Annotated in this window: 50 protein-coding genes, 1 tRNA gene and 1 pseudogene (2 of these 52 cut by a window edge); 27 read left to right on the forward strand and 25 right to left on the reverse strand. The window is 68.8% G+C overall.

Annotated elements, in window-relative coordinates; all coding sequences use genetic code 11:
* The 4 genes in view from H7H34_RS19725 to H7H34_RS19740 are tightly spaced (at most 20 nt apart) and all read right to left on the reverse strand, a layout consistent with a single transcriptional unit that may run on beyond the window.
* Nucleotides 1–122, reverse strand: the 5' end (the start) of a protein-coding gene (locus tag H7H34_RS19725) for a metallopeptidase family protein (RefSeq protein ID WP_185926188.1). Its footprint begins 316 nt before the window's first position; 122 of the gene's 438 nt are visible here — the first part of the coding sequence; it begins with the start codon at nt 120–122; the stop codon falls past the left edge of the window.
* A gap of 20 nt (nt 123–142) precedes the next feature.
* Nucleotides 143–394, reverse strand: a complete 252-nt coding sequence (locus tag H7H34_RS19730; RefSeq protein ID WP_120270237.1) for a hypothetical protein — start codon at nt 392–394, stop codon at nt 143–145.
* Nucleotides 391–915 (reverse strand): disulfide bond formation protein B, encoded by a 525-nt coding sequence (locus H7H34_RS19735; protein ID WP_120270141.1) that lies wholly within the window; start codon nt 913–915, stop codon nt 391–393. The genes H7H34_RS19730 and H7H34_RS19735 overlap by 4 nt, the downstream gene beginning before the upstream one ends.
* Before the next feature lie 16 nt (nt 916–931).
* Nucleotides 932–1,510: a YqaA family protein gene (locus H7H34_RS19740; RefSeq protein WP_120270140.1), complete on the reverse strand. Its 579-nt coding sequence runs from the start codon at nt 1,508–1,510 to the stop codon at nt 932–934.
* 139 nt (nt 1,511–1,649) lie between these two features.
* Between H7H34_RS19740 and H7H34_RS19745 the strand changes: the two genes are divergently transcribed.
* A tRNA-Leu gene (locus H7H34_RS19745) sits at nt 1,650–1,736 on the forward strand.
* An 88-nt stretch (nt 1,737–1,824) separates the two neighbouring features.
* Nucleotides 1,825–2,532, forward strand: coding sequence for a class II aldolase/adducin family protein (locus H7H34_RS19750; protein WP_185926189.1), 708 nt, complete (start codon nt 1,825–1,827; stop codon nt 2,530–2,532).
* A gap of 42 nt (nt 2,533–2,574) precedes the next feature.
* Here H7H34_RS19750 and H7H34_RS19755 read toward each other — a convergent pair whose 3' ends face one another.
* Nucleotides 2,575–3,630: a cytochrome-c peroxidase gene (locus H7H34_RS19755; RefSeq protein ID WP_185926190.1), complete on the reverse strand. Its 1,056-nt coding sequence runs from the start codon at nt 3,628–3,630 to the stop codon at nt 2,575–2,577.
* Nucleotides 3,631–3,772: 142 nt separating this feature from the next.
* Nucleotides 3,773–4,312, reverse strand: a complete 540-nt coding sequence (locus H7H34_RS19760) for a hypothetical protein (RefSeq protein ID WP_185926191.1) — start codon at nt 4,310–4,312, stop codon at nt 3,773–3,775.
* 191 nt (nt 4,313–4,503) lie between these two features.
* On the opposite strand from H7H34_RS19760, the gene H7H34_RS19765 reads away from it, so the two are divergent.
* Nucleotides 4,504–6,075 (forward strand): CYTH and CHAD domain-containing protein, encoded by a 1,572-nt coding sequence (locus H7H34_RS19765; RefSeq protein WP_185926192.1) that lies wholly within the window; start codon nt 4,504–4,506, stop codon nt 6,073–6,075.
* Nucleotides 6,076–6,126: 51 nt separating this feature from the next.
* On the opposite strand, the gene H7H34_RS19770 is transcribed toward H7H34_RS19765, so the two are convergent.
* The gene (locus tag H7H34_RS19770) at nt 6,127–9,180 is read right to left on the reverse strand and encodes an AsmA family protein (protein WP_185926193.1); all 3,054 of its coding nucleotides are present in this window, start codon (nt 9,178–9,180) and stop codon (nt 6,127–6,129) included.
* A gap of 172 nt (nt 9,181–9,352) precedes the next feature.
* On the opposite strand from H7H34_RS19770, the gene H7H34_RS19775 reads away from it, so the two are divergent.
* Genes H7H34_RS19775 through asnB form a run of 3 tightly spaced genes read left to right on the forward strand, consistent with a single transcriptional unit; the run spans nt 9,353 to nt 12,659 of the window.
* Nucleotides 9,353–9,841, forward strand: a complete 489-nt coding sequence (locus H7H34_RS19775; RefSeq protein WP_120270236.1) for a tellurite resistance TerB family protein — start codon at nt 9,353–9,355, stop codon at nt 9,839–9,841.
* 49 nt (nt 9,842–9,890) lie between these two features.
* Nucleotides 9,891–10,646 carry a glutamine amidotransferase gene (locus H7H34_RS19780; RefSeq protein ID WP_120270134.1) on the forward strand — a complete coding sequence of 252 codons (756 nt, stop codon included), beginning with the start codon at nt 9,891–9,893 and terminating at the stop codon, nt 10,644–10,646.
* 57 nt (nt 10,647–10,703) lie between these two features.
* A complete protein-coding gene (gene asnB, locus H7H34_RS19785) occupies nt 10,704–12,659 on the forward strand; it encodes an asparagine synthase (glutamine-hydrolyzing) (RefSeq protein WP_185926194.1) in 1,956 nt (651 codons plus the stop codon).
* Nucleotides 12,660–12,855: 196 nt separating this feature from the next.
* Here asnB and H7H34_RS19790 read toward each other — a convergent pair whose 3' ends face one another.
* From H7H34_RS19790 to H7H34_RS19805, 4 genes and pseudogenes are all read right to left on the reverse strand, one after another.
* The gene (locus tag H7H34_RS19790; RefSeq protein ID WP_185926195.1) at nt 12,856–13,101 is read right to left on the reverse strand and encodes a hypothetical protein; all 246 of its coding nucleotides are present in this window, start codon (nt 13,099–13,101) and stop codon (nt 12,856–12,858) included.
* A 418-nt stretch (nt 13,102–13,519) separates the two neighbouring features.
* Nucleotides 13,520–14,533 carry an allantoicase gene (gene alc / locus H7H34_RS19795; protein ID WP_185926196.1) on the reverse strand — a complete coding sequence of 338 codons (1,014 nt, stop codon included), beginning with the start codon at nt 14,531–14,533 and terminating at the stop codon, nt 13,520–13,522.
* 99 nt (nt 14,534–14,632) lie between these two features.
* Nucleotides 14,633–15,133 (reverse strand): annotated as a pseudogene (uraD, locus tag H7H34_RS19800) (2-oxo-4-hydroxy-4-carboxy-5-ureidoimidazoline decarboxylase); the annotation flags it as partial.
* 430 nt (nt 15,134–15,563) lie between these two features.
* Entirely contained in the window at nt 15,564–16,484 is a 921-nt protein-coding gene (locus tag H7H34_RS19805) for a LysR family transcriptional regulator (RefSeq protein WP_185926198.1), read from the reverse strand.
* A gap of 207 nt (nt 16,485–16,691) precedes the next feature.
* Here H7H34_RS19805 and H7H34_RS19810 point away from each other — a divergent pair, with 207 nt between their 5' ends.
* The 4 genes from H7H34_RS19810 (at nt 16,692) to H7H34_RS19825 (ending at nt 20,850) form a co-directional block, all read left to right on the forward strand.
* A complete protein-coding gene (locus tag H7H34_RS19810; protein WP_185926199.1) occupies nt 16,692–17,927 on the forward strand; it encodes a urate hydroxylase PuuD in 1,236 nt (411 codons plus the stop codon).
* 214 nt (nt 17,928–18,141) lie between these two features.
* Entirely contained in the window at nt 18,142–19,152 is a 1,011-nt protein-coding gene (locus H7H34_RS19815) for a methyltransferase (protein ID WP_120270129.1), read from the forward strand.
* A gap of 168 nt (nt 19,153–19,320) precedes the next feature.
* On the forward strand, nt 19,321–20,148 hold the full coding sequence (locus H7H34_RS19820; RefSeq protein ID WP_185926200.1) for a MipA/OmpV family protein: 828 nt from the start codon (nt 19,321–19,323) through the stop codon (nt 20,146–20,148).
* A gap of 39 nt (nt 20,149–20,187) precedes the next feature.
* Nucleotides 20,188–20,850, forward strand: a complete 663-nt coding sequence (locus H7H34_RS19825; RefSeq protein ID WP_185926201.1) for a DNA-3-methyladenine glycosylase family protein — start codon at nt 20,188–20,190, stop codon at nt 20,848–20,850.
* Here H7H34_RS19825 and H7H34_RS19830 read toward each other — a convergent pair whose 3' ends face one another.
* The 5 genes from H7H34_RS19830 to htpX form a co-directional block, all read right to left on the reverse strand.
* Nucleotides 20,851–21,261, reverse strand: coding sequence for a YkvA family protein (locus tag H7H34_RS19830; protein WP_185926202.1), 411 nt, complete (start codon nt 21,259–21,261; stop codon nt 20,851–20,853).
* 186 nt (nt 21,262–21,447) lie between these two features.
* On the reverse strand, nt 21,448–23,064 hold the full coding sequence (gene purH, locus H7H34_RS19835) for a bifunctional phosphoribosylaminoimidazolecarboxamide formyltransferase/IMP cyclohydrolase (protein WP_120270125.1): 1,617 nt from the start codon (nt 23,062–23,064) through the stop codon (nt 21,448–21,450).
* Between the two features lie 126 nt (nt 23,065–23,190).
* On the reverse strand, nt 23,191–24,930 hold the full coding sequence (locus H7H34_RS19840) for a heparinase II/III family protein (RefSeq protein ID WP_245165533.1): 1,740 nt from the start codon (nt 24,928–24,930) through the stop codon (nt 23,191–23,193).
* Nucleotides 24,931–25,103: 173 nt separating this feature from the next.
* Nucleotides 25,104–26,510, reverse strand: a complete 1,407-nt coding sequence (locus H7H34_RS19845; RefSeq protein ID WP_371811431.1) for an RsmB/NOP family class I SAM-dependent RNA methyltransferase — start codon at nt 26,508–26,510, stop codon at nt 25,104–25,106.
* 170 nt (nt 26,511–26,680) lie between these two features.
* Nucleotides 26,681–27,709: a zinc metalloprotease HtpX gene (gene htpX, locus H7H34_RS19850; protein WP_120270123.1), complete on the reverse strand. Its 1,029-nt coding sequence runs from the start codon at nt 27,707–27,709 to the stop codon at nt 26,681–26,683.
* A 174-nt stretch (nt 27,710–27,883) separates the two neighbouring features.
* Between htpX and H7H34_RS19855 the strand changes: the two genes are divergently transcribed.
* The 5 genes from H7H34_RS19855 (at nt 27,884) to H7H34_RS19875 (ending at nt 34,210) form a co-directional block, all read left to right on the forward strand.
* Nucleotides 27,884–28,105 (forward strand): DUF1674 domain-containing protein, encoded by a 222-nt coding sequence (locus H7H34_RS19855; protein WP_120270234.1) that lies wholly within the window; start codon nt 27,884–27,886, stop codon nt 28,103–28,105.
* Between the two features lie 213 nt (nt 28,106–28,318).
* Nucleotides 28,319–29,536 (forward strand): aminotransferase class I/II-fold pyridoxal phosphate-dependent enzyme, encoded by a 1,218-nt coding sequence (locus tag H7H34_RS19860; RefSeq protein ID WP_185926203.1) that lies wholly within the window; start codon nt 28,319–28,321, stop codon nt 29,534–29,536.
* Nucleotides 29,537–29,539: 3 nt separating this feature from the next.
* On the forward strand, nt 29,540–32,368 hold the full coding sequence (locus H7H34_RS19865) for an FtsK/SpoIIIE family DNA translocase (RefSeq protein WP_185926204.1): 2,829 nt from the start codon (nt 29,540–29,542) through the stop codon (nt 32,366–32,368).
* A gap of 133 nt (nt 32,369–32,501) precedes the next feature.
* A complete protein-coding gene (locus H7H34_RS19870) occupies nt 32,502–33,146 on the forward strand; it encodes an outer-membrane lipoprotein carrier protein LolA (protein ID WP_120270120.1) in 645 nt (214 codons plus the stop codon).
* Nucleotides 33,147–33,184: 38 nt separating this feature from the next.
* Complete coding sequence (locus H7H34_RS19875) at nt 33,185–34,210, forward strand: ATP-dependent carboxylate-amine ligase (RefSeq protein WP_185926205.1); 1,026 nt, start codon at nt 33,185–33,187, stop codon at nt 34,208–34,210.
* A gap of 98 nt (nt 34,211–34,308) precedes the next feature.
* On the opposite strand, the gene acnA is transcribed toward H7H34_RS19875, so the two are convergent.
* Complete coding sequence (acnA, locus tag H7H34_RS19880) at nt 34,309–37,059, reverse strand: aconitate hydratase AcnA (RefSeq protein ID WP_371811432.1); 2,751 nt, start codon at nt 37,057–37,059, stop codon at nt 34,309–34,311.
* Nucleotides 37,060–37,453: 394 nt separating this feature from the next.
* Here acnA and ccmA point away from each other — a divergent pair, with 394 nt between their 5' ends.
* The 7 genes from ccmA (at nt 37,454) to H7H34_RS19915 (ending at nt 42,281) form a co-directional block, all read left to right on the forward strand.
* On the forward strand, nt 37,454–38,104 hold the full coding sequence (gene ccmA, locus H7H34_RS19885; protein ID WP_185926207.1) for a heme ABC exporter ATP-binding protein CcmA: 651 nt from the start codon (nt 37,454–37,456) through the stop codon (nt 38,102–38,104).
* Nucleotides 38,101–38,793 carry a heme exporter protein CcmB gene (gene ccmB / locus H7H34_RS19890; RefSeq protein ID WP_185926208.1) on the forward strand — a complete coding sequence of 231 codons (693 nt, stop codon included), beginning with the start codon at nt 38,101–38,103 and terminating at the stop codon, nt 38,791–38,793. The genes ccmA and ccmB overlap by 4 nt, the downstream gene beginning before the upstream one ends.
* A 66-nt stretch (nt 38,794–38,859) precedes the next feature.
* The gene (locus H7H34_RS19895) at nt 38,860–39,618 is read left to right on the forward strand and encodes a heme ABC transporter permease (RefSeq protein WP_185926209.1); all 759 of its coding nucleotides are present in this window, start codon (nt 38,860–38,862) and stop codon (nt 39,616–39,618) included.
* Nucleotides 39,615–39,806: a heme exporter protein CcmD gene (gene ccmD / locus H7H34_RS19900; RefSeq protein ID WP_120270116.1), complete on the forward strand. Its 192-nt coding sequence runs from the start codon at nt 39,615–39,617 to the stop codon at nt 39,804–39,806. Before H7H34_RS19895 ends, ccmD begins: the two co-directional genes overlap by 4 nt.
* Nucleotides 39,806–40,435: a DsbE family thiol:disulfide interchange protein gene (locus tag H7H34_RS19905; protein WP_185926210.1), complete on the forward strand. Its 630-nt coding sequence runs from the start codon at nt 39,806–39,808 to the stop codon at nt 40,433–40,435. The genes ccmD and H7H34_RS19905 overlap by 1 nt, the downstream gene beginning before the upstream one ends.
* A gap of 137 nt (nt 40,436–40,572) precedes the next feature.
* Nucleotides 40,573–41,295, forward strand: a complete 723-nt coding sequence (locus tag H7H34_RS19910; protein ID WP_120270114.1) for a DUF1223 domain-containing protein — start codon at nt 40,573–40,575, stop codon at nt 41,293–41,295.
* A gap of 98 nt (nt 41,296–41,393) precedes the next feature.
* Nucleotides 41,394–42,281 (forward strand): cation diffusion facilitator family transporter, encoded by an 888-nt coding sequence (locus tag H7H34_RS19915; protein ID WP_120270113.1) that lies wholly within the window; start codon nt 41,394–41,396, stop codon nt 42,279–42,281.
* 28 nt (nt 42,282–42,309) lie between these two features.
* On the opposite strand, the gene H7H34_RS19920 is transcribed toward H7H34_RS19915, so the two are convergent.
* Nucleotides 42,310–43,524, reverse strand: a complete 1,215-nt coding sequence (locus H7H34_RS19920) for a hybrid sensor histidine kinase/response regulator (RefSeq protein ID WP_185926211.1) — start codon at nt 43,522–43,524, stop codon at nt 42,310–42,312.
* Nucleotides 43,525–43,650: 126 nt separating this feature from the next.
* Here H7H34_RS19920 and H7H34_RS19925 point away from each other — a divergent pair, with 126 nt between their 5' ends.
* Nucleotides 43,651–44,604, forward strand: coding sequence for an AEC family transporter (locus H7H34_RS19925; RefSeq protein ID WP_120270111.1), 954 nt, complete (start codon nt 43,651–43,653; stop codon nt 44,602–44,604).
* Nucleotides 44,605–44,617: 13 nt separating this feature from the next.
* On the opposite strand, the gene gluQRS is transcribed toward H7H34_RS19925, so the two are convergent.
* Nucleotides 44,618–45,526 (reverse strand): tRNA glutamyl-Q(34) synthetase GluQRS, encoded by a 909-nt coding sequence (gene gluQRS / locus H7H34_RS19930; protein ID WP_185926212.1) that lies wholly within the window; start codon nt 45,524–45,526, stop codon nt 44,618–44,620.
* 68 nt (nt 45,527–45,594) lie between these two features.
* On the reverse strand, nt 45,595–46,458 hold the full coding sequence (locus H7H34_RS19935) for a pentapeptide repeat-containing protein (RefSeq protein ID WP_185926213.1): 864 nt from the start codon (nt 46,456–46,458) through the stop codon (nt 45,595–45,597).
* A 236-nt stretch (nt 46,459–46,694) separates the two neighbouring features.
* On the opposite strand from H7H34_RS19935, the gene H7H34_RS19940 reads away from it, so the two are divergent.
* Nucleotides 46,695–47,168, forward strand: coding sequence for a L,D-transpeptidase (locus tag H7H34_RS19940; protein ID WP_185926214.1), 474 nt, complete (start codon nt 46,695–46,697; stop codon nt 47,166–47,168).
* Nucleotides 47,169–47,643: 475 nt separating this feature from the next.
* Here the strand turns inward: H7H34_RS19940 and H7H34_RS19945 are convergent, their stop codons facing one another.
* From H7H34_RS19945 to H7H34_RS19960, 4 genes are all read right to left on the reverse strand, one after another.
* Entirely contained in the window at nt 47,644–48,660 is a 1,017-nt protein-coding gene (locus tag H7H34_RS19945) for a patatin-like phospholipase family protein (protein ID WP_185926215.1), read from the reverse strand.
* Between the two features lie 93 nt (nt 48,661–48,753).
* A complete protein-coding gene (locus H7H34_RS19950) occupies nt 48,754–49,536 on the reverse strand; it encodes a 3-hydroxybutyrate dehydrogenase (RefSeq protein WP_185926216.1) in 783 nt (260 codons plus the stop codon).
* A 180-nt stretch (nt 49,537–49,716) separates the two neighbouring features.
* Nucleotides 49,717–50,469 carry a hypothetical protein gene (locus H7H34_RS19955; RefSeq protein WP_120270106.1) on the reverse strand — a complete coding sequence of 251 codons (753 nt, stop codon included), beginning with the start codon at nt 50,467–50,469 and terminating at the stop codon, nt 49,717–49,719.
* A gap of 101 nt (nt 50,470–50,570) precedes the next feature.
* Nucleotides 50,571–51,485 carry a 4-hydroxy-3-methylbut-2-en-1-yl diphosphate synthase gene (locus H7H34_RS19960; RefSeq protein ID WP_185926217.1) on the reverse strand — a complete coding sequence of 305 codons (915 nt, stop codon included), beginning with the start codon at nt 51,483–51,485 and terminating at the stop codon, nt 50,571–50,573.
* A 190-nt stretch (nt 51,486–51,675) separates the two neighbouring features.
* On the opposite strand from H7H34_RS19960, the gene ispG reads away from it, so the two are divergent.
* From ispG to H7H34_RS19975, 3 genes are read left to right on the forward strand one after another with little or no spacing between them, the layout of a single operon-like run.
* Entirely contained in the window at nt 51,676–52,944 is a 1,269-nt protein-coding gene (gene ispG, locus H7H34_RS19965) for a flavodoxin-dependent (E)-4-hydroxy-3-methylbut-2-enyl-diphosphate synthase (protein WP_120270104.1), read from the forward strand.
* 8 nt (nt 52,945–52,952) lie between these two features.
* Entirely contained in the window at nt 52,953–53,825 is an 873-nt protein-coding gene (gene pdxY / locus H7H34_RS19970) for a pyridoxal kinase (protein ID WP_245165141.1), read from the forward strand.
* A 21-nt stretch (nt 53,826–53,846) separates the two neighbouring features.
* Nucleotides 53,847–54,575 carry a DUF429 domain-containing protein gene (locus H7H34_RS19975; RefSeq protein ID WP_185926219.1) on the forward strand — a complete coding sequence of 243 codons (729 nt, stop codon included), beginning with the start codon at nt 53,847–53,849 and terminating at the stop codon, nt 54,573–54,575.
* A gap of 55 nt (nt 54,576–54,630) precedes the next feature.
* Here the strand turns inward: H7H34_RS19975 and H7H34_RS19980 are convergent, their stop codons facing one another.
* Nucleotides 54,631–55,875: the 3' portion of a L,D-transpeptidase family protein gene (locus tag H7H34_RS19980; RefSeq protein WP_185926220.1), read on the reverse strand. 3 nt of this gene lie beyond the right edge of the window; only the last 1,245 of its 1,248 coding nucleotides appear in the window; its start codon lies beyond the right edge, outside the window; it ends in the stop codon at nt 54,631–54,633.

Here is a 55,875-nt window from a genome sequence, read left to right on the forward strand (position 1 = left end):
TTGCGGAATTCAGCAGGGAGTTCGTCGAAGGCCGCAACGGCGATCCGCTCGAATTCGGCAAGATCCGGCGCCACCGCGCCCGTCCAGCTGCTGCGTTCCCCACCGGCCGCGCGTGACCCCATCTTCCGCCTCTCCCTTGTCGTTATGCCGGGGAGATCAGGTAGGTCCAGATCAGATAGACCACAAGGCCCAGCGCGAAGACCGCGCCGGCGCTGCGGCCGATCTTGCGGCCGAGTTGCTCGATGGGATCGTCTTCGTCGGCAGGCGGACCAGAGCGTTTGTGCGCGCCCTCGAAGGTGGTGCGCAGCACGGTCTCGCTTTCGCGTTCGGCCCGGTCGAGCACCGATTGCGCCTCGCGGCGCCGCTCTTCCTCGCGCGGATCCTTGCCGCTCACGCCGCGCTCCCGCGCCGCCACGCCCAGGCACCGGCAAGCGCCAGCACGGCAACACCGGCCGAGATCACCGCATTCCAGCCCGCAAACGACAGGCCGAACATCCGCCAGCTCGCCTCGGTGCAGCTCACCACGCGGGTGGAGCGCAGCGCGTTCAACATGTTGGCGGCCGAATCGGGCATTCCCCCGCCGCCGCCGCAATCCGCAGGCCCGGCCCAGAAGCCCCACTCGGCGCCGGCCTGATAGGCCCCGATGCCCGCGCCCCAGGCAAAGACCGCCGCAACCGCGAGCAGCAGCACGGTCACCACCAGCCGCCCCTGCGCGGGCGTTCCGCGCAGCATGACAAGCAGCGCCAGGAGGGCGAGAGGCAGGCCGACATAGTAGGGAATGCGCTGTTCGAGACACAGCTTGCAGGGCACATAGCCGCCGATCAGCTGAAAGCCCCAGGCCGTCAGGATCGAGGCCAGGCCTCCGGCGATCAGCAGCATCACCAGCTGCCGGGACGTTCTTGCGGGGTCGCTCATGGTCGCCGCCTCGGTTTCACAGGAAGCGGATTAGCGCGAAGCCGCCGACAAGGCCAATCACGAAGATCGTGAACATCAGGCCAAGGCGCTTCTCGATGAAGGTGCGGATCGGCGGACCGAACAGGTAGAGCAGGCCCGCGACCGCGAAAAAGCGCAGGCCCCGCGCCAGGACGCTCGCCACCATGAACACCGGCAGGCTCAGCCCCGTCGCGCCGCTGGCGATGGTGATGACCTTGTAGGGAAAGGGCGTCACGCCGGCGATGAAGACGATCCAGGCGCCGTAGTCGTTGAAATTGCCGCGAAAGGTCTCGAACTTGTCGAGATAGCCGTAGAAGGCGAGGATCGGCTCGGCCACCTGCAGGAACAGGAAGGCGCCGATGGCGTATCCCGCCGCCCCGCCCAGCACCGAGGTCACCGTGCAAAGGGTCGCATAGGCGAACGCCTTCGCCCGCTGCGCGATCACCATCGGGATCAGCAGGATGTCCGGCGGGATCGGAAAGAACGAGCTTTCGGCAAAGGACACGGCTCCCAGTGCCACCGGTGCATGGCGGCCCGAGGCGAGCGACATTGTCCAATCGTAGAGGCGGCGCAACATGCCGCCTCATTAGCCGGAAGCGCGGCCCTTGTCATCCGACTTCCGCTGCGGCGCGGTGACCGCAATCCGGCACGGGACAGGCGTCATGTTTCAATTGACGGGCCAAGCGCTGCGGCTATGATCGCGCCGTTTCCCGCGGGCCCCCGTGGCGGAATTGGTAGACGCGACGGATTCAAAATCCGTTTCCCTAACCGGAGTGTCCGTTCGAGTCGGACCGGGGGCACCATTTTCCTGTCTCGCGCCCTTGCGGGCCCCGTTTGCGAAGCCCTTTTTCGGCACTGTCGTGCTGTGGCGACACGGACGAGGAGGATGCCATGCTTTCCCCCGAGGATATTGCCGCCCGCCGCGCCGTCATCGACGCCTGCCTGACGATGAACGCCTCGGGCCTCAACCAGGGCACCTCCGGCAATGTCAGCCTGCGCCATGGCGAGGGGTTCCTGATCACCCCGTCCGGCATCCCCTACGAGGCGATGCGGCCCGAGCAGGTGGTCCAGGTCCACATGGACGAAAGCTATTCGGGCGACTGGCTGCCTTCGTCCGAGTGGCGGATGCATTTCGACATCTACGCCACCCGCCCGGAGGCCGGCGCCGTCGTGCACACCCACTCGCCCCATGCCACGGCCATGTCGTGCCTGCGCCGCGAGATCCCACCCTTCCATTACATGATCGCGGTCGCGGGCGGACGCACCCTGCGCACCGCCGACTATGCCACCTTCGGCACGCGCGAGCTGTCGGACGCCATGCTGACCGCGCTGGAGGGGCGCAGCGCCTGCCTTCTCGCCAATCACGGGATGATCTGCTTCGGCCCCGGCCTCGCCAAGGCGCTGTGGCTTGCCGGCGAGATCGAGACCCTGTGCCGGCAATATGCCATCGCCCTCACGGCCGGCGACCCGGTGATCCTCACCGACACGGAGATGGACGAGGTCATCGCCCGCTTCGCCAGCTACGGCCGCCAGACGGGCGAGCTGGCCGAAGGCGAGGTGCCCGCCGTCGAGGCCCCGCGCCGCCGGGCGGAGAGCTGAACCCGCCCCCGCCCGACCGCCCGGTCAGTGCCTCGGTCTTGCTTACTTGGTGATCACCTCGCCCGAGGGGCGCGGCGTCCTTGCGGTTTCCGCAGGCAGCACCGGATAGGTGATCTCGGGCATCCGGCCCGTCAGCGATTCCAGGAACGCGGTGATCGCCACCGCCTCCTCCTCGTTGAGTTCCTCGCCGAGCTGCGAGGATCCCATGATCTCGACCGCCTCCTTCAGGTCCCACACCTTGCCGGAATGGAAATACGGCGCGGTCAGCGCGATGTTGCGCAGCGGCCCGGCACGGAAGACGTAGGAATCGTCCGCGGTCTTGGTCACCTGGAAGCGGCCCTTGTCGCCCTCGGGCAGCACCTCGGCACCCGGGTTCTGCACCACGCCGAAGGGGTAGTAGCCGGTGCCGCCGACATTGACGCCGTTGTGGCAAGCCGCACAGCCCTTGTCCATGAACAGCTGCAGGCCCGCCTGCTGCACCTCGGTCAGCGCCGCGTCGTCGCCGTTGAGGAAGGCGTCGAACGGCGCGGGGGTGATCAGCGTCGCCTCGAAGGCCTCGATCGCCTTGGCCATGTTGTCGAAGGTGACCGGCTCCCCCTCATCCGGGAAGGCGTTCTTGAACCACGCCACATAGTCCGGCATCGAGACCAGCGTCGCCACCACCTGCTCGGGCGTGTTGGCCATCTCGACGCCCGCCTGCACGGGCCCCTTCGCCTGCTCCTTCAGGTCTTCGGCACGGCCGTCCCAGAACTGGGCCTCGTTGAACACCGCGTTCAGCACGGTCGGGGCATTGCGCGGCCCCTTCTGCCAGCCGTGGCCGATGGAGGTCTCCAGGTTGTCGTCGCCGCCGGTCGCCAGGTTGTGGCAGGAATTGCAGGAGAAGACGCCCGATGCCGACAGGCGCGGATCGAAGAACAGCGCCTTTCCCAGGACGATCTTTTCCGGCGTGATCGGATTGTCCCTCACCGCCGGCACGGTCGAGGGCAAAGGCTTGAACATCTCGAGCGCGGCATCGCGCAGCTCGTTCGCCATGGCCGGCCCGCTCAGGGCGGCAAGGGCGGTGGAACATGCCAACAGGACGGAAGTGTAGCGGGACATGGCTGGCCTTTCTCGTGGTCGGTTAGCTGGCGGCACCCGTCCTGCGCCACCACAACCCTAGGCCACGGTCGCCGGGCTCCCGTTTGACATGAATCAAGCGGAAACTGCGACACTTCGTACATCCCCTTACGGAAAGCCACGATCAGCGGGGCGCGTCCCCCGACAGGCCCTCCGGCGGCCCCTGAACCGGGCGGTGATAGCCCGGCCCCACCGTCAGCGGCCCGGTCGGCGAGACGTCCTGGTCCAGCTCGCTGGTGATGGTCGTGTGCTGCACTTCCATCGGCTCGCGCCCGCCATAATCGTAGAGCCGCAGTTCGACCGCATAGGGCCTGCCCTTGACGACGCCGGTCAGCGGCGGCGTCTCCAGCCCGTAGCGCTGCTCGCCATGGCGCAGGCGCGTCTCCACCTCCACCGGTGCACCGCCCGCCGGGTTCTCGAACCGCGCCACCAGCCGCGATTGCGAGGGCGTCGGCTTCTGCAAGATGACCGTGATGCCGGCGCGGACCTCGCCGAGCCGGTAATAGAACAGGAAGCCGCCGCCGGCGACCCGCAGATGGGTCAAGGCCGCCTGCCGGCGCTGGTTGTCGATGACCAGCGCCGTCGCGATTGCCGCCAGCACCACTGCCGTCGCCACCGCCGTGATGCGAAACCAGCGCGTCTTCTCGAACTCGAGCACCGCCATCGCCGTCTCCTTTCGGGCCAGCCGGTCCTGCCCCCCAACCAGACACCAGAACCCGGCTCGCCTCAAGCTTGCATGAAGGACTGAGCCGGCAAACCAAGACGCACTCAGCGCGCCTTTCTGGACAGATCCCGGGAAACCGGCTAGGGCTGTCGCACACTGGCAGCCGCCGGAACACTGCAGCGGGCAAGACGATGGGCGCGAAACGGGAAGTCGAGCTGAAGCTCGAGCTGGCGAAAGCCGGCCAGCAGAAGCTGAAAGGGGCACCGGCGCCGGACGGCTTCGCTGTGGAGCCCGCCGTGACGCGCGCGTTGCGCTCGATCTATTTCGACACGCCGGACCGGGCCCTGCGCAAGGCGAAATGGTCGCTGCGGGTTCGCCGCATCGGGCGCAAATGGGTGCAGACGGTCAAGGCCGGTACCGGCGTCACAGGCGGCATGTCGCGCCCGCGCGAGGCGGAGGTGGAGGTTGCCGGCCCCGCGCCGGACCTCACCCTGATCCTCGAGCCATTGATGCGCGAAGGTCTGTGGCAGCTGATCGACGGCCAGCCGCTGGAGCCGATCTTCGAAACCGCGATGCGCCGCACCATCCGCATCTTCACCCGCGAAAGCGACGGCAGCACCATCGAGATGGCGCTCGATGCCGGCGAGATCGTCGCCGGCGAGCGGCGGCAGCCGCTGTTCGAGGCCGAGCTCGAGCTGAAGTCCGGCGACCCCGCCGCCCTCTTCGTGCTGGCCGGCCGTCTTCCCGCCCTTGCCAACGCCCGCTTCTCGCGCCTCAGCAAGGCCGGCCGCGGCTACGCGCTCGCCGCCGACGAGAGGCACGAGGCCGGCCCGGTCAATGCCACCGAGGCCAGCCTTGCAGCCGACATGGCCATGGGCCCGGCCTTTCGCGCCATTCTTCTCTCCTGCATGGACCAGATCGCCGGCAACCGCGATGCCGTGCTCGACAGCGACGATCCCGAAGGCCCGCACCAGCTGCGGGTCGGCCTGCGCCGGCTGCGCAGCGCACTGAAGGTGCACCACCCGCTGCTCGATCCCGACACGCGCAGGGATCTGGATGCAGCAGCCCGCGATCTTGCGCTGGCCGCCGGCGAACTGCGCGACCTCGATGTGCTGGTGGAGGAGATCGTCGAGCCGGCGATGGCGGTCGCCCGGCTCGGGCCGGACACGGCCCTGCTCGACGACGACGGGCTTGCCCGCAACGTCGAGACCGCGCGCCTTGCCGCGCGCCGCGCGCTGCGCGAGCAGCTTTCGGGCCCCGCCGTCAACGAGCTGCTGTTCCGCCTGGGCGCGCTCGCCTATGGCACCGGCTGGCGCAACGACGGCGACGGACCCTCGGCGGCGGCCACGACCGTCGGCGCCTTCGCGGTCGAGGCGCTGGAAAAACGTTGGAAATCCGCCGCCCGGCTGGCCGTGCGCATGGACGAACTGACGCTTGAGGAGCGCCACGACCTGCGCAAGGAGCTGAAGAAGCTGCGCTATGCGGTGGAGTTCTTCCGCTCGGCCTTTTCCGCGCGCAAGGCCAAGCCGTTCCTGGCCCGCCTCAAGGCGCTGCAGGACGTCTTCGGCTATCTCAATGATGTGGTGATGGCCGGCAAGCTCGCCGGCATGATCGCCGCCGTCGACGCCAAGCCGCCGGTCGAGACCACCCTTGCCGCCGGCTTCGTGCTCGGCTGGCACGAGGCGCGCGCCGCCCATGCCTTCGAAAACGCCCGCACCCTGTGGGACGAGACGAAACGCGCCCGCCGCTTCTGGCGCGGCTGATCCCGCCCGAACGGATTGCCCGCGGCGCCAGGCGCCGCGAGAAACCGGGATTTACTGGATCGGCGCGCCCTGCTGCGGCGTCTCCCCCTGAGGGGTCTCGCCGTCCTGCGGGGCCTCGTCCAGCGGCAGCTGCTCTTCCTGCTGCTGCTCCTGCTGGGGAGCTGCATCCTGCTGCTGGCGGCGGCCGATGCCGAACGAGCCGAGGAAGCCGGACGGCAGGCCGAAGCCCTGCTCCACCGCCTCAAGCACTTCCTTGTCGTCGACCTCGCCGTCGAGCACCTTCTGCACGTCGATATTGGTGTTGCCGCCGGTCGCCCGGTTGATCGCCTCGTTGGCGACGCCCGTCAGCGTCTCCTGCGGGTTGCGCGCCTGCTGCAGCGACTTGAACAGTCCGCCGCCGAGATTTTCCAGCTGCTTCAGCGCCGCCTGCGGGTTCTCCAGGATGCCCTTGATGTCCGGATAGATCTGCGGCCGGTCCCAGGACCCGCGCACGATCACCGGCACGCCGAGCCCTTCCAGCTCGCGCGCCTCGCCCTTGGCCAGCGGCACCGGCGCGCTGCCCTCCAGGCTCGCCACCACCCGGGGCTCCAGCCGCCAGTCGAGCATCCGTTCCGGCATGTCGATCCGGCCGGTGCCGCTCATGCGCACCAGCGGGCCGATCAGGGCCAGATCCTCGGTCGCGGCGATGCCGCGCGTGATGGTGAAGCTGGCGCCCAGCGCCGAAAAGTCCGTCTTCTGCGCCTCGTTCGAGGCCCAGCCCAGCAGCGTGTCGACTGTCAGCCCGCGTACCATGCGCGGAATGTTGAGGCCGCGGATCGCGCCGTCGGCGAAGTCGAAGCGGGCCGTGCCGTCGAGACCGGAGATCAGTTCGTACTGGCTCACGCCATGCGCCTTGACGTCCAGCGCCGTCGTCACCCGGCCCTCGATCCACTCGAAGCCGGCGACCGCCGCCAGGAACGGCCGGGCACTGAGATCGGTGAGCGAGAAACGGCCGGCAAGTTCGGGCACCTGCTGCGAGCCGTCGAGCACCAGGAGGCCGTTGCCCTGACCGCCATAGAGCGACATTTCGGCCAGTTCCGCCGACAGCCGCCCGCCTTCCAGCGTCAGCTCCAGCCGGCTCGGCCCGATCTCCAGCTTGTCGCGCACGATCTGCTTGGCCGACAGCGACAGCTGCGCATCGACGGCGCGCAGGCCCGTGAGATCGATCGGCACCCGGCTCCACGAGCCGCGTTCCGCCCCCGGCACGCGCGCCTCGCTGCGTCCGTCATTGGCCCGGTCGGTCTCCACCACGTAAGGGTCGAGGCCCAGCCGGTCGAGCTCCAGCCGCGCCGTCACCTTGGGCCTTGCACCGAGGCGCAGCTCGCCCTCGCCGCGTCCGGTCGTGTCGTCGAGGCGGATTTCCGCCCCGGTGAAGCGCACCGCGTCCTCGCCCGCCGCCAGCCGGCCGGAGAAGGAGAAGGGTCCGAGCCCGCCGCCCTCGGCCAGCGGCACGCCGAGCCAGCTCGCCAGCGCCCGCAGGTTCTGCGTTTCCAGCACGACGGCACCGTCGACCGCGCCGGCCGGCGACACGCTGCCGTCATAGCCGACCTCGACCCGCGAGCCGGCAACCCTCAGCCGCAAGGGCGTCGGCATGCCGGCCATCGCCAGCGCCGGCGTCGCCGAACCCTCGATGCGGAAGGAATCGCCGCGCCATTTCAATCCGCCGCTCACCGAGACGGGGGCATCCAGCCCCGCAAAGTCGATGGCGACCGCCAGATCCTCAATCCGCCGCGCCGACGCGTCGTCGCCGATGGGCGAAGGCACCGGCAGGCCGGAAATCCCGCCGCCGGCCAGCGACAGGCGGCCCGAGGCGTCGAGCGATCCCATCAGGGTCGCCGCATCCGCGCCGCGTGCCGAAAAGCGCAGCGAGCCGCCCAGCGTTCCCTGCGCCTCCTCGCTGCGGCCGGCCAGCGACAGCAGCGTTTCCAGCCGCGCATCGGCCAGCTCCAGCTGGCCCGTGACCTGCGGCTCGCCCGCCAGCGCCACCGTGGCGCTGGAGCGCAGGCTCGCTCCGGCCAGCTGCGCTTCCAGGCCGTGGATTTCCACCGCGCGCTCGCCTGCCGTCACATCGCCCGTCACCCGGAAGGGGCCCGGCTCGCGCGGCAGGCTGCTGCCCAGCGCCGCCAGCGTCGCGCCCAGTTCCTCGCCTTCCACGGCGATGCGCAGACGGCTCGCCTGCTGCGGCGCCAGTTCGCCGGAGATCTTGGCACTCGCCCCGGCGCCGCCCAGCGTCAGGTCGACCGCCGAGCTGCCGCCGCCGGCAAGGCGCATCGGCGCCTCCACCGTGCCGGCCAGCGTCACCGCGATGCCGCGATATCCGAGCCCGCCATCCAGCGCCAGCGCGCCGGAGAGCGAGGGCAGGCTGAGAACCAAATTGACATTGTCCGCCTCGTGGCGCGTGCCGTCGCGGCGGTCGGAATAGATCAGGCGGCCATTGGTGATTTCCAGCCGGTCGACGCCGATGCGTGCCAGCGCCATGCCGTCGGCAGCAACGCTTGCCGCCGTCGCCGCGCCGTCAGGCGTATCCGCCGGCACCCGCGCCTGGTCGGTCGCGCCGGCCGCGGGCTGGACGGGCGCCTCGCCGTTGCTGTCGGCGATCGCCTGCGTCGCCGCGCTCCAGCGGTCGGCCGGGAAGCCTGCTGCCGCCGTATCCGTGCTGTCGTTGGTTGCCACGGCCGCGCCTGTCGACAGGCCGGCGGTCCAGTTCGGCCGGCCGTTCTCGTCGATTTCCACGCTGACCACCGGCGCGTCGAGCCGCAGATGCGTCAGGCGGATGTCGCCGCCGAACAGCCCGCTCCAGGCAAGGCCGAAATCCACGGTCTCGGCGCGCAGGATCTCGCCCGCCTCGCCGGCCGAGACGCCGACATTTTCCGCGCTCATCCGGAATCCGGGCAGCAGCGACAGCCCGACCGGCCCGTCCAGGCGCAGCCGCCAGCCGGTCCGCTCCTCGATCTGACTGATCAGCTCGGCGCGGATCGCGTCCTTCGGCAGGAGCAGCGGCACCACGAAGGCAGCCGCCATGAGGAGGAAGAGCAGGCTGGCAAGGCCCGCGAGTGCGCGTTTCAAACCGTGTCTCCAGAAGGACGAATCAGCGCCAGTCTACGCCAAAGCTTGTCGACAGGATGGCGCGGGACGGGTCTTTGCGATACCCGGCCACATGTTCTTTCCGCACAGCAGCATAGACAAGCGCGCCCGGATTGCGGATGCTGCCGCGGTTGCGGACGGCACCGGAGGGGATATGTTTTCAGCGTTGAAGCGGTTCTTGCGCACCGCGGTCACGGGCGAGAGCGGCGAACTGACCTTCGCCGAGGACGACCACCGCCTCGCGGCGGCGGCCTTGCTCGTGCACATCATTTCCGTCGACGGCGTGGTCGACGACGTGGAACGGGCGGCGCTGACCGAGGTCCTGCGGGCCAATTACAAGCTGACGCCCGAGATGACCGAGGACCTGATCCGCGAGGCGACGCGCCGCGACAACGAGGCGGTCGACCTCTACGGCTTCACCTCGGTGCTCAAGCGCAGCCTGGAGCTGGAAGAGCGGCTCAAGGTCATCGAGATGATGTGGGAGCTCGTCTATGCGGACGGCACCGTCCACGAATTCGAGGACAACACGATCTGGCGCGTCGCCGAGCTGCTCGGCATTTCCTCGCGCGACCGGCTGGCCCTGCGCCGCAAGGTCGCCGGCGAGGCGTCGACCGGCCCCGCCGATCCCGCGGACGATGCCTGACCGCAGCAGCCTCTCGACGTCGTATCGCCTTGCAATATAATCTGGTGCCATGATCCTGGATCCAAAAGAGCTCGCCGACAGGCCCAAGGTTCTCATCGTCCTGCATCAGGAAACCTCGACGCCCGGCCGCGTCGGGCAGGAACTGGTGCGCCGGGGCTTTGCCCTCGACATCCGCCGGCCGCGCTTCGGCGAGTTGCTGCCCGAAACGCTGGAACACCATGCCGGCGTGGTCGTGTTCGGCGGGCCGATGAGCGCCAACGACACCGATGCCTTCATCGCCCGCGAGACCGACTGGCTCGACGTGCCGCTGCGCGAGGAAAAGCCGTTCCTCGGCATCTGCCTCGGCGCGCAGATGCTGGCGCGCAATCTCGGCGCGCGCGTCTACGGCCATGACGACGGCCTGGTCGAGATCGGCTATTACGACCTTGCGCCGACCGATGTCGGCCGCGAGCTGATGCCGAAATGGCCCGGCAAGGTCTATCAGTGGCACCGCGAGGGCTTCGACCTGCCGCGCGGCGCCGAGCTGCTGGCCACCGGCGAGACCTATCCCAACCAGGCGATCCGCGTCGGCCCCTGCGCCTACGGCATCCAGTTCCATCCCGAGCTGACCTACCAGATGATGGTCCGCTGGACGACGCGCGGCGCCCCGCGCATGGAGCTGCCCGGCGCCCGCGACCGGCGCGATCATTTCGCCGGACGCTTCGCCTTCGACCCGGCGGTGAAGGCCTGGCTCGACGCGTTCCTCGACCGCTGGATCGGCCGCGCCGACCTTGCCGCCTCCGCCGCTGCGGTGGCAGCCGAGTAGCGCGCAAGCCGTCCCCTTCTCGCGACCCTTTCGCGTTTCTCGCTGGAGCGCCTTCCGATGTGCGGAATTGCCGGCATCTATGCCCCTCTCGGCTCGCCCGCCCTCGAGCCGGCTGCGCTTGCCGCCATGGGCGAGGCGATCCGCCATCGCGGTCCCGACGCCGGCGACATCTGGCGCGACGTCGAGGCCGGCATCGGACTCGTCCATCGCCGCCTTGCGATCATCGACCTCAGCCCCGCCGGCGTGCAGCCGATGCACTCGCCCTGCGGGCGCTACGTCATCTCCTACAATGGCGAGATCTACAATTATCTCGAGTTGCGCCGTGAGCTGGAGGAGGCCGGCCTTGCGCCCGAATGGCGCGGCCACTCCGACACCGAGGTGCTGCTCGCCGGCATCCGCGCCTGGGGGATGGCCGAGACCCTGACGCGCACCGCCGGCATGTTCGCCATCGCCCTGTGGGACCGGGAGCGCCGGGTGCTGTCGCTCGCCCGCGACCGTTTCGGCGAAAAGCCGCTGCATGTCGGCCTGTTCGGCGGCGAGATCGCCTTCGCCTCCGAGATCAAGGCGCTGCGCACCCACCCCGCATGGACCGGCGAGATCGACCGCCAGGCGATCGCCCTGTGCCTGCGCCACGGCTACATCCCCGCCCCGCGCACCGCCTTCACACAGGCGGTGAAGATCGCACCGGGCACCATCGTCGAGATCGACGAGGGCGCGCTCACCCCCGAGACCTGGCGCGTCACCCCCTGGTGGGACACGCTGGAAGAGGCCCGCATCGCTCGCCGCAACCGCTTTGCGGGCAGCGACCAGGAGGCCGTCGACCAGCTCGACGAGTTGCTGCGCGGCTCCGTCGCCCGGCAGATGATCTCCGATGTGCCGCTCGGCGCCTTCCTGTCGGGCGGCATCGATTCCTCCACCATTGCCGCGATGATGCAGTCGCTGAGCGCCGTGCCGATCGAGACCTTCTCCCTCGGCTTCCACGACAAGGCGACCAACGAGGCGGAGTTCGCCCGCGCCGTCGCGGGTCACCTCGGCACCCGCCACAACGAGATCTTCCTCTCCGGCGAGGAGGCGCGCGATCTCGTCGACGAGATGCCGGACGTCTACGACGAGCCCTTCACCGACCAGTCGCAGCTGCCGACCTACATGGTCGCCCGCTTCGCCCGCACGCGCGTCACCGTCAGCCTGTCGGGCGATGCTGCCGACGAATTGTTTGCCGGCTACGGACGGTATCATTCCATCGACCGGCAATGGCAGGGCACCTTGTCCGCGCGCATCGGCCGCGCCGCCCGCCGCGCCTATGTCTCGGCCCAGCTTGCCGGCATCGTCGCCCCGGCCGAGCGGCTCGGCCTGTCGCGGATCGGGCGCAAGAGCCCGGCCGGCCTGCGCCTGCGGCTGGAGGAGAAGCTCGCCAGCCTCACCGCCCGCTCGGCGGTCGCCGCCTATGAGCGCAAGTTCACGCTGATGGACACCGCCCACCGGCTGGTGCCGGGCAGCGCGCGCGAGACCCATCCGCTTGCCGACACGGTGGCGAAGGAAACCGGCTGGAGCGTGCTGGAACAGGCGAGCCTGCTCGACCTCGTCCACTACCTGCCCGACGACATCCTGGTGAAGGTCGACCGCGCCGCCATGGCACATGCGCTGGAAACCCGCGTGCCCTTCCTCGATCCGGCCGTGGTGCGCTTTGCCCTCGCCCTGCCCGACCGGGTGCGGCTGATGGGCGGCCAGCGCAAGGGCGTGGTGAAGCAGGTGCTCGACCGCTACGTCCCCGCCTCCCTGTGGGACCGGCCCAAGCGCGGCTTCGGCATTCCCTGCGCCGACTGGCTCAAGGGCCCGCTGCGCCCGCTCGCCGAGGACATGTTCTCATCCGCGCAGATCGCCCGCCTCGGCCTGCTGGACGAGGAGCTTGTGCGCCTGTTTTGGGACGATTTCCTGGCCGGCGACCGCCGCCGCGCCAACATGGTCTGGGCGATGTTCGTGGTGCAGCTCACCCTCTCGCGCCACACGCGCTGAGAAAGCACGACAACACGCCGGCGGGAAACACGCACTCCGCTGTCGTCCCGAACGGCTCGTGTGGGGCCCGGCGCCGCCGCGAATGCCCCTCGCCTGCCCCCGCACCGCCCTTTCGGTTCGTCATCCCGGGCAAGCGAAGCGCGACCCGGGGCCCATTCATTCCCAGAGCGGCAGCGAGGGCACGCCCCCCTCAGCGTCAGTCGCCCTCGATAAAGTAGGCTGCAAAAGCCATCAGCCATACGATGCTGAACATCGACTTCAAGATGAACACGATCGGAAAATCTTCCGTTCCGTGCCGCACTCCACCAAATCGATAATAGTAGTGAATATAACTCCCTTTACCATAGCGCTTCTTCCATCTTCTATAGCCTGTGATTTCGAAGATGATTATCGGAAGAAACGCCACGATCACTTTTACTGCAAAGACGAAAGCATGGAGCATTCAAGAACCCTCGCCCACCCGGAATGGCGGACAACCGGGGCAGTCTGCCTCTCACCCACTGAGGGCACCAATGGTTCCCGGATCTCGGCCTTCGGCCTCGTCCGGGATGACACCCGAGAGGGAGCCGCCGTCTTACCCTCACCCTCAACCGTCACCCCGGGCAAGCGCAAGCGCGACCCGGGGCCCATTCGTTTCCAGAGCGGCAACTACGACACGCTGGCCGAGCCGCGCACTCCGGTGTCCCCCCGAGAAAGAGATGAGGGGGAGATGTCGGCGCAGCCGACAGAGGGGGGTGAGCAGCACCAGCGACAGAGCGCACCCCGACCGCCGGGGCTCTCCGGTCCCGGATCTTCGGCCTCCGGCCTCGTCCGGGAAGACGCGAGGAGAGGCATTCGCACTAGCCTCAGCGGCGCCCCCCTCAGGCGAGGCGGCCGAACAGCCGCAGCCGGCTGACGCCGCCGTCGGGATGGATGTTGAGGCGCACATGGGTGACCGGCCCGAGCGGCTTCACCGCCTCCTTGCCGATGTCGTGGATCGCGTCGGCGGAGAGTTTCGTACGGCCGACCAGTTCCTCCCAGAACATCGAGGAGGTGACGATGGCCCGGTCGAGATCGCCGGTCATGCCGGCAAGATCGGCCGCCTGCATCGAGCAGCTTTCCGGGAAATTGCCCTTGTAGAAGGCCGTGTCGACGCTGGCCCACTCGATGATACCGCGCGCGCCCAGCTCGACGATGATCCAGTCGTGCCCCGGCTCGCGGCGCCGGCGGGTCTCCCACCCATCGCCCATGTTGAGCCCGCGCCCCGGCGCCAGCATGCGGTGATAGGCGCCGTAATGCGCGTCGGAGAAGGCGACGATGCGCGCCCCGTTCAGCGCCGAGGCAAGGTCCAGCTCCGCCGATCCCGCCGCCTGCCGGTCGAGCTCCGGGCGGCCATAGACGCGAAGGCGCGCAACGCCGCCATCGGGATGGATGTGCAGCCGCACATGGGTCCACACGCCGGCATCGCCACAGGCGAAATAGTGATGGGCGCTCGGCCCCAGCGGCGACATCGGCAGCAGCTCGGTCCACTGGGTCGCAGCGTCCGGATCGCCGGCGCAGCTAGCTGCCTCGATGCGGCAGGCCGGCGGGTAGTTGCCGGTGAAATGCGAGGTGTCGACGTCGAAGCCGGTGATGCGGCCGCGCACGGCCAGGCGCACCACCGCGATGTCGTGGCCCGGCCCCCGGCGGCGGCGCGATTCCCAGCCGTCCATCCACTTGCCGTTGTCGTCGTAGCGGTCGGGATAGAACACCGCCGCATCGTCCGCGAGCATCCGCGAGACCTCGGCGAAGAAGTCGTCGGTGACCGACACCGCCGCGGCCCCAAGGCCGGCGGAGGCGAGGTTGATGTCCTTGCGGGCGAAGTCCGGACGGCTGTCCGGCTGATGAGACGTCATGACAGGGGTCCTTCAGGCTAAGGCGCGCAGGCGGCGCGCCGAAAAGGCAGACAAGGGCGCACAAACAGCGCGCCGGAAAGAGCGACCGGAAAACCCGGCTCAGCCGGCAACAAGGTCCTTCAGGCGCAAAAGGGCAATCCGCTCCACCTGGGCGCAGGCGGTCGAAAACTCGACCCGCCGGTCGTTGGCGATGCGGCCCTCGAAATTCTCCAGGATCTCGGCCTTGCTGCGGCCCTTCACCGCCAGGATGAAGGGAAAGCCGAAGCGGGAGGTATAGGTCTCGTTGAGAGCGGTGAAGCGGGCGCGCTCCGTGTCGGTCAGCGCGTCGAGCCCGGCGGAGGCCTGCTCGCCGGCGGACTCCGCCGTCAGGCGCCTGGCCGCCGCCAGCTTGCCGGCAAGATCGGGATGCGCCCGCAGGACGGCGAGCCGCTCGTCCTCGCTCGCCGCGCGGAACTCCGCAACCAGCCGGGCATGCAGCCCCTCGGCCGTGTCGGCGTCGGAGGCCAGCCCCTTCGCAAGCGCCCGCTCGGCGATCCAGGGCGAATGTTCGAAGACCCCGCCGAACCGGGCAAGAAAGGCAGCGCGGTCCAGGCGTGAGGGACGCTGGCCGGAAGACGGATCGGAATGCTCGCTTGCGGTCACGGATGGATCTCCGGATGGGTTCGTCTATTGGTAATGCAAAACAATGACCCTCTCTTTCAAATTTTTCTTGAAAGAGATGTCCGCCGCGACGGGGCTTGCGGACCTGCGCAAAACGCTCCCAGAAGCGCCCCGCACTTGTCCCCGTTTGCGCGAAGGTGATCGGGATTTGCGACGGATTTTGCGCAGCTTTCTCGAAATCTCGCAAAATCCGTCGCAAACTCGCGCAAATTCCGCCGATCTCCGCACGACTTTCAACCGGATTCCGGTTCTTTTCGGGGCGAACGGGGATAGATCCGGCCCGCTTTTACCCCCTACCCGGCAGAACAGCGGCCCGCGCAGCGAATTTGTGCCCGCACCGCTCCCCTCGCGCCGTGCCGCCAATCCCCCCTCAGTCCCCGGCAAGGGCGGCATCGACCGCCGCCTTGCAGCGCGCGGTCACGAAGTCGATGAACAGGCGGATCTTCGGGTCCTGGTAGCGCTTGTGCGGGTAAAGGCAGGCGAGTTGCACCGGCAGCGGCGGCGTCGCCCGGCAGACCTCGACCAGCCGCCCGGCCCGCAGGTGATGCGCCACCTCGAACAGCGGCTTGTTGACGATGCCGCAGCCGGAAAGCGCCCAGTCGGTCAGCACGTCGCCGTCGTCCGATTCGAACGGCCCCGACACCTCGTGGCGCACCGGCCCGTCCGGGCCCTTCAGCGTCCAGTTGAACTCGCTGGTTCCGGGAAAGCGCAGCAACAGGCAGTGATGGCGGCCGCGCACCAGCTCCTCGCCGCTCTCCGGCGTGCCGTGGGCGGCCAGATATTCGGGCGCCGCGCACAACACCCTGGCGCAGTCGACGACGGGGCGCATCTTCAGGGCCGAATCGGCCGGCTGGCCCAGCACGAAGGCGATATCCAGCCCCTCGCCCAGCACGTCGACCTTGCGGTCGGACAGGCGCAGCCGCACGTCGATATCCGGATATTCCGCCTTGAACGCCGGGATCAGCGGCGCCACCAGCCGCCGCCCGAGGCCGAGCGGCGCGGCCACGAAGATCGAACCGCGCGGATGGCGGGCGACATCGGCCACCGCCGCCTCCGCCTCCTCGATGGCGTCGAGGATCTTCACCGCGCCCTTGTAGAAGATCGACCCGTGCTCGGTTGGCGTCAGCTTGCGCGTCGTGCGGTTGAACAGGCGCACGCCCAGGTGCTTTTCCAGCTCGCCGATGCGGCTGGAGACCACCGCCGGCGAGACACGCTGGTCGCGCGCCGCCGCCGACATCGAACCGAGGTCGACAGCCCGCACGAAAACCCGGAGATTGTTCACGTAGGACATGGACGGCTCTTATCATTTTCAAGAAATTCTTGATAGTGATCGAAGCGCCTCGCGACTTTTTTGCAAATGACGGATCTGTCAATCTCGCGCGAAATCCGGCAGCGCGGCCCGCGGACGGTTGGCACGTTTCGTGATTGGACTTTGCGCCGGGCGGGCGCGGACCCGTCGGGTGTCCGCCGCACCTTGAGTGCCCCAAGGAGGGAGAGAGTGATGGAAGTGGCTATCGCCTGGGACTGGCTGGCCTTCGCCTTGCGCTGGCTGCATGTGGTGACGGCCATCGCCTGGATCGGCTCGTCCTTCTACTTCATCGCCCTCGATCTGGGCTTGCGCAAGGCGCCCGACCTGCCCGCTGGCGCCCATGGCGAGGAATGGCAGGTCCATGGCGGCGGCTTCTACCATATCCGCAAGTATCTGGTGGCACCCGCCACCCTTCCCGAGCACCTGACCTGGTTCAAGTGGGAGAGCTACGCCACCTGGCTTTCGGGCTTCGCGCTGATGTGCGTCGTCTACTATGCCGGCGCCGATCTCTACATGATCGACCCGTCCGTCATGGAGCTGTCGCGGCTCGGCGCCATTGCGCTGTCCATCGCCTCCATCGCCTTCGGCTGGATCGTCTACGACCTCCTGTGCCGCTCGCCGCTGGGGCGCAGCACCACCGGGCTGATGCTCCTGCTCTACGTGGTGCTGGTCGCCATGGCCTGGGGCTACACCCAGGTCTTCACGGGCCGCGCCGCCTTCCTGCATCTGGGCGCCTTCACCGCGACCATCATGTCGGCCAACGTCTTCATGATCATCATCCCCAACCAGAAGAAGGTGGTCGCCGCGCTTCTGGCCGGGAAGACGCCGGACCCGGCGCTCGGGGCCCAGGCCAAGCAGCGCTCGCTGCACAACAATTACCTCACTCTCCCCGTCGTCTTTTTGATGCTGTCCAATCATTATCCCCTGGCCTTCGCCACGCAGTACAATTGGGCGATCGCCTCGCTGGTTTTCCTGATGGGCGTCACGATCCGACACTTCTTCAACAGCACCCACGCCCGCAAGGATGCGCCGTGGTGGACCTGGTTCGTCACCGCCGCTCTCTTCCTCGCCGTCGTCTGGCTGTCGACCCTGCGTCCCGGCGACGAAGCCAGTGAAACCGCGCAGAGCTATCGCCGGCTGCCGCCGCAGATCGCCCGCTTCGTCAATGACGAGCATTTCGAGGCGGCCCGCGACACGGTGCTGACGCGCTGCTCGATGTGCCATGCGGCCGAGCCGCTGTGGGAGGGAATGGCGGCGGCACCCAAGGGCGTGCGGCTGGAAAGCGACGCGGAAATCGCCGAGCACGCCCGCGAGATCTACCTGCAGGCCGGCATTACCCACGCCATGCCGCCGGCCAACGTGACCTATATCGAGCCGGACGAGCGCGCCGTTCTCGCCGCCTGGTATCGCAGCGCCACCCGCTGACCGGCCGCCTGCCGGCTGTGCACTTGCCCGAAAGACGAGCAATCTGTCCCCGCCCGGTGGATTGCCGGCCCGTTTCGTATTAAGAAGATCCCATCATCAACAGGGATCCGCTCTGGCCGAAACGTCATCGACGTTCTTCGGCGCGCCGACGTATTTTTCATACGGAATATCGCGATGCGCGGGTCCCGAACCTGACGGGAGGGACGACAGCACGATGACGGTTCTGACAGAGGCCGAGGAAATCTCGGATATCGCCTTCGGCTACATGGGATCGAAGGCGCTGTTCGCCGCGCTCCACTTCGGGGTCTTCACCGAGCTGGACGAAGGCCCGGCCTCCGCCGACGATCTCGCCCCCAGGATCGGCCTGCCGCGGGAACGCTGCCGCACCCTGATGACCGCCCTCACCTCGCTCGGACTGACCGAGATCCGGGACGGGCGCTACGCCAATTCCCCCGCCGCCGAGCGGTTCCTGGTCAAGGGCGCCCGCTACGACTTCGGCGACTACCTGCGCCTTCAGGTCGGCCAGCAGATGTACCCGTTGATGGACCAGATCGAGCCCGCACTGGCCGGCGAACTGCCGGAGGAGGCAACCGCCTCCTATGACGACTGGTTCTCCGACCCGGAGGAAGCCCGCCTTTATTCCGAGAGCCAGCATGCCGGCTCGCTCGGCCCGGCGCGCGGCCTTGCCAAGCGGGTCGACCTTTCGGCGGCGCGCAGCCTGCTCGATATCGGCGGAGGCACCGGCGCCTTTGCCATCACCTTGTGCAAGGCCTTCCCGCAATTGTCCGCAACGCTCGTCGAGTTTCCCAATGTCGCGGATATCGGCGAAGGCTTCGTCGCCCGCGCGGGCCTTTCAGAGCGCATCACCTATCGGCGCGGAAACGCACTGGACGCCGACTGGCCGACGGGACAGGACGCGGTGCTGATGTCCTATCTCCTGTCCGGCGTGCCGGATCATGCTCATGAGGATCTGTTCGCCCGTGCCTTCGCGCATCTGGCGCCGGGCGGCCAGCTGATGATCCACGACTTCGTCGTCGATGCCGACCGCAAGGGCCCGCGCAACACCGCCCTGTGGCAGTTGCAGCACACCGCCTTCACGCCCGAAGCCCGCTCGATCGCCGACGACTGGCTGGCCAAGCGCCTTGCCGCCGCCGGCTTCACCGATGTCTCGGTCGAGCCGCTCATCCCCGGCATGACCAAGCTGGCACTGGGGCGGCGCCCCTGACCTGACCCGCTCAGCTCCGACGCCACCCCAAGGGCGATGCAAGCCTGCAACAGGGTGGCGCAAGCCGGTCACATTGCCGCGAAATCGCTTCGCGGTAACGGATCCGTCAGTTAAACCGGAGTATAGAAGACTAGATACAGACCGATTTCCGGAGCCGGCTGGACCGTCATGCGCAAGAACACCTTCCTTTCCGCCCTCACCGCCGCCGCCCTTGTGGCCGGTGCGAGCCTCGCTGCTCCGGCAGCCCTTGCCCAGGACGGCATGGCAGCGCCGCAGGACATGCCCCTGCCCTCCCGGCAGTACGTCATCGACCTCGGCGTCGGCGCGCTGGTCTCGCCGAAATACGAAGGCGCGGACAAGATGATGGTCTCGCCGCTGCCGATCATCTCGGTCGGCCGGTTCTACGTGCCGGGCCTCGGCCAGGTCAGCGACGGCGAGAAGACCACCCGCGGCGTCTTCTTCTTCCCCTCGTTCAACTTCGTGGGCGAGCGCAAGGCCTCCGACAGCGCCAAGCTGACCGGTACCAACAAGGTCGACTGGGCGCTGGAACTCGGCCTCGGCGCCGGCTTCCGCTACGACTGGTTCAGCGCCTTCGTCGAGCTGCGCCAGGGCATCAACGGCCACACGGGTCAGGTCGGCCAGATCGGTGCCGACATCATCCTGAACCCGATGGAACGGCTGGAAATCGCCTTCGGCCCGCGTGCCGACTTCGCCAGCGGCGACTACATGAGCACCTATTTCGGCGTCACCCCTGCCGAGGCGGCCGCCTCGCTGGGCAACCTGACCGCCTACAAGGCCAGCGGCGGCTTCAAGTCGATCGGCCTGTCGGGCCGCGCCAGCTATGCGGTCACGGACCAGACAGCACTGCACCTGCAGGCCGGCTGGGACCACTATGTGGGCGACGCCCGCAACAGCCCGATCGTCCGCCGTGGCAACCAGAACAATTTCACCATCGGCACCGGCGTCACCTACCGCTTCTCCTTCGATCTGTTCTGATCGCCGCCCCGGTCGCAAGGACAGGCCGGCGGCATCGACATGACAGGCGAGCAGCGCATTCCCGTGCGGATCGACGACGAGGACGACCTCGCCGCCGGTCTCGGCCAACTTCTGGCCATTGCGCCCGATCTCGGCCGCCTTGCCGCGGCCGGCGATCCCCTGCCGCTGCGCCGCCATCCCGCGACCTTTGCCGAGCTTGCCCGCATCGTCACCGCACAGCAGGTGTCGCTGGCGAGCGCCGCCGCGATCTACGGTCGGCTTGAAGCGCTGATTTCCCCCTTCGACGCGGCGACCGTCCTGCGCCTGAGCGATGACCAGCTCGGCCAGGCAGGTCTGTCGCGCGCCAAGATCGCCGCTTTCCGGGCGGTGGCGCAGGCCGTCGACGATGGCCTCGACCTTGCGGACCTGACGCGCCTGCCGGCGGAGGACGCCCGCACCCGCCTCGTCTCCCTGCGCGGCATCGGCCCATGGACGGCGGATGTCTTTCTGCTGTTCTGCGCCGGGCACCCGGATGTGTTTCCCGCCGGCGATGTCGCCCTGCAGGAAGCCCTGCGCGACGCCCTTGCGCTGGATGTGCGGCCGAACCCGCGCGAGGCGGAACGGCTGGCCCGGCGCTGGTCGCCCTGGCGCGGTGTCGCGGCGCGGCTTCTATGGGCGCATTATCGCCGCCTCACCGGGCGCGGGACCGGCCTCCCGGTCTGATCAAACCGAACCGGGCTTGCCCGCCCTGCCGTCGTCGGCGGCCTCTGTCTTGCCGAGCGCGGCGCGCGCCGCCTCCCTGTGCTCCTCGCGCATATGGCTGCCGATCAGGGCCAGCACGCCGAGCAGGATACTGGCATCGTCCGTGAAACCGATGCCGAGGATGGCGTCGGGAATGATGTCGAAGGGCATGACGAAATAGGCAAGGCCGGCGAAGATCGTGCCGCGCACGCGCACGGGCGTGGCCGGATCGACGGCGCAAATATAGGCGGCGATCACATCCTCCATGAAGGGGATCTGCCGCGCCGCCTTGCGCGCCACCTTGAAGAGGCGCGCGCCGACCCGCTCCTCGCGGCCCTTCTCGGGGCCGAGGATTTCCGGATCGATGCCGAGATCGTCGTAACTTGCCGCCATGCCTGCCGTCTCCTTGCCGGACCTTGCGAAGGTCCCGCGGACAGCCCCCGGGCGGGCCGAAATGACCCGCTTTCTACCCCATATCTGGGCCGAAACGGCCCGCGCCCGCCCCTTATGTGGGGCGGGCGCGGTGGATTTTCAAAGAGGCGGGCGAAGGGGCCTGGGGCAGGCGCCCTTTGCAAACCGTCAGTGACGGAAGTGACGCATGCCGGTGAAGACCATGGCGAGCCCGGCCTCGTCGGCCGCCGCGATCACTTCCGCATCGCGCATCGAGCCGCCCGGCTGGATCACCGCCGTGGCGCCGGCGGCAGCCGCCGCCAGAAGGCCGTCTGCGAAGGGGAAGAAGGCATCGGACGCCACGACCGAGCCGATGGTGTTCGGCCGGGCGGCACCTGCCGCCTCCGCCGCGTCCTCGGCCTTGCGCGCGGCGATGCGGGCGCTGTCGATGCGGCTCATCTGGCCCGCGCCGATGCCGGCGGTCGCGCCCTCGCGCACATAGACGATGGCGTTCGACTTGACGTGCTTGGCGACGCGGAAGGCGAACTTGAGGTCGGCCATTTCCTGCTCGGTCGGGGCGCGCTTCGTCACCACCTTGAGGTCGAGATCCTCGACCGTGCCGGTGTCGCGGTCCTGCACCAGCAGGCCGCCGGCAACCGACTTGACGATACGTGCGCCGGCGCGCGGATCGGCGAGCCCGCCGGTGATCAGCAGGCGCAGATTCTTCTTCGCCGCCACGATCGCCAGCGCCTCGTCGCTGGCCTCCGGCGCGATGATCACCTCGGTGAAGATCTTGACGATCTCCTCGGCCGCGGCCGCGTCCAGCTTGCTGTTGAGCGCGACGATACCGCCGAAGGCCGAAACCGGATCGCAGGCCAGGGCCTTCAGATAGGCGTCCTTGAGGCTCGCGCCCGTCGCCACGCCGCAGGGGTTGGCGTGCTTGATGATGGCGACCGCCGGCGACACGCCCGGATCGAACTCGCTGACCAGCTCGAACGCGGCATCGGTGTCGTTGATGTTGTTGTAGGACAGCTCCTTGCCCTGCACCTGGCGGGCGGTGGCAACGCCGAAGCGGCGCTCCGGCGTCAGGTAGAACGCCGCCTTCTGATGCGGGTTCTCGCCGTAGCGCATGACCGACGCGAGACGTCCGCCGAAGGCCACATGGGCCGGCGCGTCCTCGCCGATGGCGGCGGCGAACCAGTTGGAAACCGCCGCGTCATAGGCCGCGGTGCGGGCGAAGGCCTTCTGCGCCAGACGCTTGCGCAGCGCCAGCGGCACTTGCCCCTCGTGCTCGCCGAGCGCCTCGATCACCTCGGAATAGTCGGCCGGATCGCTGACCATCGTCACATAGGCGTGGTTCTTGGCCGCGGCGCGGGTCATTGCCGGGCCGCCGATGTCGATGTTCTCGATGGCGAGCGCGAAGTCGGCGCCGGAAGCGACCGTTTCCTCGAAGGGATAGAGATTGACGCAGACGAGGTCGATGCCGGTGATGCCGTGCTCCTTCATCGCCGCGGCGTGTTCGGCATCGTCGCGGATGGCGAGCAACCCGCCATGCACGGCCGGATGCAGCGTCTTGACGCGCCCGTCCATGATCTCGGGAAAGCCGGTGACCTCCGAAATGTCGAGCACCTTCAGCCCGGCGTCAGCCAGCGTCTTGCGCGTACCGCCGGTCGAGACCAGCTCGACGCCGAGCCCTGCAAGCGCGGTCGCGAACTCGATGAGGCCTGTCTTGTCGGAGACGGAGAGCAGGGCGCGCCTGACGGGAACGAGATCGGGAACGGGAATGCGTTTCGACACCACGGCCATTGCGGAGGGTCCTTCGGGTTTTCGGCGGGACAGTGATCTGCGTGCGCCTAGCACGAAGCGCGGAAAACCGGAAGCCGACGACGAAGAATTGGGTAAAAAATGCGCAGGGCGCGGCAGAACACCGCCCTAAAGGTCGAGTTCGCCGCTGCTCGCGTCGGAAACGCGCCGCCGCGTCGCCCGCCCGGCGGCGGTACGACAGAACTGCCAGGCCGCCTCGCGGCGATGGACGAGCCGGCCGTACAGCACGATCTGCTCGCAGCGCCGGTGGCCGGACCTGTCGGAAAGATAGATCGATTCCTCGATGGCCATCTCGCAGCCTGGCGCCGTGAACTCCCACGCCTCGCCGTCCGGCGCCACCAGCAGGATGCCGGTGCCCGAGCGGATCGAGCTGGCCTTGATCGCCGGATGCAGGTGGAAGCGGATGGCGAACTCGTGGTCGCGTCCGGTGCGCGCGGTCGGGTGGAACCGGTCGATGCCGTCCAGCACGCTGCCGTCCTGCGACAGGGTGATGTCGCGCTCGTGGATCAGCCGCAGACTGTCCTGATAGCCGTTGTGGCTGGCGACGATGCGGGTGCCGGAAGGCCCCTCCTCACGCTCCACCGGCACGCTGGTCGGCCCGGTGAGGATCGGCGCGCCGAGCCAGCCGCCGAAACGCGCTTCCGACAGGAAGCGGGCGGAGGACGTGTCGTCGATCGTCGCGGTGGAATGGGCGGCCGTTGCCCGCGAGACCGAGCGCCAGGCGCCGCGCTCGCTGTTGGACACCCCGCAATTGACGACGATGCGGTTGCGCCGCGACGACATCTCGAAGGACAGGCACCCGGCATGGGCGGTCAGGCTCAGCGCCGGCTCCGGCGGCACCCCCGTATCCATCAGCAGCAGGGTGTCGCCGCAGCTGACCCGTTGATAGCCCGAATGCGGGGCATTGCCCGGCGGGCCCCCGCGCGCATCGTCATAGGCAAGGATCGTCGCCACCAGATCCGCCGGCGTCGCCCCCATTCCGTTGAAATGCGCGAACGTGCCGTCGCCGTGGCGGAAGAAGCGGATCATCGGCATCATCCGGTCGATCGCCTGCATCACCGTCGGCGAAGCGGGCATGCCCTGCACGGTCAGCGCCTGGCGCACCGGCAACAGGTCGACGAGGATATCCAGCAAGGCAGCCGGATTGCGCGAGATGTGGCCGCCATCGGCGAGGATCTGGCGGGCGAGTTCCTGGTCCAGCCGGCGCAGGCTCTGGCGCACGAAGCGGCCCTGGCCCGACATGGAGACGGTGGCCGCGGCAACGGCGATGGCTGCCTGCAGGCGCGGCACCCCGTCCGGCGTCTCGTTCATGGTCCGGCGCAGGTAGCGAACCTGCCGGGCGAGCGAGCGCAGGAAGCGGCGATAGAACTCGCGGTCGCAGCCCTCCAGGATCAGCGGCGACTGCGACAGCCAGGCCAGCACTCGGCGCGCCACCACCTGTTGCTCCCAGGCCGTGTCCTGCCAGTAGCCGCAACTCCTTATCCAGTCGTCGACGAGCGCCCGGGCGTTCTGCCGCGCCACCACGGTCTCCGCCGCCTTGAGGTGGCGCAGCCAGCCGAAGCCGTGCAGGGCGCGGGCCCAGTCGGCGGAGGGGGCGGGAACCTCGAAGGGGGACTGGCCGGATGTCTCGACCAGCTGGCCGGCGAACAGGAAGCGCCCGGCATAGATATCGGCGGCATTGGTGCCGTCGGCGGTGCGCAGATCCTGCGGGGCGATGATCAGGCGGGCGGGCGTGCTGGAGAACAGCCGCCAGCGGAACAGCGGCCCGCCATGCATCCATCTGAGCAGGGACTGCCAGGCGGCCTGCGCGAGGAGACGCCACACCCGTGCCCGTTCGGTCACCGACATTAGCGTCACCTGTGCCACCTTCCCTCCAGCCGCGCCGCCGTCGTGCCGAGCCCTTTCGCGAATCCGCTTCGCCTGCACATTTCAGTTTCCGGCAACAGGGTTAGCGATCCGTTACCGATTTCAGCACGATTCGAGGGATTCACAGCGGATGCAAGGTGTCTTGAGGGGGAGGATCAGAGACGGACGAGGCGGGCGGCGAAGAAGCCGTCCATGCCGCCGTTCTGGCTGGGTTCGCGCGGCAACGACACCGGCAGGGTCCGCAGATCGCCCTCGCCCGTCACCAGACCCGCAAAGCCCGTCTCCGCTTCCGTGATCGGCAGGCGCGCGAACTGGGGATTGGCGGCGAGGAACCGCGCGACGACAAGCTCTCCTTCCGCCGGCTCCAGCGAGCAGGTGCAATAGACGAGACGCCCACCGGGCTTGAGCCATCCGCTCACCCGCTCCAGCAGCAGCGCCTGCGTGGCGGCGAGGCTCGCCACATCCTCGGCCCGCCGGTTCCAGGCGACCTCCGGATGGCGGCGGATCGTGCCGGTCGCCGAGCACGGCGCATCCAGCAGGATGGCGTCGAACGGTGCGGCGGGCTCGTAGTCGGCAAGATCGGCGGCCACCACCTCGGCGCTCAGGCTCAGCCTTGCAAGGTTCTGCGAGAGCCGCTCCAGGCGGCGGGCGGAAATGTCGATGGCGGTGACGTGACCGCCGGCCGCGGCCAGCTGCGCGGTCTTGCCGCCGGGCGCCGCGCACAGGTCCGCAACCTGCAAGCCGGCGACATCGCCGAGCAGCCGCGCCGGGATCGCGGCGGCCGCGTCCTGGACCCACCAGGCGCCGGCGTCATATCCCTCCAGCGCCTCGATGCGCCCGCCCGGACGGGCGAGCCGCACCGTATTGCCGCCAATGGCCGTGCCGCCGAGCCGTTCGGCCCAGCCTTGCGGGTCATCCTTGACGGTGAGATCGAGATTGGGCTCCAGCAGGTGCATGCCGGCAAGGGCGAGCGCCGTGTCCTCGCCATAGGCCTTCTGCCAGCCGGCGAACAGCCAAACCGGCGTGTTGCGCCAGGGCTGCGCGGTGGCAGCGAGCAGGTCCTCGCGCTCGGCCACCATTCGCCGCAGCACCGCGTTGACCAGCCCCTTGTAGCGCCGCGAGCGGTTGTCGGCATCCGCCAGCGCCACGGCGATGGCCACCGCAGCCCGGTCCGGCACTTCCATGAACAGCACCTGCGCGGCCGCGACATGCAGGATGTCGAGAACGAAGCCGGTCTTTTCCGGCACCGGGCGCTCGAGCAGCCTGTCCACAATGGCGGAGATCTGTCCGCGCCGGCGCAGCGCCGTGCCGAGCATCGCCCGCACCAGGGCCCGGTCGCGGGCGATCAGCGCGGAAAAACCGGGATGGCCGCCGCTCTCCTTGAGCTCGTCGTCGAGCGGCCGGCGACCGGTCACGACCCGCCCGAGGATTTCCACCGCGACGCGGCGGGCTGCCAGGCCCACCGTCGAATGGTCCGGCTGGTAGCGGGTGCGCACAGGGCTCCCGCCCTGGCCCTTGCGGGGTCGGGAGCTCTGCTTGCGGTTGTCGGTCTTGTCGCTCACCGGCTCGGATCGCCTCACGGGGCGGGCAGCGCGCGAAGCGCACGGCACCGCCGCATCAAAAGAAGGAGAGGCGGTATGCCCGCAAACGGCAGGCGATCACAACCCCTAAAGCACATGGGCCGGGCGCATCGCGGACCGAATGCGGCCCGCCGGGCGGTCGGCCGGCGGCATCAGCCCCAGGGACCGCGACGGCCCGAGCTTCCCCCGTTGCCACCCTCGTCGCGGCGGCGCGAGCGCCCCCACGGACCCGGAGGATCGCTGCGCGAGGGACCCTCGCCGGCCGGGCCACGCCCCTGCGGAGCGCTGGATGCGTAGCCGGCCCCGCTGCTGCGGGAATAGCCGCCGCCCCCGCCGCCCATCGCCCCGGCCAGCTCCTGCAGCGCGCGGATGCGGTTCTCGGTGTTGGGGTGGGTGGAGAACAGATTGTCCATCCGCTCGCCCGACAGCGGGTTGATGATGAACATGTGCGCGGTCGCCGGGTTGCGCTCCGCGTCCGGATTGTGGACCCGCGCCGCGCCGCCGGCGATCTTTCCCAGCGCCGAGGCGAGCCAGATCGGGTTGCCGCAGATTTCCGCGCCCATGCGGTCGGCGGCATATTCGCGGGTGCGGCTGATCGCCATCTGCACCAGCATCGCCGCGAGCGGGGCGACGATCATCGCGATCAGCACGCCGATGAAGCCGAGCGGATTGTTGTTCTCCCGGTTGCCGCCGAAGAAGAAGGCGAAATTGGCCAGCATCGAGATCGCACCGGCAATCGTCGCCGTCATCGTCATGATCAGCGTGTCGCGGTTCTTCACATGGGCGAGCTCGTGCGCCATCACGCCGGCGACTTCTTCGGCCGACAGGCTTTCCAGCAGGCCGGTGGTGGCGGCAACCGCCGCATTCTGCGGATTGCGGCCCGTGGCGAAGGCGTTGGGTTGCGGATTGTTGATGAGGTAGACCTTCGGCATCGGCAGGTCGGCCCGCGCGGCCAGCTGCCGCACCATGTGGAACAGCTCCGGCGCCTGGCTCTCGTTGGCCTCCACCGCATGGTGCATGCGCAGCACCATCTTGTCGGAGTTCCAGTAGCTGAACAGGTTCATCGCCGCGGCGATGAGGAGCGCGATCATCATGCCGCCCTCGCCGCCGATCAGGAAGCCGACGCCCATGAACAGCGCCGTCATCGCGGCGAGGAGAAGTGCGGTGCGGAAGTAGTTCATCTCACCTGCCTGTGTCGTGGGGCCACTATGGCGACAGCTGCATCTTTGACCCTATATGTTGGCGGCAGCGCGATTTTCTGCAAGAGAGCAACGCGAGCCCACCGAAGGAAGACGGCCGAAAAGGCCGGCCCGGACCGGAGCACGACGACAATGACCGAGACCGAAGACACCGCCATGACCGCGCCCGACAACGCCGCAACCGAAGACGCAGCCCCGCAGCGCCGTTTCGAGGACCTGCCGCCGGCCGCCCAGCGGGCGCTTCTGGAAGCAGAGGCCCGCCGCCGCGAGATCGACGCCAAGGGCGAGGCCATGCCGCGCGAGATCGACGGCCGCGGCGGGCTGGAGCCGACCCGCTATGAAGACTGGGAAATCAAGGGACTGACCTGCGACTTCTGACGCCCGCCGGCGCCCGGACCCGTGCTACCCGCTCGCAAGGCGTGCGATCGCGGCTTGGTTAATGAGGGATTTACCATCGGCGAATAGGCTTGGCGTCGCAGCCGGTCTTCCGTTCGCCGCGCCCTCCCGGGCTGCGGCACGGTCGGCCTGACGTCAACAGGCCGGGAGGTCCGCCGCAGGGCTGGCGGGATCCCGGTGAATGGTTCGAGCCGAATGTCTTCTGACGCCGCCCCCAAGGCCGCAAGGTCCGCTTCCCTGCCCTCCTCGAACCCGTTCGAGCGGCTGGCCGCGCTGATTGCCGATCTCGCACCGGGCATGGACCCGGTCGTGATGACCATCGGCGAGCCGCGCCATGCCGTGCCCGGCTTCGTCGCAGATGTCCTGGCCGGATCCATCGGCGACTTCAGCCGCTACCCCAACATTCGCGGCACCGATGCCTTCCGCGAATCGGTGGGACGCTGGCTCGACACCCGCTACTGCCTCGGCGGCACGCTGGACGTTGCCCGCGGCATCCTGCCGCTGAACGGCTCGCGCGAAGGCCTGACCTTCGCCGCACTCGGTGCCCGCGATTATCTCGCGAAAACCGGCGCCCGGCCGGCGGTGCTGATGCCCAATCCGTTCTACCAGACCTATGCCGCCGCGGCCCATGTCGCCGGCGCCGAACTGGTCGCGCTCGATGCGCGCGCCGAAACGGGCTTCCTGCCCGATCTCGATGCGCTGTCGCCCGAGCTGCTCGACCGCACCGTCGCCTTCTACTACGCCTCGCCGGCCAACCCGCAGGGCGTTGCCGCGGACCTCGCCACCTGGCAGCGGGTGATAACGCTGGCCCGCCGCCACCGCTTCCTGGTGGTTGCCGACGAGTGCTATTCGGAAATCTACCGCGACGCGCCGCCCGCCGGCGTGCTGGAGGCCGCCCATGCCATGGGCGAGGGCTTCGCCAACGTCGTCAGCATCAACTCGCTGTCGAAGCGCTCGAACCTTGCCGGCCTGCGCGTCGGCCTTGCCGCCGGCGATCCGGACTTCCTGGAAGCCTGGGCCCGCTTCCGGGGCCTTGCCGCGCCGCAGGTCTCCATGCCGCTGCAGGCGGTGGCCGCCGCCGCCTTCGCGGACGAAGCGCATGTCGCCGAGAACCGGCGGCTCTACAACGCGAAATACGACGTGGCGCAGCGCCTGCTGGCGCCGCTGTTCGGCCCGGTCGTTCCGCAGGCCGGCTTCTTCCTGTGGCTCGACGTCGCCCGCTGGGGCGGCGGCATCGAGGTCACCAGGCGGCTTTGGGCCGAGGCCGGCGTCAAGGTGCTGCCGGGCGCCTATCTGGCGATGGACGGGGCTTCGGGCAATCCGGGCGCGGACTATATCCGCATTGCCCTCGTCGACGACGAGACGACCATCGAGCGGGCGCTGTCCCGCGTGGTCGCGGTACTGGGGGACTAGAGGATGCGTCGCGCCACTCCCGTGAGAAGCGGCCGGGCCGCAGCGCTCGGCCTCGAAGACACCGAGGCGCCGTTCAAGCGCTTCGTCAAACGCAACGTCATCGGCGCGGCCGGACTGGCGCTGATCGCCCTGTGCGCCGCGCTCGCAGCCGCGCTCGCCACCTGGTCGACGGGCGACCCGAGCCTCAGCCATGCCACCTCCGCGCCGGTGCGCAACGCGCTCGGACAGCCCGGCGCGATCATCGCCGACATGTTCATGCAGGCGATCGGCCTCGCCTCGGCCGTGTTCCTCATCCCCGTGGTCCTGTGGGGCTGGCGGCTGGTCGCGGCCCGCGCCACCCGCATCGCCACTCGCCGCATCGTCTTCTGGGGCCTCGGCACCCTGCTCGCCGCCGGCGCGCTGGCCGCCCTTCCCGTTCCTTCCGGCTGGCCGCTGCCCACGGGCCTCGGCGGCTTCCTCGGCGATTTCGTCCACCGCCTTCCGGCCCTGCTGACCGGCGAGCTGACCGACGGCATGGCGATGATCGTCGGCATGCTCGGCCTCGGCGTTCCGGCCGCGATCTGCATGCTGCGCGCCGCCGGCTGGCTCGGCCGCGATCCCGAGCCTGTGCTCGCGCCCCTGCCCGAACCCTCGCACCACGCCCGCTCGGTCGGCGCCGTTCCGAACCTCGACGAGGACGATGAGGATGACGACGCTGGCGAGGGCCGCTTCGGCGCGCTGATGGGTGCCGTCACCCATTGGGGCCTGGTGGCCCGCGCCAATGCCCGCCGCATGCTCGGTCGCCGCGGCGCCTCGCGCCGCGCGTCCGACCCGTATGACGATGCCTTCATCGACGAGGACGGCGAGGACTGGGACGAGGGACGCGGCGCCCGTGCACAAGGTCCCGCGGAAGACGAGGACGAGGATCCGGTCGGCCGCCGCGGCGGGTTCTCTGCCCTGCGCCGCCGCCTCGCCAGCAAGCTTCTGCCCAGGGAAGACGACGGCCTCGACGCGTTCTACGACACCTCCGCTCCGGCAGAGCCCGCCTTTGCCGATGACTACGGCGACGACTATGCGGACGATGCGCGCGACCTCGACGAGGACTATGCCGAGGCCTCCGGCGCCACCATCGACGACCTGCCGGACCTCGACGAAGACGGCCCGCTCGACGAGCTGTCGACGCCGCTGCCGCGCGCCATCGCCGGCCCGGTCAGCCGTGGCCCGGCCGCCCAGATCCCGAGCCGCGTCGTGCCGCCGGCCGGCCGGCCCAAGCCCGGCCGCCGCGCCACCGAAGAGGCGCAGCCCTCGTTCCTGCGCAACCCGTCCGTCTACGAGCTGCCGCCGCTGCACCTCCTGTCCGAACCGAAGGCCGCCGGCAAACAGACGGCCGTCAACACCGACGCGCTGGAGCAGAACGCCCGCATCCTGGAAGGCGTGCTGGAGGATTTCGGGGTACGCGGCGAGATCATCGAGGTTCGCCCCGGCCCGGTCGTCACCCTGTATGAGCTGGAGCCGGCGCCCGGCATCAAGTCGAGCCGCGTCATCGGTCTTGCCGACGACATCGCCCGCTCGATGAGCGCCATCTCTGCCCGTGTCGCGGTGATCCCGGGCAAGAACGCCATCGGCATCGAACTGCCCAACCAGCGCCGCGAGATGGTGTTCCTGCGCGAGCTGCTGGCCGCCAGCGACTACGAGAAGACCAAGGCCAAGCTGGCGCTGACGCTGGGCAAGACCATCGGCGGCGAGCCGGTGATCGCCGATCTTGCCCGCATGCCGCACCTGCTGGTTGCCGGCACCACCGGCTCGGGCAAGTCGGTCGCCATCAACACCATGATCCTGTCGCTGCTCTACCGGCTGGAGCCGGAGCAGTGCAAGCTGATCATGATCGACCCCAAGATGCTGGAACTGTCGATCTACGACGGCATCCCGCATCTTCTGACGCCGGTCGTCACCGACCCGAAAAAGGCCGTCGTCGCGCTCAAGTGGACCGTCCGCGAGATGGAAGAGCGCTACAAGAAGATGTCGAAGATGGGCGTGCGCAACATCGACGGCTACAACACCCGCGTCGCCCAGGCGATGGAGAAGGGCGAGGTCTTCACCCGCACGGTGCAGACCGGATTCGACCGCAACACCGGCGAGCCGATCTTCGAGAACGAGGAACTGCCGCTGGAGACGATGCCCTACATCGTCGTCATCGTCGACGAGATGGCCGACCTGATGATGGTCGCCGGCAAGGACATCGAGGGCGCGATCCAGCGCCTGGCGCAGATGGCCCGTGCCGCCGGCATCCACCTGATCATGGCGACGCAGCGCCCGTCCGTGGACGTCATCACCGGCACGATCAAGGCCAACTTCCCGACCCGCATCTCCTTCCAGGTGACGTCGAAGATCGACAGCCGCACCATTCTCGGCGAACAGGGCGCGGAACAGCTGCTCGGCCAGGGCGACATGCTCTACATGGCCGGCGGCGGCCGCATCCAGCGCGTCCACGGTCCCTTCGTCTCGGACGAGGAGGTGGAGGACATCGTCAGCCACCTGAAGCGCCAGGGCACGCCGCAATATCTCGAGGCGGTGACCGAGGAGGACGAGGGCGGAGACAGCCCCTATGACGCGCTGGCCGGCGGTGGCGGCAGCGGCGACGACGAGGGCAACGACCTCTACGACAAGGCGGTAGCCGTGGTCCTGCGCGACAAGAAGGCCTCGACCTCCTATATCCAGAGGCGTCTGTCGATCGGTTACAACCGGGCCGCCTCGATCATCGAGCGGATGGAGCGCGAGGGGCTGGTGGGCGCAGCCAACCATGCCGGCAAGCGCGAGATCCTGGTGCAGAACGGGGTCGAGGACGACTATTGACGGCGCGAAACGCGCAGACCGTGGCCCGTCGCAACTTTGCCACAGCTGCCTGCTAGCGCATCCTGACAATTGACGAGATGCGGCGCGCCCTTCCGCGAGCCGCCCGCCAGACCGAGCCGACGGAGCCGTATCGATGACCAGCATCGCCCGCCGCACCCTGCTTGCCCTTGCCGCCGCTGCCGCGGTCGGCCTTGCCAGCCTTGCGCCGGCCGGCGCCGCCGCACTGAGCTCGGAGCAGAAGACCAAGCTTGCCGAGGTGAATTCCTACTTCAACTCGGTGAAGACCATGCATGGCGACTTCATCCAGTTCGGCCCCAATGGCGAGCGGGCGGAAGGCAAGTTCTATCTCGCCCGCCCGGGCAAGATCCGCTTCTACTACAACCCGCCCTCCAAGGTGGACATCGTCGCCGACGGCAAGTCGGTCTCGGTCAAGGACCGGAAGCTTGCGACCCAGGACATCTGGCCGCTCAAGGAGACGCCGCTGCGCTTCCTGCTGGCGGAAAGGATCAACCTGGAGGCGGATGCGGAAGTCGCCAGCGTCTCGGTCGAGCCGGATCTCGTCACCGTGGTGCTCGCCGACAATTCCACCTTCGGCACCGGCAAGCTGACGCTGATCTTCGACGCCGCGACCACCGAGCTGAAGCAGTGGACGGTCACGGATGCGCAGGGCTACGACACGTCGGTGGCGATCTACAACACCTCGGTGAACGGGCCCACCAACCCGAAGCTCTTCACCATCGACTACAACGCCAACCTGATGCAGCGCCGCGGCAACTGACGCCAGGCGCTTGGCCCTTCCCCTTGGGCGCATCCCGCGTGAGCAAAGCCGAGGCGAGCGTGCGACGGCCGGTCTTCGTCGAGATTCTCGAGCGGCTCGCCGCTCAGCGCGGCGCGCGCATCGAGACCGAGCCGCTCTACGGCTATGCCGGGGCGGTGGTCGACGCGCGCGGCCGGCGGCACTTCTTCAAGGGCACCCATTTCGACATCAACCGGGCGGGCGCGGCAGCGCTTGCCCGCGACAAGGACTATGCCGGCCGCTTCCTGGCCGGCGCGGGGCTCGCGACGCCCCGCGGCGTGCTGCTGCACGGGGCGCGCCGCACCGCCCAGCTCTCCCTCAAGAACCCCGCCGTCGCCGCCCGCCTGCCGGACCGTACCACGGCCCACGCGTTCGCCCGTGAGGTCGGCTACCCCCTCTTCGCCAAGCCGAACGAAGGCTCCGAAGGCGACGGGGTAACCCGAGTCGGCGATGCCGCCGCCCTCGACCTTGCCCTCGACACGCTGCTGGCGCTGCACGACCGGGTGCTGGTGCAGCAGGCGGCCAGCGGCGAGGACCTGCGCGTCGTCGTGCTCGACGGACAGGTCAAGGCCGCCTTCGCCCGCCGTCCGCTGTCGGTTACCGGCGACGGTGCCAGCCCGCTTTCCGCGCTGATCGCCGCCCGGCTTGCCGAGTTCGCCAGCGACGGCAAGGGCGCCCGCATCGCCGCCGACGATCCCCGCATTCTCAGCGAGCTCGCCGCCTCGGGCCTCGGCCTTGAAAGCGTCCCGGCAAGGGGCGCGACGATCGCGCTGCTCGCCAACGCGAACCTCTCCACCGGCGGCAGCGCCAGCGACATCACCGACACGCTCACCCCCGCCGCGGCCGATGCCGCGATCCGCGCCGCCGCTGCGCTCGGCCTGCGCTTTGCCGGCGTCGACCTGCTCGTCGATCCCGGCGCGCCGCCGGTGGTGCTGGAGGTCAACGCCGCCCCCGGCCTTGCCTATTTCCACCGCATGGGCGCGCAGGCCGCCGCCCGCGTGGAGGCGATCTACGCCGACCTGCTGGACGCCTTGCTGGCATCCTGAAGACCCGCGCGACAACGCCCGTCGCCCCTTCCCTTCCCCCAAAAGCAAAAGGGCCGGCGAATGCCGGCCCTTTCTTTTCGGATCTGCGCTCCTGCGGATTATCCCGCGACGAGGTTGCGCAGCACGTAGTGCAGGATGCCGCCGGCGCGGACATATTCCAGCTCGTCGACCGTATCGATGCGGCACAGCACTTCGATGGTCTTGGTCGTGCCGTCGGCGAACTCGACCAGGATGTCGACCATCTGGCGCGGCTTGAGATCGGCGACGCCCTTGATCGTCACCTTCTCGGTGCCGGTGATGCCGTGCGACTGCCAGCTCTCGCCGTCCTTGAAGGTGAAGGGCAGCACGCCCATGCCGACCAGGTTCGAGCGGTGGATACGCTCGAAGGACTGGGCGATCACGGCGCGAACGCCGAGCAGGCGGGTGCCCTTGGCGGCCCAGTCACGCGACGAGCCGGTGCCGTATTCCTTGCCGGCGAAGATGACGAGCGGCGTGCCCGCCTCCTTGTAGTCCATCGCCGCGTCGTAGATCCACTTCTGCTCGCCGTCCTTCATGGTGACGCCGCCTTCGACGCCCGGCACCATCTGGTTCTTGATGCGGATGTTGGCGAAGGTGCCGCGCATCATCACATGGTGGTTGCCGCGACGGGCGCCGTAGGAGTTGAAGTCCTTCTTGGCGACCTGGTGCTCGAGCAGATAGACGCCGGCCGGCGCCTCCGCCTTGATCGAGCCGGCCGGCGAGATGTGGTCGGTGGTGATGGAGTCGAGGAACAGGCCCAGGACCGCGGCGCTCTCGATATCCTCGAGCGGCTTCGGCTCCATGGTCATGTCTTCGAAATAGGGCGGGTTGGCCACGTAGGTCGAGTTCATCGGCCACTTGTAGGTCATGCCGCCCTCGACCTTGATCCCCTGCCAGTGCTCGTCGCCCTTGAAGACGTCCGAATAGCGCTCGCGGAACATCTCCTCGGTGATCGAGGAGCGGATCAGGTCGGTGATCTCCTGGTTGGTCGGCCAGATGTCCTTCAGGTAGACCGGGTTGCCGTCCTGGTCCTCGCCGAGCGGATCTTCGGCGACGTTGATGTCCATCGAACCGGCGATCGCGTAGGCGACGACCAGCGGCGGCGAGGCGAGGTAGTTCGCCCGCACGTCCGGATTGACGCGGCCCTCGAAGTTGCGGTTGCCCGACAGCACCGAACAGACCACCAGGTCGTTCTCGTTGACCGCCTCGGAAATCGCCGGGTCCAGCGGACCGGAGTTGCCGATACAGGTGGTGCAGCCATAGCCGGCCAGGTTGAAGCCCAGCGCGTCGAGGTCGGCCTGCACGCCGGCCTTCTTCAGGTAGTCGGTGACCACCTGCGAGCCGGGAGCCAGCGAGGTCTTCACCCACGGCTTGACCTTCAGGCCCTTCTTCAGCGCGTTGCGGGCGACGAGACCGGCGCCGATCAGCACCGACGGGTTCGAGGTGTTGGTGCAAGAGGTGATCGCGGCGATCACCACGTCGCCGTCGGCCAGGCCGTGCGACTTGCCGTTCACGGAGTAGCGCTGGCGGGCCGTGCCGGTGACGCCGGTGGCGCCTTCATCGACAAAGCGCGATTCGCCGGCCGAACCGGGAAGCGTGGAGGGGTCCTTGCCGCCGCCCTTGATCTCGCGCAGCGCGACGGCGAACTTCTCGGCCGCCTCGTCGAGCGCGACGCGGTCCTGCGGACGCTTCGGGCCGGCGAGCGAGGGCACGACGGTGGAGATGTCGAGCTCGAGCGTGTCGGTGAAGACCGGCTCCGCCGTGTCGGAAGTGCGGAACATGCCCTGCGCCTTGGCATAGGCCTCGACCAGCGCGACGCGCTCGGCATCGCGGCCCGTCGAACGCAGGTATTCCAGCGTGTCCTCGTCCACCGGGAAGAAGCCGCAGGTCGCGCCGTATTCCGGCGCCATGTTGGCGATGGTCGCAGCGTCCTCGAGGCTCAGGTTGTCGAGGCCCGGGCCGTAGAACTCCACGAACTTGCCGACCACGCCCTTCTTGCGCAGCATCTCGACGACGCGCAGCACCAGGTCGGTGGCGGTGATTCCCTCGCTGAGCTTGCCGGTCAGCTTGAAGCCGATGACCTCGGGGATCAGCATGGAGATCGGCTGGCCGAGCATGGCCGCCTCGGCCTCGATGCCGCCGACGCCCCAGCCCAGCACGGCCATGCCGTTGACCATCGTCGTGTGACTGTCGGTGCCCACCAGCGTGTCCGGATAGGCCAGCGTCTCGCCGTCCTCGTCCTTGGTCCACACGGTCTGGCCCAGATACTCCAGATTGACCTGGTGGCAGATGCCGGTTCCCGGCGGCACGGCGCGGAAATTGTCGAAGGCCGACTGGCCCCAGCGCAGGAACTCGTAGCGCTCGCCGTTGCGCTGGTACTCCAGCTCGACGTTCTTGGTGAAGGCGTCCTGGGTGCCGAAATAGTCGATCATCACCGAGTGGTCGATGACCAGGTCGACCGGCACCTGCGGGTTGACCTTCTTCGGGTCGCCGCCGAGCTTCACGGCCGCATCGCGCATGGCGGCCAGATCCACCACGGCCGGAACGCCGGTGAAGTCCTGCATCAGGACGCGCGCCGGGCGGTAGGAGATCTCATGCTCGGAGGTACGGGTCACCAGCCACTTGGCGACGGCGCGGATGTCGTCCGCGGTCACCGTGCGGTTGTCCTCGAAGCGCAGGAGATTCTCCAGCACGACCTTCAGCGAATAGGGGAGCCTGGACACGCCCTCCAGACCGTTCTTCTCCGCCTCGGGGAGGGAGAAATAGGTGTAGGTCTTGTCTCCGACCTGGAGCGTCTTCTTGGCCTTGAAACTGTCGAGTGATTTGGTCACGCTGGCGGTCCCCTTGTTGTCCTCGGGCGGATGCGGCCCCATGGCTGCCTGTCACCCGACGAATGCGCTCCCCCGGCGGAAAGCGTCGTCTTGGGATACGCCGCCGGCCGGGTTTGCCGTCTCGCGTCGGCGGACACTGGAGCGTGTCCGCGTGCGGGTTGGCGCCCGTATAGCGAATTTCCGCGCGCGGGGCCAGCGGTTAGCAGCGCCATTCCTCTCGTCAATATGGGGGAGTCCCGGCGCGCCGGGCGCCCCGGGCAGCGACGCATTGCCGCTTGATCGCCGCCGGCCTGCATGCCATGCCTCGTCCTGCCGGACGGACGCGCCGTCCGGGCGCGAAAAACCGCCGCTGCCGGCCATCCCTTGGCCGGCGCATGCAGCAGATCCGGGGCCGATGCGTCTTCTTGCCGAACAGCTTGCCTGCGACCGCGGAGGCCGCAGGGTCTTCGCCGGCCTGTCGCTCGCGATCTCCAGCGGCGAGGCCATGGTCGTCACCGGGCCGAACGGCGTCGGCAAGTCCAGCCTGCTGCGCGTCCTGGCCGGCCTGGTGCCGCCGACCGAGGGCGCGATCCGCGTCGAGGGCGGCGAGGCGGAGGCCGAGCCTTTCGAGCACTGCCACTATGCCGGCCATCTCGACGCGGTGAAGCCGGCCCTGTCCGTCATCGAGAACCTCGCCTTCTGGCGCGATTTCCTTGCCGGCCTGCCCGCCCTCGGCGGGCTCCGACCGCGCAGCGCGCACGAGGCGCTGGACCTGCTCGGCATCGGCCATGCGGCGGAGCTTCCCGCCGCCTACCTGTCCGCCGGCCAGCGGCGCCGGCTGGCGCTCGCCCGGCTTCTCGCCATTCCCCGCCCCGTCTGGCTGCTCGACGAGCCGACCGCCGCGCTCGATGCCGCCTCCGAGGAGCTGCTCTGCGAACTGATGCGCGATCACGTCGCCGCCGGCGGCATCGTCATCGCCGCGACCCACCAGCCGCTCGGCCTCGACGGACTGCTGAAGCTGCATCTCGAGGCGCCCGATCCGCTCGAGACGGAGATGCCGGCATGAGCAGGGCAGACGACCGTCCGCGCGGCTGGGCCGCGGCCCTGTTTTCCCGCGAGCTGCGGCTATCGCTGCGCTCGGGCGGCGGTGCGCTGATCGGCGTGCTGTTCTTCCTGGCCGTCGTCACGGTCATCCCCTTCGGCGTTGGCCCGGATCTCAACCTGCTCGCCCGCATCGGCCCGGCCGTGCTGTGGATCGGCGCCCTGCTCGCCACCCTGCTCGGCCTCGACCGCCTGTTCCAGGCCGACCGCGACGACGGCTCGCTCGACCTCGTGCTGATGGCGGGGCGTCCGCTGGAGGTCGTCGTGCTCATCAAGTGCCTTGCCCACTGGGTCGGCACCTGCCTGCCGCTGGTGGCCGCGGCCCCGGTGCTGGCGATCTTCCTCAACCTGGAACCGCTGGCCATCGGCGCGGTGACGCTGACGCTGGCCGTCGGCACGCCGGCGCTCACGCTGATCGGCGCGGTCGGCGCGGCGCTCACCGTCAGCCTGCGCCGCGGCGGGCTGCTGCTGGCCGTCCTCGTGGTGCCGTTCTCGATTCCCGTGCTCATTTTCGGGGTCAGCGCGGCCGGTGCCGCCATCACCGAGCCCGCCCCGTTCCTGGCGCCGTTCCTCTATCTGTGCGCGGTGACGCTGATCACCGCCGTGATCGGCCCCTTTGCCGCTGCGGCAGGACTGCGCTTCTCGGCCGACTGACGGGAACGTGAACGTGTCGCATTCTCCCTGATTGAAAGCGGGCGCCGGCGACATTAGAAAAGGTCCATGGGATTGATGGACCTTGCCAACCCGACGCGCTTCATGTCGTTCTCCGGCCGGCTTCTGCCGTGGCTGGGGGCCGCTTGCGCGCTCGCCTTCGCCGCCGGGCTCTACCTGACCTTCTTCGTCGCGCCCGACGACTACCAGCAGGGTGCCACGGTCAAGATCATGTTCCTGCATGTGCCCGCCGCGTGGCTGGCCATGATGTGCTACTCGATCATGGCGATCTCATCGCTCGGAACCCTGGTGTGGAAGCATCCGCTCGCCGACGTCTCGGCGCGCGCCGCCGCCCCCATCGGGGCCGCCTTCACCTTCCTGTCGCTGGTCACCGGCTCGCTCTGGGGCAAGCCGATGTGGGGCACGTACTGGGTCTGGGACGCGCGGCTGACCTCGGTCCTCGTGCTCTTCGTCATGTATCTGGGGCTGATCGCCCTGTGGCGGACGATGGAAGACCCGATCCGCGCCGGCAAGGCAGCCGCCGTCCTCACGCTGGTGGGCGCGGTCAACCTGCCGATCATCAAGTTCTCCGTCGACTGGTGGAACACGCTGCACCAGCCGGCCAGCGTGATGCGCCTCGACGGCCCGACCATCCATCCGACGATCCTCTGGCCGCTGCTCACCATGGCGCTCGCCTTCACCCTGCTGTTCCTCGTCATGCACCTGATGGCGATGCGCAACGAGATCCTGCGCCGCCGCCTGCGCACGCTGCAGCTGGGCGCCGCCAGCACCCGCATCGCCGCCGCACGACCACAGGCCGCTGAATGACCGAGCTTCTCGACCTTGGCCCCCACGCGGGCTTCATCCTGACCTGCTACGCGATCACGGCGGCGACCATCGTCGGCCTGTTCGTCTGGCTTGCGGCCGACCGCGCCAGCCTGACCGCCTCGCTGGCAAAGCTCGAAGCGGACGGCGTGCGCCGCCGCTCGGCCGCCTCTTCGTCCGGAGAGCGCTGATGAGCACCGAGACCGGGACCGCCCCTGGATCCGGCGGACGGCCGGACGGCGCCGCCCCGCGCCGCATCCCGCTTCTGGCCCTGCTGCCGCTTGTCGTCTTCGGCCTGCTCGCCGTGCTCTTCCTGGTTCAGCTGGTCAGCGGCAAGGACACGTCCAAGGTTCCCTCCGCGCTGATCGACAAGCCGGCGCCGGAATTCTCGCTGCCGCCGGTTCCCGGGCTTATCGACCGCGGCACGCCCGTTCCCGGCGTTTCCCGCGCCGATCTTCTCGGCAAGGTCAGCGTCGTCAACATCTTCGCCTCCTGGTGCGTTCCCTGCCGCCAGGAACACCCGCTGCTCGAAGAGCTCGCCCGCTCCGGCAAGGCGCAGATGATCGGCATCAACTACAAGGACAAGGCGGAGAACGCCCGCCGTTTCCTCGGCACGCTCGGCAATCCTTACGCGCTTGTCGGCGCCGACGAGAACGGCCGCGCGGCCATCGAGTGGGGCGTCTACGGCGTGCCCGAGACCTTCATCGTCGACGCCACCGGCACCATTCGCTTCAAGTTCATCGGCCCGCTGTCGCCGGAAAGCTACCGCGACGTCTTTCTCCCGCAGCTGGAAAAGGTGCTGGCGAGCACCGGCGAGTGACCCGCACACCGCCGTTCCCGATTGCGTGATTTCAAGCCCTCGTGAGTGGCCTTCACCCGCGGCGCGACCTAATGTCGGGCCACTCAGGTCGCGGCGTCCGTCGCGGCGCCACATCACAGGAATGGTCAGATCCCCCGATGCGGGCACCGGCACATCTCATTCTGTCCGTCTTTCTGTCGCTGGCCGCGGCGCTCCCTGCCGCGCAGGCGGGCGAGCAGCGCGCCGTCGTCGAGCTGTTCACCAGCCAGGGCTGCTCCTCCTGTCCGCCGGCCGACAAGCTGATGGGCGATCTCGCCCGCCGGGGCGATCTCGTCACCCTCACCTATCCCGTCGACTACTGGGACTATCTCGGCTGGCGCGACACGCTCGCCTCGCCGGACTACAGCGCCCGCCAGCGCGCCTATGCCGAAGCGCGCGGGGACCGCGCGGTCTACACGCCGCAGATCATCGTCAACGGCAACGGCCATGTGGTCGGCAGCGACCGCGGCGCGATCCAGGCCGAGCTGGACAAGCAGAAGCCGCTGCCGGTCACCGTCGACCTGGAGATGGCCGGCGATCTGCTGAAGGTCCGTGTCGACGGCACGCTTCCCGCCTCCGCGAAGATGGCGACCATCTACTTCGTCTTCGTCTCCCGCCCGATCGAGGTGGAGATCGAACGCGGCGAGAACAGCGGCCGCAACATCGTCTACCATCATGTGGTGCGCGGCATCCGCGCCGTCGGCATGTGGGAAGGCGGCCCGGCCACCTACCGCCTGCCGGCCAGCGAAATGCGCAAGATGAAGGCCGGCCACTGCGCCGTTCTGGTGCAGGTCGAGCCGGGCGGCCGGCCGGGCATGATCCTCGGCGCGGCCATGCAGTGAAAGCAACCGACGGGTTTGTCTTGAAGGCAAAAAAGGGTTAGGGCTTTGCCCGCAACCGGGGTCCCGGTGTCCCGGATCACTTGCGAGGCTGCCCTCCCATGACCCTTCGACTGCGAGTCGCGCTCGCCAGCATCTTCGTCGGCATCGCCGTCCTCGCGCTGAAATACCTGGCCTATCGGTGGACCGGGTCGGTCGCACTGTATTCCGACGCACTGGAATCGATCGTCAACGTCGCCTCCGCGATCGCGGCGTTCCTCGCCGTGTGGTTCGCGGCCAAGCCCGCCGACAGCAATCACCCCTACGGCCACCACAAGGCCGAATACATGGCCGCGGTCCTGGTCGGCGTGCTCATCGTGCTGGCGGCCCTGTCGATCGGTCACGAGGCCTGGACGAACTATCTCGATCCGCAGCCGGTCGACTTCACGCCGGAGGGCCTGGGAGTCAACGCGCTCGCCACCGTGCTCAACGGCATCTGGGCCACCGTCCTGGTGCGCATCGGCCGCGGCCACCGCTCCATGGCACTGGTCGCCGACGGCAAGCATCTCTACACCGACGTCTTCTCCTCGCTCGGCGTGCTGGCCGGCGTCATCCTGGTCATGCTGACCGGCATCCGGGAGCTCGATTCGCTGCTGGCCGGTCTCGTCGCGCTCAACATCCTGTGGTCGGGCTGGGGCTTGATGAAGGAATCGCTCGGCGGGCTGATGGACGAGGCGGTCGCCCCGGCGCTACAGGATCGCATCCGCGACGTCATCTCCACCTCGGCGGACGGCGCCATCGAGGCCCATGACCTGCGCACCCGCTCGGCCGGCCATGTCGTCTTCGTGGATTTCCATCTGGTCGTGCCGGCCGACATGACCGTCGAGCGCGCCCACGACATCTGCGACCGCATCGAGGCGGCGATCTCCAAGGAGGTGCCGGGCGCGCGCACGACGATCCATGTCGAACCCGAGCACAAGGCCAAGCATACCGGCATCGTGGTGATCTGAAGATCCTCGCGCCGGGACGGCAGCCGGATCAGCCCGCGCGCTCCGAGATCGCCCGGTCGAGGGCGGAAAACAGCGCCGCCGGCAGCACCGGCTTTTCCAGCAGCAGATCGAAACCGGCGAGGTCCTCGCGCTCGCGCGCCGAAAGGGTCGCGGCGGTGATGCCCAGCACCGGCAGTTGGCCCCTGCCCGAGCCTTCCTTCGCGCGGATTTCCGCCAGCGTCTCGATCCCGTCCATGCCGGGCATGTTGATGTCCAGCAGCACCGCGTCGACCGGCTCGCGCTCCAGCAGCTCCAGCGCCTCGCGCCCGCCGCTCGCCAGCAGCGTGTCGCAGCCGAAGGCGCCGAGCATCGCCTCCATCATCTTGCGGTTCGCCTCGTTGTCGTCGACGACCAGCAACCGCCGGCGCACCAGGCAGCGGATGTTCGGCGCCTCGCGCCAGTTGCGGGCGCCGCCGCTCGCCGCCCGCGCACGCGCGCCCTCGAAGGGACGCAGCGGCAGGCGCAGCGAAAACCGGCTTCCCGCCGGCGAGCTTTCGGCCAGTTCCAGCCGTCCGCCCTGCGCGACCGCCAGCCGGCTGGCGCTCCACAGTCCGAGCCCGCTGCCGCTCGCCGTGTCGCGGGCAAGCTCACCGCGCCGCCTGGCGCGAAACAGCAGCGGCCGCTCCTCGTCCGGGATGCCGATGCCGGTATCGGCAAGGCTCAGCTCCAGCGTGCAGGCGCCCCCCTCGTCCCCATCGCCGGAGACGCGGGCGGTGAGCGCCAGCCCGCCCTCGGCAGTGTATTTCAGCGCATTGTCGTAGAGCACGGACAGGATGCGGCGCAGCGCCAGCGGGTCGGCCACCCGGTAGCCGGACAGCGCGGCGGCGATGTCGCGCCGCTCGGCAAGGCCGCGCACCCGCGCCTCGGCCGAGAACAGCTCGCACACGGACAGGATATCGGTGGCCGCGTCGCAGGCGTCCCCGCTGTCCGGCGCCTCGCCGGCGAGCCCCTGGGTCGTCATCGACAGCAGGGCATCTATCGCCATTTCCAGGGTCCGGAGCGCCGAGGCCTGTCGCTGGGTGGTCGGGTCTGCGCCGATCATCTCGGCCGCCGTGCGCATCGCCGCCAGCGGCGTGCGCAGGTCGTGCAGCAGCACCGCCACCCGGTCGACGGAAGCAGCCTCCTTGTCGCCGGCATCGGCTGCCGGCCCGGTTGCCGACCCGCCTGTAAGCGCCTCGCCCTGCGGTGCGACCGTTCCGACCATGATGCCGAATCTCCTCGCGTCCCCTTGTCTGCCATGGTGCCCGACCTGCCGGGCAAATCAAGCAGACATGACGGACATGCTTGACTGCGACTTGTCGGCGCATCCCGGGCATGCGAAAGAGCGATCATGGTCGACCAGATCCTCTCCATCGTTCTTCCCGTCTTCGCGCTGATCGGCATCGGCTACGCCGCCGCCCGTTTCGGCGTCCTCGATGCGAAGGTCGGCGACGCTCTCGGCCAGTTCATCTACGTGATCGCCATTCCCGTGCTGATCTTCCGGACGCTGGCGACCAGCTCCCTCGGCGGCGTCTCGCCCTGGGGCTTCTGGATCTCCTATTTCACCGGCGTCGCCGTCGTCTGGACCCTCGGCACGGTGATCGTCCGCCACATATTCGGGCGCGAGGCGCGCGCCGGGGTGATCGCCGGCATCAGCGCCGGCTTTGCCAACACGGTTCTCGTCGGCATTCCCCTGATCACCGCGATCTATGGCGAGGAGGGGCTGGTGCCGCTCTTCGTGCTGATCTCGATCCACCTGCCGGTGCTGACCATCGTCTGCGCCGTCCTGATGGAGCGGGCCGCCGTGATCGACGGCACCCAGGAGGCCAAGCCCCTGGGCGAGCTGCTGCTCGGCATCGCCCGCAACCTCGCCACCAACCCGATCGTCATCGGCATCGTCGCCGGCGGCATCTGGCGCGTGACCGGCCTGCCGATCGAAGGCGTCCTCGCCGACGTGCTTTCGCGCATCGCCGGATCGGCGATCCCGGTTGCCCTGTTTTCGCTCGGCATGAGCATCGTCGCCTACGGCATCCGCGGCAATGTCGGTCCCGGCCTGCTGCTCAGCGTGCTGAAGATCGGCGTCATGCCGGCGGTGGTCTATCTGATGGCGGCGCATGTGGTGCACCTGCCGCCCCTGTGGGTCTCGGTGGCGACCCTCACCGCCGCCTGCCCGACCGGCATCAACGCCTTCCTCTTCGCCAACCGCTACGGCACCGGCCACGCCATGTCGGCGAACTCGATCACCATGACGACCGGCCTTGCCGTCGTCTCCACCGTGCTGTGGATGGCGTTCCTCGGGCTTTGAAGCTGCACTCCCGTCAGGCGCCGCCCGGCGCCAGCCCGACCAGCCGCCGGATCGTGTCGGGCGTTACTCCCTTGGCCCGCAGCTCGGCCAACGCAGTATCGCCTTGCGACTTCGACAGCTTGCGACCGTCCTCGCCCAGCACCAGCCGGTGGTGGCGATAGAGCGGCTCGGGCAGGCCGAGCAGCACCTGCAGCAGCCGGTGCACCGCCGTTGCCTCATAGAGGTCGCGCCCGCGCACCACATGGGTGATGCCCTGCAGCGCATCGTCGACCACAACGGACAGGTGATAGCTCGTCGGCGTGTCCTTGCGCGCCAGCACCACGTCGCCCCAGCGCGCGGGATCGGCGGCAATGCGCGCCGGCGCCTGCCGGCCCTCGTCGTCCGGCAGCTCTTGCCAGGACAGCGGAGCGGCGAGAAGCGCCTTGCAGCGGGCAAGCGCCGCCGCCATGTCGAGCCGCAGCGCGAACGGCGCTCCTTGCGCGTCGCGCGCGGCGATCTCCTCAGGCCCCAGCACCGCTTCATCGCCGGGATAGAGCGGCGCCCCGTCCGGGTCGCACGGCCAGGGCGCGCCGCGCGTCTCCGCCAGCTGCGCCACCGCGCGCGCGATCTCGCCGCGGGTCAGGAATGCCTTGCGCACCAGCCCCATGGCGGACAGGCGGTCGAGAGCCGCCGCATACTCGGGAAAATGCTCGGATTGCCGGCGCACCGGCTGCTCCCAGTCGAGCCCCAGCCAGGCCAGATCCTCCAGCACCCCGGCCTCGAGCTCCGGCGTGCAGCGGGTCCGGTCGATGTCCTCGATGCGGATCAGCAGCCGCCCGCCGAGCGCCTTCGCCATGCCCGCGTTGAGCAGCGCGGACAGGGCATGACCCAGATGCAGGCGGCCGTTCGGCGAGGGGGCGAAGCGGAGGACGGGTCGGCTCATGACGTGATCTTGTTGGCGATCCCCGCCGCCGCGTCAATCTTCCGGCGAAGGCGAAAGACCGGCCCGCCTCAGCGCTCCTGGTCGTCCATGTCGCTGCAGGTCTTCAGCGTGATGCCGTCGGGCAGCTTGGTCGTCGCATCGCCGCAGGCTCCGACCATACGCGCCCCATCGAGGCCGCTGGCCCCCGAAAGGTCGGCCCCCACCAGCCGCGTGCGGCGCATCAACGCCCCGTCGAGCCGGGCGCCCGACAGGTTCGCGCCGGTCAGGTCGGCACTGGAGAAATGCGCGCCGGACAGGTCCGCATCGCTGAAGTCGGCCCCGACCGCGCTCACCCGGTCGAAATCGGCATTGGGCAGCCGCGCGCCGACGAATTTCGCCGACATCAGGTTGGCGCGCTCCAGGTTGACGCCCTCCATCTTCGCCTTGCTGAAATCGGCGCCCGAGGCCACCACACGGATGAGCAGCGCCTGGCGCAGGTCCGCGCCCTGAAGTCCGGCGCCCACCAGGTTGGTTTCGATCATGTCGGCATTGCGCAGGTCCGCCCCTGCAAGGCTGGCCTCGGTCAGCACGGCCTTTTCCAGATCGACGCCGCGCATCGACCCCTTCGACAGGTCCGCGCCGGTCAGGTCCGTGCGCTCCAACTCGGTGCGGCGCAGGTCCGCCCCCTTCAGGTTGGCCCCGACGAGCGAGGCCTCCTTGAGGTCGGTTTCGCGCAGGTTCGCGCCTTCCAGCCTCGCCTTTTCCAGCTTGAGCCCGCGCAGCTCGGCCAGCCGCAGGTCGCAGCCGGCGCATTCGCCGCTGCGCTTCAGGCGCTCCACATCGCTTTCGGCAAGCGCCGGTCCCGTCCCCGCTAGAAGAGCGAGCACGACCAAGGCCGCAGCGCGGACCCGTTCCGGCCGCCCATGCGCAAAACTGGCAGCGAATATCGTCATCTCGAACCTCTCCCGTCGGCCCGGCGCCTCTTCCCTTGCTGAACAGTTAGGGCGCGGGAGCGGGCAATTTAAGGGCGCGGCGGCGCAACGGGCCGAGAATTCGCCTCCCCGCCCGAACGGACCTTGCGGCATTGTGGAAAAACGCTGTTAATACCCTGTGGAAAATGCGGATGCGCAGCAAGGAGGAGCTGCGATACGCCCCGGCAAACGACGGCCGGACGAACACGGGGGGAGACATGAACCATCCTGGTCACGCACCGGCTTTCCGCCGCCTGCGGCAGCTGCTGGCGGCATTGTCCTGCACGCTCGTGCTGCTCGTTGCAGCCGGCGTGGAGAGCCCGGCACACGCGGCCGGCCTCATCGCCCGCATCGATCTGTCCGACCAGCGCATGCGCGTCTACAGGAACGGCCGGCAGATCCACGACTGGCCGGTTTCCACCGCCCGGCGCGGCTACCGCACGCCCGTCGGCACGTTCCGGCCCGGGCGCATGCACAAGCGCTACTTCTCGCGCAAGTATCACGGCTCGCCGATGCCGCATTCGGTGTTCTTTCTCGGCGGCTATGCCATCCACGGCACCAACGACATCCGCAATCTCGGCCGTCCCGCCTCGCATGGCTGCGTGCGGCTGCACCCCGACAATGCCCGCCGCCTGTTCTCCCTGATCCGCGATGGCGGCAAACAGAATGCGCGAATCGTCATCACCCGGTAACCTTTACCGGCGATGGCCGGCCCGGCCGGTTGCGCAAGCGACTGGAAATGGGGAATAATCACCGGACGTAGCAGCCGAGCGGTGCGCCTTGCGCAGCTTTCGGCAGTCGTCATCCGGTCTATGCAGCACTTGCAGGCCGGATGGGATGCTGGCGGGACGAAGGAAGACAGCGGGGTCGCATTTGCCGCCTTCCCTCGTCCGCCAATCGCTGACGACGCACAACCTGACTATCAGCGTGCCAATGATGGAGCAAAACCCTTGCCAAATCGTTGGCACGCTGATTTTCACAGATGTGGTGCGCACCCCTTCCAAAACCGCAAGATGCTGAGGCCGTTAACCGGTCTCTAACCGCCCCTGCGACGCAATCTGCAAGGCGAAGCGCGAAAGCCGGTTAAGGCGCGTTAACGAAGCCCTCGAAACCGCCTGCCGGGCAGCGAATCGCATGCCGGAAAACGAATCACTTCGCCGGTGATGGTCACAGGAACTCGGCGCGCAGATCGACGCTCGAGCGCTTGCCGACGGCCTCGTAATTCTCCTCGGCCCAGTCCTGCGCCGCCGCGCGGCCGATGTCGCGCAGATGGGTGAGGAAGCGCCATTCGGCATTGACCTTGGAGGAGGCCTGCAGCGGGTTCAGCTCGGTTGCCGAGATCCGGTGCATATGGACCTTCTGGTAGTGCCCGGCCTCCAGCTTGCCGTCCTCGATCAGCCGGGTGACGAACTCGATGGCACGCATCTCGCGCAAGAGCGTCGAGTTGAAGGTGATCTCGTTGAGCCGGTTCAGGATCTCGCGCGCCGTGCGCGGCGTCTCCTTGCGCTCCACCGGGTTGATCTGCACCAGCACCGTGTCGCTGCTTCCGGTCGTGCCGAACAGCGGGAACAGCGGCGGATTGCCCATGTAGCCGCCGTCCCAATAGGGCACGCCGTCGATCTCCACCGCCTGGAACACATGCGGCAGGCAGGCCGAGGCCATCACCGCATCGAGCGTGATCTCCCCGTCGGAAAACACCTTGATCTTGCCCGACTGCACGTTGGTGGCGCTGATGAAGATCTTCAGCCGGTCGCAGGCGCGCACCGCCTCGAAATCGACCGTTGCCTCCACCACGTCGCGCAGCGGATTGATGTTGAGCGGATTGAACTCGTAAGGCGAGGCGAAGCGCGAGGCGATGTCGAAGGCCAGATAGCTCGGCGACATGTCGAGGCTCCACTGCCCCATGATGATGTCGATGGGCGAGCGCCGCAGCGGGCTCAGCCAGGCCTGATCGCTGACCGCCTTCCAGAATTTCTCCAGCGCCTCGCGCGCCCCGTCCTCGCCGCCCTTGTGGAAGCCGTCGGCCAGCACCACCGCGTTCATCGCCCCGGCCGAGGTGCCGCTGATGCCCTCGACGGTGAAGCGGCGGCTCTCCAGCATCCAGTCGAGCACGCCCCAGGTGAAGGCGCCATGCGCCCCCCCGCCCTGCAGGGCAAGGTTGATCGGCTTGGGAGCTTTGCTCATGGCGCGCCTCGGGCTGTCGTGGGGTGTGAGAAGGACGGCACCGCCCGGCACACGGGCCGGGCGATCGGGATCGGTCGTTGTGGCTGGCCGCCCTTACTGTGCGACCCAACCGCCGTCCATCTGCAGCATGGTGCCGGTGATCGAGGCCGCCTGGTCGCCGGCCAGGTAGAGCGCCAGCGAGGCCACCTGGTCGACCGTGACGAACTCCTTGGTCGGCTGGGCGGCCAGCAGGACGTCGCGCTTGACCTGTTCCTCGGTCATGCCACGCGCCTTCATCGTGTCGGGGATCTGGCGCTCGACCAGCGGCGTCCAGACATAGCCCGGGCAGATCGCATTGACGGTGATGCCGCACTGGGCGACTTCCAGCGCGATGGTCTTGGTGAAGCCGGCGATGCCGTGCTTGGCCGCCACATAGGCGCTCTTGAACGGCGAGGCGACCAGCGCATGCGCCGAGCCGGTGTTGATGATGCGGCCCCAGCCGCGCGCCTTCATGCCCGGTACGGCGGCACGCGTCGTGTGGAAGGCGGAGGACAGGTTGATCGCGATGATCGCGTCCCACTTCTCGATGGGGAATTCCTCGACCGGCGAAACGTGCTGGATGCCGGCATTGTTGACGAGAATGTCGACCGACCCGAACGCCTCTTCGGTCTCCGCCACCATCGCGGCGATCTCATCCGGCTTGGTCATGTCGGCGGCCGAATAGCGGCACTTGACGCCGAACTCGCTCTCGATGCCGGCACGCTCCTTCTCGATCGCCGCGGCATCGCCGAACCCGTTGATCATCACATTGGCGCCGTTCGCCGCATAGATGCGGGCGATGGCAAGCCCGATGCCCGAGGTCGAGCCGGTGACGAGGGCTGTCTTGTTGGTGAGCATGCGAAGGGATCTCCTGTCCTGGCGGACGCTGGAAACGGTCCGAAAATCGGTGCCGCCTGCGCCGGACCGGCGCGGCAAGGCCACCTTTTGAGGCGGCCCGCCACATAGAACATGAGATCGCGCTGCGCTGCAACAAGGGGCGGCGGGCCGCCCGGGTCACCCTGTCGCAGGCCGTTCGCGTCAGTCGGCCGGAGGTGCCGCCGGCGGAGGCATGTCGCGTTCGCGCAGGATGTAGTAGCCGCCGGACAGGATGCCGATCTGCAGCGCGGTCATGGCGATCTGCAGCGCCAGCGACAGGATCAGCACGGCGATCGCGCCGAACACAGCTCCCTCGCCCATCGTCTTGGCCACAACCGACAGGACCATCTCCACGGCGCCGACACACAGGCCGGCGCCGACGGCAGCCAGCGCCATCGGCAGGCCCAGCCCCTCGCTGCGGGCGAAGGCCTCGGCAACGCCCAGCGGCTCGTCCAGCGCCGTTGCCGGCAGGATGAGGAACAGTCGCATCAGGGCCGGCAGGACGAATACGACCACAACGGCGATGGCGATGAAGAGGCTGGTCATGCCGTTCACCATCACTCTCACCAGGGTCACGAATATGAGCAGCGGCACCGCCGCGATCAGAGAAACCAGCAGCGTCTTGCCGAGATAAGCGATCTCGCGCCGGCCGAAGCTGAGGTTCACCGGGCCGGGCCGCTCGCCCAGCAGCAGATTGCGGTGCCAGGCGACGGCGATGGAGGCGTAGGAGCACACCCACACGCCCATGACCACCAGCACGACCACCTTGGAATTGGCAGCGAGCAGCATCCCGAGCACGCCGAGCACGGCGACCAGCGCATACCAGGCCCAGACGATCCGCAGGAACCCGTCGAAATCGGAAAACAATGCCTTGAACGCACCGGTGAACAGCCGGGCGGTTGTCCTTGCAAACATGGAGCCCCCTTCAAAAGACTTTCCACTTCTGCGACAGGCGGGAGCCTCAGGCAAGCCGTGATCGTGCTGCGGATGCGAAGGAATGCAGGGAATGTGCGGCCTCAGTCGCGTCCGGAGCGGGAATCCAGCACCGAACGCACCGCCTTGCGGGCCTTGTCGCGGCCGGCCTCGGCCCGTCGTTCGGCCGCCCGCTCCGCTTCGGTGATCTTGAGACCCACCCTCTCCACGAAGCGCTCGCGCGTCAGGGCATAGGCGGTGGCATGCAGCGAGGCGAACAGCCAGGTGACGATCACCATCACGCCCATCGGCACCAGCGCCGAGCGCAGCTCCGCGGCCAGGCCCGTCGCCGGCACGAACGCTTCGCCAACCAGCCAGACCAGGCCGACCCACAGGCCCGACACCAGGGCGGCCAGCAGCGCCACGGCCAGGGCTGCGAGAACCAGCGCCCAGCCGATGCCGGCGGTCAGGCGCCAGGAGTCTCCCAGCGACATGCGGTCGTCCAGCGCGGCGGCCGGCAGCACCAGCGACAGGCGTTGCACCAGCATCACCGTCAGGAACGGACTGGCCACCAGCAGGGTGAAGCCGGCCGGCGCCACCACCGGCAGCAACAGTCCGGCCGCCAGCAGCATCGGCACGAAGAAGACCCCGGACAGCACACCGAGCAGCAGCAGCTTCCAGGCGACCCGCAGGTTGCGCGCGCCGAAAGCGAGAGGAAACGCCCGCTCGCCCAGCAGGATGCGCCGCAGATAGGCAACGGCGATGGAAAAGCCGGTGGCGATGTTGGCGAGCCCCGCCAGGATGCGCAGCGCCCGTTCGCGCTCGTCGCCGGCCGCCGCACCGGCCAGCGGCTCCATCATGTAGGAGCCGGTGGAAAAGCCCGTTGCCGGCATCAACTGGCCGCTGATTGCGAGGTTCAGCACCAGCAGCAACAGCATGTAGCCCCAGCCGGCGGCGAACAGCGTTCCGAACCGGTCGCGGGCAAGATCGAGGGTCCGGCTGAGAACGACGAGCAGCATGGTCGGGCTCCCTGCCCCTTTTCAAAAAATGGCGCCCTTGAGATGCGACCTCGCACCGCCCGCGTCAAGCAGGCGCGGGCGGTGCGCTCTGCTGCGGCCTTGCGAAAGCACGTGGCGCGCCCTATTCAATCGGCGGTATCCTTGCAAGGCGGGGGCTCAGGCCTTCCGCAAGATCGGGACGATCGGCGACATGCAGAGCAACAGCCCCATCCGCGAAACGCAGGCCGGACCGGCCGCACGGCGCGTCTCGGTCCCGGTGAAGGTCGGCTCGGTCACCGTCGGCGGCGGCGCCCCGGTCGTCGTCCAGTCGATGACCAACACCGACACCGCCGATATCGACGCCACGGTCGCCCAGGTCTCCGCCCTGGCGCGAGCCGGCTCCGAAATCGTGCGCATCACCGTCGACCGCGACGAGAGCGCCGCCGCCGTGCCGCGCATCCGCGAACGGCTGGAGCGGATCGGCGTGCATGTGCCGCTGGTCGGCGACTTTCACTATATCGGCCACAAGCTGCTGAACGACCATCCGGCCTGTGCCGAGGCGCTGGAGAAGTACCGCATCAATCCCGGCAATGTCGGCTTTCGCGACAAGCGCGACCGGCAGTTCTCCGAAATCATCGAGATCGCGCTGAAGCACGACAAGCCGGTGCGCATCGGCGTCAACTGGGGCTCGCTCGACCAGGAGCTGCTGACCCACCTGATGGACGAGAACGCCGCCAGCCCCGCGCCCGTCTCCGCCGCCGCGGTGATGCGCGAGGCGATCGTGCGCTCGGGGCTTCTGTCCGCCGCCCGGGCCGAGGAGCTCGGCATGGGCCGCGACAAGATCATCCTGTCGGCCAAGGTCAGCCAGGTGCAGGACCTCATTGCCGTCTATGCGGATCTTGCCGCGCGCTGCGACTACGCCCTGCATCTCGGCCTCACCGAGGCCGGCATGGGCACCAAGGGCATCGTCGCCTCGGCCGCCTCCATGGGCATCCTGCTGCAGCAGGGCATCGGCGACACGATCCGCGTGTCGCTGACGCCGGAGCCCGGCGGCGACCGCACCCGCGAGGTACAGGTGGCGCAGGAACTGCTGCAGGTGATGGGCTTCCGCGCCTTCATCCCCGTCGTCGCCGCCTGTCCGGGGTGCGGCCGCACCACCTCCACCGTGTTCCAGGAGCTGGCCCGCGACATCCAGGACGACATCCGCCGCTCCATGCCGGTGTGGCGCGAGAAATATCCCGGCGTCGAGGCGCTCAACGTCGCGGTGATGGGCTGCATCGTCAACGGTCCGGGCGAGAGCAAGTTCGCCGATATCGGCATCTCCCTGCCCGGCACGGGCGAGGCGCCCTCCGCCCCCGTCTTCGTCGACGGCAAGAAGGTCGCGACCCTGCGCGGGGCCGGCATTGCCGAGGAGTTCAAGGCGATGGTCGACGAATACATCCGCAACCGCTTCGGCGGCGAACGGTCCGCTGCCGAATGAACACGATCATGCCCGCCGCGGCTGACGCGCGCGACGTCCTCGTCGTCAATTCCCAGGTGGTGCGCGGCTCCGTCGGCGGCCGCGTCACGCTCTTCGCGCTGGAACGGCTCGGTCACCGGGTGTGGTTCCTGCCCACCATTCTCCTGCCCTGGAACCCCGACGAAGGGCGCGGCCACCGCCACGTGCAGGACGACGAGGGCTTTGCCGCGCTCGCCGACAACCTGATCAAGAGCGATACGCTGTCGCGCATCGGCGCGGTCGTCTCCGGGTATCTCGGCAGCCCCTCGCAGGCCTCCGCCGTCGCCCGCCTCGTGGCGGCGGTGCGCAAGGCCAACCCACGCGCGCTCTATCTCTGCGACCCGATCAGCGGCGACGACGGCGATCTCTACGTGCCGCCGGAAACCGCCGCCGCCGTGCGCGACACGCTGCTGCCGCTCGCCGATGTGGCAACGCCCAATCTCTTCGAGCTGCAATGGATGAGCGGCCGCCGGATCGAGAGCGAGGCCGACACCATCGCCGCCGCCCGCGCGCTCGGGCCGCAGCGCGTGCTGGTCACCTCCGCCCCCGCCATGCGCCGCAACTCCACCTGCAACCTGCTGGTGACGCCGCGTGCCACCATCGCCGCCGAGCACGGGCTGGTGCCCAACGCGCCGCACGGCACAGGCGACCTGATGGCTGCCACCTTCACCGCCGGCCTGATGGCCGGGCTCGACGATGAAACGGTTCTGAAGCGGTCCGCAGCCACCGTGTTCGAGATGGTCGCCCGCTCGGTCAAGCGCCATTCCCGCGACCTGCTGCTCGCCGACGAGCAGTCCTCGCTGATCAATCCGATGGCGCTCGTCTCCTGCCGGCGCGTGCTCGACGCGCCGCTGCGCGCCTGAGCGGCCGGGAAGCGAGAGGACATGCTGCGGGTCGCCGGCATCGACGGCTGCCGCTCGGGGTGGATCGCGATCCTGCGCGACCACGCGGCGCCGGATGCTCCGCCCCGCCATACGCTTCTGCAGCTCCGCGCCTTCGGTGAACTTCTCGCCGATCCCGGCATCTCCGTCCTTGCCGTCGACATGCCCATCGGCCTGCCCGAGCGCGCCGGGATCGGCGGGCGCGGGCCGGAGCGCTGCGTGCGCCCGCTGCTCGGTGAGCGCCAGTCCTCGGTCTTTTCCGTGCCCTCGCGGGCCGCCGTCTTCTGCCAGGACTATGGCGAGGCCTGCGCCACCGCGCTCGCCACTTCCGAGCCGCCGCGCAAGGTCTCCCGCCAGGCCTTCCACCTCTTCCCGAAGATCCGCGAGATCGACGCGCTGATGACCCCGGCGCTGGAGGCGCGCGTCTTCGAGGTCCACCCTGAGCTCGCCTTCTGGCGGCTCAACGGCGAACGGGCGATGAGCCTGCCGAAAAAGGTGAAAAGCGCGGCCAGCATGCCGGGCCTCGACGAGCGCATCGCCCTTTTGTGCCGCTACGGCTACGACGAGGCGTTCCTGCGCCAGCGCCCGCCCTCCGGGGCCGGCCGCGACGATCTGATCGACGCCTGTGTCAATGCGGTGATCGCCGAGCGCATCGCGCAAGGACAGGCGGCATCGTTCCCGCCCGCGCCGGAGCGCGACGCGAGAGGCCTGCGGATGGCGATCTGGGCGTAAGCAATTCCAGGACCAGAAATGCTCCGGACATTCCGGAGATCGGAAAACGTTCGGATCAGGGCTTGGCCGGAGGCACCGGCGCATTCGGGTCCGGCGTACCTTCGGCCGCTTCCGTCTCCTGCGAGCCGCCGCCAGAGAACAGCCGGCTGAAGAACCCGCCGGACGACTTCTGCTCCGTCGGGGCGAACGCCGTCTGCTGCGTGGCCGCATCGGCCGTCGCTGCGGGAGCAGCTGCTGCCGTTGCCGCCGGAGCGGTTGCGGCGGCTGCCGCAGGTGCCGCATTGGTCGCGGCCACCGCGACGGGCTGGCTGGTGCCGGCGGCAGGGGTCGCCTCGACCGGCGCGGCTTCCGCCGTCTCGCCGGCCTTGTCCGCCTCGCTGTTGCCGAAGAGCGCGGCGATCTGCGCGCGGCGGCGCTCCGAGCGCTCCTCCGCCTCGGCGATCTCGATGATCTTCTGGTCGTCCGTGCGCTGCTTCTTGGCGACCGCCACCTCGATGGCGTCCGGCACGTCGTATTCGGGGCACTTGGCGGTGGCACGGAAGGGCACGCCCTCAACCAACGGCACGGCGTCGAACACGTAGCGCTTCTCGCAAACGTCGATCTTCGGCGGCTGCTTGGTGACCTCGAAATGGTCGTAGCCGCTCTTCAGCATGCGCCAGAACTCGTAATGCTCCGACTTGCGGTGCTTGGCCAGGTTCTCCGCCGTCATGCGGAAGGGGAAGGCCTGCACCTGGAACGAGCGCTGGCCGCCCTTGAAGCTCTCCCGCGCCAGCGCGTAGATGTCCTGCACCTGCTGGTCGGTCATCGCGTAGCACCCGCGCGAGGAGCATGCGCCATGCACCATCAGATGCGTTCCGGTCCGGTTGTGCGACCGGTCGAACTTGTTGGGATAGCCGAGGTTGAACGCCAGGTGATAGCTGGAGTTCGGGTTCATCAATGCCGGCGTGATCTCGTAGAAGCCTTCCGGCGCCTGGCGGTCGCCTTCCTTGATCTTCGGGCCCAGTTCGCCGGACCACTTGCAGATCTCGAAGGTTTCCAGCAGCGCATAGCGACCCGACCGCGTCTGCTTCCAGACCTCCAGTGTTGATTCTTCCTTGAAGATGCGCAGCATGATCGGGCTCGTCATCGACATGTCGAGGCCCGGCAGCTTCTGCCGGATGCTGGCGCTGATCTCGCGCAGGTGCTTGGGACCGGCGGTGATCATCTCGTCGGCCTGACAACCGGCGAGCGCGCCGGCCAGCGCCAGCGCCACGAGTGTCCTGCGGGTGTTTGTGCGAAGCCGCGCGATCCCCTGCACCAT

Origin of the sequence: Stappia sp. 28M-7 (assembly GCF_014252955.1) — a bacterium.
Lineage (GTDB): Bacteria > Pseudomonadota > Alphaproteobacteria > Rhizobiales > Stappiaceae > Stappia.

Coding starts and splice junctions, on each gene's coding strand:
- H7H34_RS19735 (WP_120270141.1), bottom strand. CDS start 915: ATGAGCGACCCCGCAAGAACGTCCCGGCAGCTGGTGATGCTGCTGATC.
- H7H34_RS19740 (WP_120270140.1), bottom strand. CDS start 1,510: ATGTTGCGCCGCCTCTACGATTGGACAATGTCGCTCGCCTCGGGCCGC.
- H7H34_RS19750 (WP_185926189.1), top strand. CDS start 1,825: ATGCTTTCCCCCGAGGATATTGCCGCCCGCCGCGCCGTCATCGACGCC.
- H7H34_RS19755 (WP_185926190.1), bottom strand. CDS start 3,630: ATGTCCCGCTACACTTCCGTCCTGTTGGCATGTTCCACCGCCCTTGCC.
- H7H34_RS19760 (WP_185926191.1), bottom strand. CDS start 4,312: ATGGCGGTGCTCGAGTTCGAGAAGACGCGCTGGTTTCGCATCACGGCG.
- H7H34_RS19765 (WP_185926192.1), top strand. CDS start 4,504: ATGGGCGCGAAACGGGAAGTCGAGCTGAAGCTCGAGCTGGCGAAAGCC.
- H7H34_RS19775 (WP_120270236.1), top strand. CDS start 9,353: ATGTTTTCAGCGTTGAAGCGGTTCTTGCGCACCGCGGTCACGGGCGAG.
- H7H34_RS19780 (WP_120270134.1), top strand. CDS start 9,891: ATGATCCTGGATCCAAAAGAGCTCGCCGACAGGCCCAAGGTTCTCATC.
- asnB (WP_185926194.1), top strand. CDS start 10,704: ATGTGCGGAATTGCCGGCATCTATGCCCCTCTCGGCTCGCCCGCCCTC.
- H7H34_RS19790 (WP_185926195.1), bottom strand. CDS start 13,101: ATGCTCCATGCTTTCGTCTTTGCAGTAAAAGTGATCGTGGCGTTTCTT.
- alc (WP_185926196.1), bottom strand. CDS start 14,533: ATGACGTCTCATCAGCCGGACAGCCGTCCGGACTTCGCCCGCAAGGAC.
- H7H34_RS19805 (WP_185926198.1), bottom strand. CDS start 16,484: ATGTCCTACGTGAACAATCTCCGGGTTTTCGTGCGGGCTGTCGACCTC.
- H7H34_RS19815 (WP_120270129.1), top strand. CDS start 18,142: ATGACGGTTCTGACAGAGGCCGAGGAAATCTCGGATATCGCCTTCGGC.
- H7H34_RS19820 (WP_185926200.1), top strand. CDS start 19,321: ATGCGCAAGAACACCTTCCTTTCCGCCCTCACCGCCGCCGCCCTTGTG.
- H7H34_RS19825 (WP_185926201.1), top strand. CDS start 20,188: ATGACAGGCGAGCAGCGCATTCCCGTGCGGATCGACGACGAGGACGAC.
- H7H34_RS19830 (WP_185926202.1), bottom strand. CDS start 21,261: ATGGCGGCAAGTTACGACGATCTCGGCATCGATCCGGAAATCCTCGGC.
- purH (WP_120270125.1), bottom strand. CDS start 23,064: ATGGCCGTGGTGTCGAAACGCATTCCCGTTCCCGATCTCGTTCCCGTC.
- H7H34_RS19840 (WP_245165533.1), bottom strand. CDS start 24,930: ATGTCGGTGACCGAACGGGCACGGGTGTGGCGTCTCCTCGCGCAGGCC.
- htpX (WP_120270123.1), bottom strand. CDS start 27,709: ATGAACTACTTCCGCACCGCACTTCTCCTCGCCGCGATGACGGCGCTG.
- H7H34_RS19855 (WP_120270234.1), top strand. CDS start 27,884: ATGACCGCGCCCGACAACGCCGCAACCGAAGACGCAGCCCCGCAGCGC.
- H7H34_RS19860 (WP_185926203.1), top strand. CDS start 28,319: ATGTCTTCTGACGCCGCCCCCAAGGCCGCAAGGTCCGCTTCCCTGCCC.
- H7H34_RS19865 (WP_185926204.1), top strand. CDS start 29,540: ATGCGTCGCGCCACTCCCGTGAGAAGCGGCCGGGCCGCAGCGCTCGGC.
- H7H34_RS19870 (WP_120270120.1), top strand. CDS start 32,502: ATGACCAGCATCGCCCGCCGCACCCTGCTTGCCCTTGCCGCCGCTGCC.
- ccmA (WP_185926207.1), top strand. CDS start 37,454: ATGCGTCTTCTTGCCGAACAGCTTGCCTGCGACCGCGGAGGCCGCAGG.
- ccmB (WP_185926208.1), top strand. CDS start 38,101: ATGAGCAGGGCAGACGACCGTCCGCGCGGCTGGGCCGCGGCCCTGTTT.
- H7H34_RS19895 (WP_185926209.1), top strand. CDS start 38,860: ATGGGATTGATGGACCTTGCCAACCCGACGCGCTTCATGTCGTTCTCC.
- ccmD (WP_120270116.1), top strand. CDS start 39,615: ATGACCGAGCTTCTCGACCTTGGCCCCCACGCGGGCTTCATCCTGACC.
- H7H34_RS19905 (WP_185926210.1), top strand. CDS start 39,806: ATGAGCACCGAGACCGGGACCGCCCCTGGATCCGGCGGACGGCCGGAC.
- H7H34_RS19910 (WP_120270114.1), top strand. CDS start 40,573: ATGCGGGCACCGGCACATCTCATTCTGTCCGTCTTTCTGTCGCTGGCC.
- H7H34_RS19915 (WP_120270113.1), top strand. CDS start 41,394: ATGACCCTTCGACTGCGAGTCGCGCTCGCCAGCATCTTCGTCGGCATC.
- H7H34_RS19920 (WP_185926211.1), bottom strand. CDS start 43,524: ATGGTCGGAACGGTCGCACCGCAGGGCGAGGCGCTTACAGGCGGGTCG.
- H7H34_RS19925 (WP_120270111.1), top strand. CDS start 43,651: ATGGTCGACCAGATCCTCTCCATCGTTCTTCCCGTCTTCGCGCTGATC.
- gluQRS (WP_185926212.1), bottom strand. CDS start 45,526: ATGAGCCGACCCGTCCTCCGCTTCGCCCCCTCGCCGAACGGCCGCCTG.
- H7H34_RS19935 (WP_185926213.1), bottom strand. CDS start 46,458: ATGACGATATTCGCTGCCAGTTTTGCGCATGGGCGGCCGGAACGGGTC.
- H7H34_RS19940 (WP_185926214.1), top strand. CDS start 46,695: ATGAACCATCCTGGTCACGCACCGGCTTTCCGCCGCCTGCGGCAGCTG.
- H7H34_RS19945 (WP_185926215.1), bottom strand. CDS start 48,660: ATGAGCAAAGCTCCCAAGCCGATCAACCTTGCCCTGCAGGGCGGGGGG.
- H7H34_RS19950 (WP_185926216.1), bottom strand. CDS start 49,536: ATGCTCACCAACAAGACAGCCCTCGTCACCGGCTCGACCTCGGGCATC.
- H7H34_RS19955 (WP_120270106.1), bottom strand. CDS start 50,469: ATGTTTGCAAGGACAACCGCCCGGCTGTTCACCGGTGCGTTCAAGGCA.
- H7H34_RS19960 (WP_185926217.1), bottom strand. CDS start 51,485: ATGCTGCTCGTCGTTCTCAGCCGGACCCTCGATCTTGCCCGCGACCGG.
- ispG (WP_120270104.1), top strand. CDS start 51,676: ATGCAGAGCAACAGCCCCATCCGCGAAACGCAGGCCGGACCGGCCGCA.
- pdxY (WP_245165141.1), top strand. CDS start 52,953: ATGCCCGCCGCGGCTGACGCGCGCGACGTCCTCGTCGTCAATTCCCAG.
- H7H34_RS19975 (WP_185926219.1), top strand. CDS start 53,847: ATGCTGCGGGTCGCCGGCATCGACGGCTGCCGCTCGGGGTGGATCGCG.